The sequence below is a fragment of the Paracidovorax anthurii genome (assembly GCF_003269065.1).
Taxonomy (GTDB): domain Bacteria; phylum Pseudomonadota; class Gammaproteobacteria; order Burkholderiales; family Burkholderiaceae_C; genus Paracidovorax; species Paracidovorax anthurii.
In genome coordinates this window covers 1-40,564 of the sequence record NZ_QLTA01000048.1, presented here as the reverse complement: position 1 = coordinate 40,564, position 40,564 = coordinate 1, and the positions used below count along the sequence as shown (strand labels likewise).

Sequence of the window (40,564 nt, the reverse complement as noted above, 5' to 3'; positions counted from 1 at the left end):
TGCGCCAGGTCGAACGCGAACTTCAAGAGCCGCTCGGCGCCCTTGCGCGAATACACCGACTCCTGGATCACGATCTCCCGCTCCGTGCCCTCGTACATGATGCCGCCCAGCGAGGTGTACTCGCCCTCGGTGTTCTCGCGCACCACGTAGTAGTCGATGTCCCCGGGCTTGCGGCCCGCCAGCGGGCAGGGCACGCCCTCGAAGAGGCGCACGGGCCGCAGGTTGATGTACTGGTCGAACTCGCGGCGGAACTTCAGCAGCGAGCCCCAGAGCGAGACGTGGTCGGGCACCGTGGCCGGCCAGCCCACGGCGCCGAAGAAGAGCGCGTCCATGCCCTTGAGCTGCTCCTTCCAGTCGTCCGGCATCATCTGGCCGTGCGCCGCGTAGTAGTCGCAGCTCGCCCACTCGAAGGTGTGCAGCTCCAGCGTGAAGCCGAAGCGCCCGGCCGCCGCCTGGATGGCCCGCAGGCCCTCGGGCATGACTTCCTTGCCGATGCCGTCTCCGGGCAGTACGGCGATCTTGAAGGTGGTGGGGGTGGTGGGCATGGTGTCTCCTGCGGGAAGAAGGGGATGAAAAAGGTGCGGCAGGCGCATGGCGCGCCGGGGCATGGGTGGATTCTTCGGCAACACGCCCGGGAATACAATCCGCCGCTTGTGGTTCCATTGTTCACATATCGTGCATAAAACCCCCGCCACCGACGATCTGCGCGTTTTCGCCACCGTGGTCCGCAAGGCCAGCTTCGCGGAGGCGGCCACCGAGCTGGGGGCCTCGCCCGCCTATGTGAGCAAGCGCATCCGCCTGCTGGAGCAGGATCTGGCCGTGAAGCTGCTGCACCGCACCACACGGCGCGTGGTGGTGACGGAGGAGGGCGAGCGCGTCTTCCACTGGGCGCAGCGCATCCTGGACGACTGGGACCAGCTCCTGCAGGAGGTGGCCGTCACGCGCCGCGAGCCGCGCGGGCTGCTGCGGGTGAGCTGCAGTTTCGGCTTCGGCCGGCAGATCGTGGCGCCGGCGCTGTCGCGGCTGGTGGAGCGGCACCCGGGCCTGCAGGTGCGGCTGGAGGTGTTCGACCGCCTCGTGGACGTGGCGGGCGAGGGGTTCGACCTGGACGTGCGCGTGGGCGACGACATCGCCCCGCACCTGATCGCGCGGCGGCTGGCGGACAACCACCGCGTGCTGTGCGCGGCGCCCGCCTATCTGGCGCGGCACGGCATGCCGCGCTCGGTGGCCGACCTGGCCAGCCACGATTGCATCGTGATCAAGGAGCGCGACCACCCGTTCGGCGTGTGGCGGCTGCGCCAGGGCGCGGTGGAAGAGGTGGCGAAAGTGCGTGGCCCGCTGTCGGCCAACCACGGCGAGATGGCGGTGCAGTGGGCCGTGGATGGGCGCGGCATCGCGCTGCGCTCGCTCTGGGACGTGGGCGCGCACCTGCGCGCGGGGCGCCTCGTGCCGGTGCTGCCGGGCTGGCAGCAGGAGGCCAACATCTGGGCCGTGTACCCTACGCGGCTGCACCTGTCGGCCAAGGTGCGGGTGTGCGTGGAGTTCCTGCAGGAGCATTTCCGCGCGGACTGGGCCGAGCACGCGCCCGTGGGCGCGGCCTGATACGGATTGGCCATCGAAGAGAGAACGAGGCGCGAAGCTGCAGACAGTGCAGAGCGCCGTGACCTTTTGGATGGCGAAGCCGTAGGAGCCGGCGTTACCCCGCCAGCGCGGCCTTGACGGCGGCGGAGACTTGGCCCATCTCGGCCTTGCCCGCCAGGCGGGTCTTGACCACGCCCATCACCTTGCCCATGTCGCCGGGGCCGGCGGCACCGAGTTCGGCCACGATGGCCTTCACGGCGGCGGCGACTTCATCGGCCGACATGCGCTGGGGCAGGTAGGTCTGCAGCACGGCCATCTCGGACTTTTCCTTGTCGGCGAGGTCCTGGCGGCCCGCGCCCTCGAAGGCCGCGATCGAATCCTTGCGCTGCTTGATGAGCTTGTCCAGGATGGCCACGACGCCCGCGTCGTCGATGTCGAACGATTCGCCCGGCTTCTTCGTCGGCCGGTCTTCCACTTCCTTCTGCTTGATCGCGGCCTGCAGCAGGCGGATGGTGCCCAGGCGCTCGGCATCCTTGGCGCGCATGGCGGTCTTCATGTCTTCGGTGATCTGGTCCTTGAGGCTCATGGTTTTCTCTCCGGGAGGAACGGCAACAAAAAACAAAACGGGAAGGGGCCGGGCGAGGGGGCCGGTGGGCGCACCGCCTGCGGCCCGGAGGCTGGCAAGGCGGGGGGAGGCCACCAGCCCGGCTGCGGCCCAAATGCAAAAAACCCGCGCTTGGCGTCCCTAGCGCGGGTTTTCTCGGCGGCGAGGCCGGCCGTATCGGATCGACGGGAGCGATCAGTACAGCTTCTTGGGCAGCTGCATGCTGCGAACGCGCTTGTAGTGGCGCTTCACGGCGGCAGCCTTCTTGCGCTTGCGCTCGGCCGTCGGCTTCTCGTAGAACTCACGGGCGCGCAGGTCGGTCAGCAGGCCCAGCTTTTCGATGGTGCGCTTGAAGCGGCGCAGCGCCACGTCAAAGGGTTCGTTCTCTTTTACACGGATGGTGGTCATTAGCTCATGTTTCCAAGATGTGCTGCCAGCGGGTTGGCGGGAAGATCGGGCCCGTCAGCCATTCACAGCGGTTTTCCCCGTCTCTAACTAGTATTGGCCGACGGGGGATTGCCAGCAAAGCCCGAGATTGTAGCGTTTTATCGTTTTCTGTCGAATTTCATGGAGCGCCCCCCGCCGGCGCGCCTGGCGCCGGGCCTTGCCGGGGAGTCCGGGGCATGTCAGCTACCCGAAAAGGTAGGTCGGGGTTTCCGGGGCGGCGCAGAGGGGGCGTGCGTGGCCGGTCCTGTCCCCCGCCATCGCCGCGCAGGCCTTGTTCCGCGCGGCTTTCGGGGTTTCGGGCCCTGCCGCGGCGGGCCGCGGGCGCGGTGGGGTTCGCGGTGCATTCCGCCTTCGTGTCAAGCATGCGGAGAAACATTCAGTCAATGTTTTGTGCATAAGCAAATCACAAAAATATTAAGATTCCGAAAACACGTGCACGGGGAGACCACGAGTGCCCCGACAGAAGCACACGCGGCGCAGTCAGTAACGGAGGGGGTATGAATGCATGGGCTGAGGATCTGCTGACCGCTGTGGGTCCGGATTCGAGTGTCGACGCCGTTTTCGCCCGGTTTTCGCGGGCCGCCATGGAGCTGGGGTTCGAATGGTGCGCGTATGGCGCCTACTTTCCCCTGCCCGTCTCCAATCCGCGCGTGCTGATGCGCAGCAATTACCCGCAGGAGTGGCAGCGGCGCTATGCCGAGCGGAATTACTTCGCGGTGGACCCCTCGGTGCGCCATTGCCTGGCCACCAACGTGCCGATCCTCTGGAGCGATGCGCTGTTCGCCGAGGTGCCCACGCTCTGGGACGAGGCCCGCCGCCACGGCCTGCGATTCGGGTGGGCGCAGTCGGCGCACGGGCCGGGCGGGTGCGGCATGCTGACGCTGGCGCGCAGCGCCCAGCCGCTGGAGCGTGGCGAGCTGGAGTCGATCGAGATCCGGATGCGCTGGCTGGTCAACATCGCCCATGCCACCCTGGCGCCGCTGCTGATGCACGGCCCCCGCCGCCAGGACCCGATCGACCTGACGCTGCGCGAGCGCGAGGTGCTCAAGTGGGCCGCCGACGGCAAGACGCAGAACGACATCTCCGAGATCCTCTGCGTCTCGGTCGATACGGTGAAGTTCCACACCCGCAACGCCACGTTCAAGCTGGGCGCGGCCAATACCACCTCGGCCGTGGTCCGCGCCGCGTTCCTGGGCCTGCTGCACTGAGCGGCAGCGCGGCCCCCCGGGGCCTCATACGGGTTTGCAATCAAAAAGAGAACAAGGCGCAAAGCCGCAGACAGTGCTGTAGCACGACAAGGCGAAGCAACGCAGTTATCTTTTTGATTGCGAAACCGTATCAGCCCGCCGGCAGCGCCTGCGCGCATGCCTGCGCGCTCGACCAGGCCCACTGGAAGTTGTAGCCGCCCAGCCAGCCGGTGATGTCCACCACCTCGCCGATGAAGTAGAGGCCCGGCCGGGCCCGGGCTTCCATCGTCTGCTGCGACAGCGCGCGCGTGTCGATGCCGCCGAGCGTGACCTCGGCCTTTTTGTAGCCCTCGGTGCCGGTGGGCACTAGCTCCCAGCGCGCGAGCTGTTCGGCCAGCCGCGCGAGGGCCTTGTCGGGCGCCTCGTTGATGGGCCGCTGCAGCTCGGGGCTGCGCTCCACCCAGGCATCGGCGAGCCGTGCGGGCACGAGGGTGGCGAGTTCGTTGGCCACGCGCTTCTTCGAGCGGGCCTTGGCCTGCGCGAGCGCGGCGGGCAGGTCGGTGCCGGGCGCGAGGTCGAGCGCGAGGGGCGTGCCCGGCTCCCAGTAGCTGGAGATCTGCAGCACGGCCGGGCCGGAGAGGCCCCGGTGGGTGAAGAGCAGATCCTCGTGGAAGGCCGTGCGCGCCTTCTTCGCGCCGGTGGAGATCTCCACCGGCAGGGCCAGGCCCGCGAGCCCGGCGTAGGGCGCCCAGCCGTCACCGTCGAAGGTGAGCGGCACCAGCCCGGGCCGGCGCTCCACCAGCGGGATGCCGAACTGCTGGGCCAGCCGGTAGCCGAAGTCGGTGGCGCCGATCTTGGGGATGGAGAGGCCGCCCGTGGCGACCACGAGGCTGCGGCAGTGCACGGTGCCGCGATCGCTATTTATTTCATAGCGCTCCACGTCCATTTCACCGCGACCTGGGGCCGGAAACGCCACCGACCGCACGGCGCAGGGCTGCCAGCGCTCCACGCGCCCGGCCTCGCATTCGGCGAGCAGCATGGCGATGAGGTCCTCGGCCGAGCGGTCGGCGAAGAGCTGGCCCTTGTGCTTCTCGTGGAACGGGATGCCGTGCTTCTGAACCAGGGCGATGAAGTCGGCCGGCGTGTAGCGCGAGAGCGCGGAGCGGCTGAACTGCGGGTTCCGGCCCACGAAGTGGCGGTGCGGCGCGGCCGGGTCGAGGTCGCGGTTGGTGAAGTTGCAGCGCCCGCCGCCCGAGATGCGGATCTTCTCGGCCACCTTCTCCGCGTGGTCGATGAGCAGCACGCGCAGGCCGCGCTGGCCCGCCTGGGCCGCGCAGAACAGGCCGGCCGCGCCGGCGCCGATGACGACGGCGTCGTAGAAGGGCGTGCCCATCAGCCTTTCCAGGTGAAGGGGAAGCGCAACTGCTTGAGGAAGCCGTTGGGCACGTAGTCGCCCAGCACGCCGTACTTCTCGGGCCAGAGGCGGTCGCTCTTCACGGCGGTGCCGAACAGGTAGTCGAGGAAGGCGAAATGCGCCGCGTAGTTCTTGTCGAGCGCTTCCTGGTCCTGGCTGTGGTGCCAGTGGTGGAAGTTGGGCGTGACCAGCACGTAGCGCAGCGGCCCCAGGCGCACGCTCACGTTGGCGTGGTTGAACACGGCCTGGAAGCCGACGATGACGATGTAGGCGTCGATCACTTCCTTGGAGAAGCCCAGCACGTAGATGGGCGCGAGCACCAGGGTGCGGGTGATGAGCAGCTCCAGGATGTGCTGGCGCGAGCCGGCCATCCAGTCCATGCTTTTGACGCTGTGGTGCACGGCGTGCAGGCGCCAGAGCACGGGCACCTCGTGGTAGGCGCGGTGCGTCCAGTACTGCACGAGGTCGGCCACCAGGATGATGAGGAAGAGCGCCACCCAGAAGTTCAGGCCCTGCACCCAGCCGCGGATGCCGTCGCTCGCGGCCCAGCCGAAGAACTTGTGCACCAGCAGGTTGGTGGCCAGCAGCACGAAGCCCACCACCATGTGGTTCACGATGAAGTGGTGGAAGTCGCACTGCCACTCGGCGCGGAAGATGGGCTGGTCGCGCCGCAGCGCGAAGAGCTTCTCGATGAAGATGAAGATCAGCGCGCTGCCCAGCAGGTCGAGGATGAACCAGTCCAGGCCGATGTAGGGCGTGTTGTCGGCGAAGTCGTTCACGGGCACCTTGTGGCCGCCCAGCAGCGCGGCGGAGGTGACCAGCAGGAAGGCCGCCGACGAGAGCCAGCGCGAGCGGTTGAAGAGGATGTTGACCAGCGAGAGCCCGCCCGCCACCACCAGCGCGGCGAGCATGACCATGCGCAGCGCCTCCACGTTGTAGGTCTTGCGCAACTGCGGCGTGGTGAGGTACTGCGGGAAGTGGAAGGCCAGCACGCCCAGCAGGCACAGGATGCCGAGCGAGAGCGCGATGACGCCGGAGATGTGGCCGCGCCCGGGGCGCAGTTCGCCATGGCTGGCCGTGAAGTCGTTGAGTTTGTCGAGCATGGGGCGCCGCGCCCGGGCCGCCGGCGCGCCGCCGGGCTGTGGGCGGCGCTCCGGGACCGTCGCGGTGGTCTGTGGAGCGAGGCGCGAGTGTAGCGAAGCGCGCCCCCCGGGCCAGCCCCCCCCGCGGTGGGGGAGGGCGGCGCCGCTCGGTCAGCGCGCCGTGGCGCGTGCGCGCGGGCGCAGCAGGGCCCGAAGGCCCGCCATGCCCACGGCGCCCGAGAGCCCGCTGGCGTCGGGCGTGGCCGCCGGCAGCGAGCGGCGCTCCACGTGGATGCCGCGCTCTTCGGCATGCGCGAGGAAGTCTTCCAGCGTCTCGCGGATGTCGCGGTCCAGGAAGCGGCAGTCGCTGCCGTCGATCACCAGCGAATGGCCTTCCTCCACGCGGGCGAGGTAGCCGCGCAGCGTGGCCTTGCTGAAGAACGACACGTCCTTGTTCAGGCGCAGCAGGTGCACCGGCCCGTCGGAGACCATCGAGAGCGCGCCGCGCGTGTTCGACTCGATCACGAACAGCATGCTGCTGGCCAGCCCGATAAGAATGCCGATGAGCAGGTCGGTGGCGAGGATGGCCGCCACGGTCACGAGGAACGGCAGGAACACGCCCCAGCCCTCGCGCCACACGCTGGCGATGAGCGACGGCTTGGCGAGCTTGTAGCCCGTGTGCAGCAACACGGCGGCCAGCGCGGCGAGCGGGATCCACTCCAGGAATTCGGCCAGGAACAGCAGGCTGGCCAGCAGCAGCACGCCGTGCAGCACGGCCGAGAGCCGCGTGCGCGCGCCGGCCTGCACGTTGGCCGAGCTGCGCACGATCACGGCGGTGATCGGCAGGCCGCCCAGCAGCCCCGCGACGATGTTGCCCACGCCCTGCGCGCGCAGCTCGCGGTTGGGCGGCGCCACGCGCTTGAGCGGGTCGAGCCGGTCGGTGGCCTCCAGGCTCAGCAGCGTCTCCAGGCTGGCGACGAAGGCCAGCGTCACGGCCACGGTATAGACCTCGGGGTTGGCGAGGGCCGACCAGTCGGGCGTGGCGAACTGCGCCCACAGGCCCGCGAGGCTGTCCACCTGCGGCAGGGCCACGCGCTGCTCGTCGGCCAGCGCGGCCGAGGGCTCGGTGGCCAGCGCGGCGGCATGGTAGGCCACGCCCCAGAGCACGGCCACCAGCGGGCCGGGCAGCTGGCCGACCACGGGCAGGCGCTTGACGAAGGCGGTGTCCCACGCGAAGAGGATCGCCAGCGCGCCGGCGGCCGTCACGGCGGCGCTCACGGTGACCGCGCCCGAGAGGTGCCGCACCGCGTCGAAGCCGTCCGCCGCCGAGGGCAGCAGGCGCAGCGCGTGCTCGGTGGACTGGAAGCCGAAGGCCACGGGCAGCTGCTTGATGATCAGCAGCAGGCCGATGGCCGCGAGCATGCCCTTGATGACCGGCGTGGGGAAGCAGGCGCCGATGTTGCCCGCGCGCAGCCGGCCGAAGACCCACTGCAGCGCGCCGGCCAGCACCACGGCGACCAGGAAGGCCTCGTAGCTGCCCAGGGTGGCGATGGCGCTCACCACGATCACGACGAGGCCGGCGGCGGGGCCGCTCACGCTCAGGTGCGAGCCCGAGAGCGCGCCCACGACGAGGCCGCCGACGATGCCGGACACGAGGCCCGCCATGAGCGGCGCGCCGCTCGCGAGCGCGATGCCCAGGCACAGCGGCAGGGCCACGAGGAAGACGACCAGGCTGGCCGGCAGATCCTGCCGCAGGTGGGCGAACAGGCCCGAGGCGCGGGCCGGACGCCGCCCGGCCGCGGGCGCGGCGGACGGTACGGAGGCGAGGGGAGGTGGCGTCATGGCGTGTCTCCCGTGCGTCAGGCCGCTTCGGCCCATTGGCGGCTCTGCGCGTCGAGCGACAGCACCTGCCGCAGGCGCCCGTCGCGCAGCGCATAGACCCAGCCCAGCAGGGTGAGCGGCTGGCCGCGGTCCCAGGCCTGGCGCACCGGGGCCGTGGCGGCGAGCGTGTTCACCTGGTCGGCCACGTTCAGCGCGACGAAGCGGTCCACGCGCGCGCACAGGTCCTGCTCCTCGTCGGGCAGGCGCTCGCCGGCCTCGATCTCCTGCACGCGGCGGCGGTAGAGCGAGCGCAGCGGCCGGATGTGCTGGCCCAGGTAGTCGCCCTCGGCCGGGTCGCCCGCGCGCTCGCGCGACTGCAGCAGCGCCGCGCGCACGCCGCCGCAGGCCTCGTGGCCGCAGACGATCACGGTGGGCACGCGCAGCACGTCGATGGCGTATTGCAGCGCGCTCATGATGTTGCTGTCGTCCGGCCGCACGAGGTTGGCGACGCTGCGGTGCACGAACAGCTCGCCGGGCAGCGCGTTGGTGATGCGCTCGGCCGGCACGCGGCTGTCGGCGCAGCCGATCCAGAAGGCGCGCGGCTGCTGGCCGCCCACGAGGTTCTCGAAAAATGCCGGATCGCGCGACGTCATCTCGTCGGCCCAGGCGCGGTTCTGGAGCAGTAGCCGGGTGCTCAGGTCCATGGGGTTCCTCCTTCGGTATCGATGTGTTTGAAAAATGCTGCAATGCAACATTTCTAGGCTACCGGCCATCAAGATTCCTGTGCGTGGAATTTGATGGGCGTTACACGTTGGTTTCCCTGGACGCATCGCTTACGTCTGGTTGCCGATCTGTCGATGGCTCTCCCGGGAAAGCTGTCGCCAAAAGCCTGTGCCGGGCAGGGGTTAGGCTTTTCTGCTCGCGGCGCCGCGCTGCCCGGGGCGGGGATGCCCGGGCCGCGCAACGCGGTCGCCAGACCCTAGAATCCCCGCGCATGACCCCCCACCCCGCCCACCAGCTCAGCATGACCGTGCTGATGTCCCCCGACATGGCCAACTTCTCCGGCAACGTGCATGGGGGCGCCGTCCTCAAGCTGCTGGACCAGGTGGCGTATTCGTGCGCGGCGCGCTATTCGGGCAGCTACGTGGTCACGCTCAGCGTGGACCAGGTCACCTTCCTGCAGCCCATCCACGTGGGCGAGCTGGTCACCTTCCTGGCGAGCGTGAACTACACCGGCTCCTCGTCGATGGAGGTGGGCATCAAGGTGGTGGCCGAGGAGATCCGCACGCAGGTGGTGCGGCACGTGAACAGCTGCTTCTTCACGATGGTGGCGGTGGACGAGGCGCGCAAGCCCACGCAGGTGCCGGCGCTCTCGCCCTCCACCCCCGACGAGCGCCGCCGCTGGGAGGCCGCCCTGCTGCGCAAGAACCTGCGCAAGGAGCAGGCGGAGCGCTTCGCGCAGATCCAGCGCGACGCGGCCAAGGTCCACGGCTGACGGCGCCCGGCCCTGGCGGCCGGGCTTCGGCCCCTGCCCGGATGTTTCGCATTCGCCCCGCGTGCCGGCGGATGCCGCGGCCTAACCTTCCCGTCCATGTGAAACCACGGGAGGCACGCGAATGACATCGGTAGGCCGGACCAGCGGGGGTGCGTCCACGCACCATCCTTTCAGGGGGCAGGAACAGACGGCGCCACGGCAGGCGCAGCGGGCCGCGTCGGTGCCCCCGCCGGGGCTGGCCCTGGGGCGCAGCGCGGCGGCGGCCCCGGAACGCTCGGCGCGGCGCGCCCGATCGGCGCCACCCGTTCTGCAGGGGGCGGCACCGCCGCTGGCCTCGGCCTTGACCTTCGCCGAGCTGGTCGGCGAGGCACAGGCCCGTCGCCTGGACGAGGAATGGGGCGCCGTGCACGGCGCGCGCGTCAAGCGCGGCCGCCCGCAAGTCCATGACTGGGAGGCCGGGCTGAACCCGGACCGGGTGGCGATCCCCGCGGGCAATCCCGCGAACGCGCGGCTCGACGAGCTGCTCGACCTGGAGGCGGTGAAGCAGGGCACGCCGGTGCTCTGGTCCATCGGACCGGGCGAGGCGCTGCTGCTCGGGCCGCACACGGAACTGGGGGGGCTGGACCCCGACACCGGCAAATCCCGCCGCCTGGGCCATCCGAGCCTGCTGCACGGCACCTTGAAGAACGCCGAAACGGGCGAGTGGTGGGGCAAGGAGGCGCGCATCTCGGGCGAGCTGGGCTGGGATGTGGTGAAGGATCGCTTCTACATCGTCAACCAGTCCGGCCGGTATTCCCGCCACGAGGGCATGGGCCGGGCGCAGATGGAGAACGTGGCGCGGAGCTTCGCGCAGTGCGGACTGGCGGTGGAGATCCGCGTCCTGAACGAGGGCGGCTGAGGCGAGCCACCGGCCCCGGGCACGCCCGCGCCGCTGCGGCGCGGGCGTGCCCGGGGGCATCCCTCAGCGGTTCGCGCAGAACCCGAATTCCGCCGTACCGCCCGGGGGCTGCGTGCGGTTCCAGTCCACGCCGCTGGCGTTCAGCGTGCTGCCCGATTGCTTCCACACGGCGTTCCAGAGGTTGTTGATGGTGCCCTGCACCGCGAGCGACACCGACCAGTCGCCGGGCGAGCCGCCGTTGTTGGTGACCTGCACGCGCTGGCAGTAGCCCGTGCCCCAGTCGCTGTCGGAGATGCGGCTCACGCTGAAGTTGGCCGGGCTGGCCGGACTGGGAGCCGGACTGGGAGCCGGGCTCGGACTGGGAGCGGGGCTGGGAGCCGGGCTGGGGCTGGGTGCCGGACTTGGGCTGGGACTCGGACTCGGACTCGGGCTTGGGCTTGGGCTTGGGCTTGGGCTTGGGCTCGGGCTCGGCGAGGCGCAGCCATCGTTCCACAGCCGCTTCAGCAACTGGACCTTGTCGGTGCGCACGGTGTTCCAGTCGTCGTCCAGGATGCCGCCGGTGTCGCCGCTGTTGGCGTTGAACGTCCAGTAGAAGCCGCTGCAGATGCCCTTGCCGATGAGATAGTCCACGAAGGCGTCCTGCCACGGCTTGTCGCGCGAGTCGCCCCGGCCGTACTTGCCGCCGAACTCGCCCGGCATCAAGGCATAGCCGTCCTGGACGAAGCGGCCGAAGTGCTGCTCCCAGATGGCGGGCATGTTGGCGGGGAAGTTGGAGGCGTTGAAGTACGACTGCCCGGCCACGTCGGGGCCGTAGGTGTGGGGCGCCAGCAGCAGCCGGTTGCGGGGGATGTTCAGCGGCGTGCAGGCGAGCGGTTCCAGGTTCTCGCCCCAGAAGTGCCCATTGCTGCTGGAGCAGCTGGGGTTCTCGCCGATGCCTTCCACCGCGATGAGCCACTGCGGCGCGGCCTGCAGCACGGCGGCGGAGGCGCGCTCGGCCGCGCGGTTCCAGTCGGTGGCGTTGTTGCCGGTGCCCCAGGTGGCGGCGCCGTGGGGCTCGTTCTTGAGGTCGATGCCGATCACGCCGGGCACGCCCTTGTAGCGGTCGGCGACGAAGACGAGGTCGGTGATCCACTGCTGCTCGCTGTAGCTCTGCGTGTACCAAAGCTCGCTGATGCTCTGGCAGTCGGGCGAGTGGTGGTCCAGCAGCACGTACATGCCGCGGTCGCTGAATTCCTGCACCACCTTGTCGAGGACCTGCAGCGAATTGAGGCCCTGCAGGTCGGCGTTGCGGCTGAAGTCGATGCTGCTGGTGCTGGCACCGCGCAAGGTCTGCGGGCAGAAGGGCAGGCGCACGGCGTTGAAACCGAGCTGCTGCATCTGCCCGATCATGTCCTTCCAGTTGCGAGCCCAGAGGCCGTGCACCACGTGGTCGGTGGTCTGGAAGCCGGACCAGTTCACGCCGCGCAGCTGCACGGTCTTGCCGGTGTCGTCCACCACCTTGCCGTTGCTGATGGCGTAGCTCCACGCCATGCTGCTGGAGGCGAGCAGGCAGCTCGCGAGCGCGATTTTCTTCCAAACGAATCGGATGTTTCTCATGGTCCGGCTCCTTTCATGGTTGCGTTGAAAAGTGCAATGGCGGAAATGGCCCGCAGGCGCGCATGCGCTTGCGGGGGATGGGCCGTGGCACCGGCACGCGGCCGAGCGGGATCATAGGTTTGGAGCGGGTTTGCGGCGCGTTTTTATTACGCACGGTTGTAATCGCCTGTTGGAAGTGATTGAACGGGATTCGCGTTGCCCGGCGCATCGCGCCGCGGGGGCTTCGGAGCGCGGCCAGGAGAGCCCGAAGCCCGGCCCCGGCAGGCGGCATGGCGCCTTGCGGCACGCCGCTTTTTCTTCGCTGGCATCCCTGGCGCTGCGCGTTCTGGGCCGTGCTGCGGCGGGCGGAGGGGCGAAGCTCTTCCTCGTCTTCACCACACAAAGAAAGAGCAGAACCATGTCAGGGAGCATCCTCCAAAGAACCAGCGGCCCGGCCTTGCATTTTCCGAAGAAGGAGTCGTCCATGGCGCCGGAGCCTGTGGCCCACCGCCGGCCCCGTTCGGGCCCGGGGGAGGAGAGCCACCCCGCACTGCGCCGACGGACGGACACGGGGTACGTGGCCGGAGCGGATCGGCCGGGCCGTGCCTCGGTGGCCGGCTTGCGGCGCTCCCATGAAGGCCCGGACCTGGACGATCGGCCCGTATCGCGCCAGCGCACCGAGGCCCCCGCCCCGAAGGTCGATATGCCGCCGCCGCCCCCCTACCTGGGGCCGGGTCTGATGCAAGACCTGTCCTCGCGCGCGGACGAGGCGGCCCTCGTCGTCATGGGGCTGCGGCACGGCGCGTTCGACCTCCGGACGGCCGAACGGGAACTGCCGGGCCTGTCCCGCCTGGTGCTGCCGAACGGCGACTGGCGGCCCATCGACGAGATCCTGCACAACGTGGCGTCTGCGGCCAGCCCCGAGGAGGTCTTCCGCGTGGTGGGCCGCATCGCTTCGATGGTGAGCGCGGCGGAGGCAGACCAGCCCGTCTACCGCGCGGGCTAGCCTCCGGGGCTCCGGGGGCCCCGGCCCCTCTACGCCGCCTGCCGCCCGCGCCCCGCGAGCGAGACGGCCTGCAGCGAGAGCCGGTCGATCTCGGTGGTGATGCCCGAGAGCACGTTGGCCACCACGGCGAATTCGCGGCCGTGCTCGGCGGCGCGCGCGGCCATGACCTGGGCGTTGAAGCTCACCACCTTGGCCTCGCGGGCCACGGTCTGGATGGATTCGACGATGTGCGAGAGCTCGCGCATCATGGTGTCGGACTGGTTGCGCTGGATCTGGTCGAAGACGGTGGTGGCGGCGTTGAGCGCGTCGAGCACGCCGTCGGTGCCCGCCACCAGCGTGGCGAGTGCGTCGGCCGCGCGGGGGCTGCCCTGCTCGGCCAGGTCGAGCGCGGCGTGGGCCTGCCGCGCGAAGGCGTCGATGGTGGCGGCCACGCCGCGCGGGCCCTGGTACACGGCTTCCACGGCGCGGGCGGTGGCCGCATCGACGTGGCGGGGCGTGTCCACCAGCCGGGCCTGGCTGCTCTCGAAGAGCGCGAGCGTCTTGCGCGCCGCCGGGGCCTGGGCGGCCTGCCCCTGCACGGCCAGCACGGTCTGCAGCACGATGCGCTGCGACAGCATGCGCTGGCGCGCGGCGAGGTTCACGAGGGAGATGTCGCCATCGCCCCCGGGCCGCGCGGCCTGCGTGGGCGGGGCCTCGGAGGGATGCGGTGCGGCGATGGGAAGGGCGGCCATGTCAACCTCGTGGGGGATCGGGAAAGCGTGTCGCGTCGGCCGGTGGAGGGGTGGGGCTGCCTCAGCCGGCGTGCCGCAGCGGCGGGGGCGCGAGCGGCACCGGCTGGCCCAGCCCGTCGCCGGACGCGGCCGCCACGCCGGCGGCCACGTCGCCCACGACGATGACGGAGGGGCTGCCGAGCTGTTCGCGCTCGATGGTGGCGTGCAGCTCGCCCAGCGTGGTGAGCGCATGGCGCTGGCAGGGCAGGCTCACGTGCTGGATGATGACCACGGGCGTGCAGGCGGGCAGGCCGGTGAGCAGCTCCTGCTGGATGTGCGCGGCGCTGCTCACGCCCATGTAGATCACGAGCGTGAGGCGCGCGGCGCGCGCGGTGGCGGCGAGCTGGCGCCAGTCGATGCCGCTGTCGCCGGGCTTGGCGTGGCCGGTGACGAAGACCACGCCGTGCGCGTGCTCGCGGTGCGTGAGCGGCGTGCCCAGCAGCGTCATGCCGGCCAGGCCCGCGGTGATGCCGTTGACCACCGTGACCGCGATGCCGGCGGCGCGCAGGTGCTCCACCTCCTCGCCGCCGCGCCCGAAGATGAAGGGGTCGCCGCCCTTGAGGCGCACCACGTTCTCGCCCTCGTTCACGGCCATCACCATGAGCTTCTCGATGAAGGCCTGCGGCGTGCTCTTGCAGCCGCCGCGCTTGCCCACGTGGACCACGCGCGCGCCGGGCGCGGCCAGGGCCACGATCTCGTCGCTCACCAGGTCGTCGACCAGCAGCACGGTGGCGGCCTGGATGGCCTTCAGGGCCTTGAGGGTGAGCAGTTCCGGATCGCCCGGGCCCGCGCCGACGAGCGTGCAGGTGCCGCGCGGCGCGTCGCCATAGGGGCTGTGCGTTGCGGGGGGGGCGGCCGGCGGTGTCGTGGGGGGGAGGGTCATGGGGTTGTCTCCGTAGGGTTCTGGCGGGCCAGACGCAAGATGTGTTCCACCTGCCGGGAGAGCGGCGCGGGCACGGGCAGCTCGTCCGCGAGCACCCGCTGCGTGTAGCGCGCGGTGGTGTCCACGTCGATCTCCGGCGGCAGTCCGGGCACCTCGCTGGCGGTGCCGGACTGCTGCTCGTCCCACACATGGTGCGCGCCGCGCACGAAGGCGTCGTAACGGGGCGTGCGGCGCGGGTCGGCGGCCACCTCGCCCTCCAGCCCGCGCGAGAGCAGCACGTCCATGCCGCGCGCGGCGAAGGTGGCGTGCAGCATCTCCAGGTATTCGGGGTGGGTGTAGGCGGTGGCGAGCAGCGAGGGGCCGCGCACCGGGTTCATGAGCTTGACCACGCTGTGGCCCGGGTTGCGCAGGCCCACCACCTCGCGCACGGCCAGCAGCCGCGCGAGGCCGGGGCACAGCAGGCCGGTGTGGATGTGCGCGACGCTGCCGGGCGCGACGGGTTCGGGCGAATCCATGGGCGCGATGCCCAGGGCCTGCAGCACGTCGCTCGCCAGGATGCGGCGCGCCTCGGTGCGCATGCCGTGCAGCAGCACGGGCAGGCCCTCGCGCGCGAGCAGCAGCGCCAGCAGCGGCGTGAGCACGGGCAGCTTGCGCGCGCCGTTGTAGCTGGGCAGCACGACGGTGGGGAGCGCGGCGGGCGGGATGGGCATCAGGCGCGCGTGCGTGGCGTCGAGGAAGCCGCACATCTCGTCGGCGGTCTCGCCCTTGATGCGCATGGCGATGCAGAAGGCGCCCACTTCGTAGTCGGTGACCTGGCCGTCGAGCACCTGGCCGAAGAGGTCGGCGGCCTGTTCGCGGCCGATGGCCCGCGCGCCGCGCGCGCCGCGGCCGAGGTCCTTGAGGTAATGGCTGATGCTGCCCATGGAAGAACGGGGGAGGGAGGGAGAAGCGTGGCGGCGGGGTGCCGTGGGGACGCGCATTCTCCCGCACTTCAGAGAACTTTGGGTTATATGGAGACCTCTGCGGCCGGCATGGTGGAACGCACCATGCGCCGGAGTTCCGGCACGCACGATCCGCACTGCGTGCCGCAGCCCAGCGCCGCCTGGAGCTGGCCCAGCCGCTCGGCGTCGCCGCCGTGGCAGCGGCCGAGCTGCGCGGTGATGGCCGCGTCGGTCACGCCCATGCAGGCGCACACGGGCTTGCCGCGCGGGGCGCCGGCCGGCGCATCGCCCGGGGCCTGCGCGCCGGGCACGAGCAGGCGCCGACCGTAGCCCTGCGCGGGCCGCTCCTCCTGCAGCAGCGGGCGCAGCCAGGGCTCGGCGCTGGTGTCGCCCGCGAGCAGCAGGGCCGCGAGGCGCAGCTCCTCGCCCTGGGGCTGCGGGCGCTCCAGCCGCAGCGCGCGGCGCTGGCCGCGGCGGCGGTCGGCGTAGCGCAGGGTGTCGGCGCCGGAGAGGCCCAGCAGCGCCTCGATGCGCGCGAGCAGCGCGTCGGGCGCGGCCTCGTGGCCCGCGGCGCGCAGCAGCACGCCGTGGCGCTCGCGCGCGGGGTCGGCGAGCGGCGCGTTGTTGCTGAAGGGCACGCACACGGCGAACGGGAATTCGCCCATGAGCGCGGCCAGGCCCTCGCGCGCGGCGAGCGCATCGGCCTCGGGCAGCCACGCCAGGCCGAGCAGGCGCCAGGGCAGCTCGGCCTTCAGGATCTTGACGGGCGTGTGCTTGAGTTCGGGCTGCTTCGAGGTGGGGCAGAAGGCCGGCGTGGTGAGCGCGTTCACGCCCAGCGCCGCGCCGCCCGTGCTGCTGTGCCCGCCCAGCGTCTCGCTGCCCCAGTGCATGGCCATGAAGGCCTGGGTGAGCCCCACGTCGGGGCTGGCCTGCACCGGCACGATCACCGAGCCGCGCGGGCTCGTCACGTGCACGAGGTCGCCCTCGGTGAGCTGGCGGCGCTCCATATCCTGCGGGTGCAGCTGCACGCAGGGCTCGGGCGCGTGGCCGAAGAGGCGCCCGAGCGTGCCCGTGCGGCTCATGCCGTGCCACTGGTCGCGCAGGCGCCCGGTGGTGAGGCTGAACGGATAGCGCGCGCTGCGCGGCTCGGCCACGGGCCGCCAGGGCGCGGCCGAGAAGCGCGCGCGGCCGTCGGGCGTGGGGAAGACGCCGTCTGCATACAGGCGCGCGCGCCCCTCGGCCGCGCCCTCGGGGAAGGGCCAGTGCTGCGGCCCGCGCGCGTCGAGCAGCGCCCACGAGAGGCCGGTGATGTCCAGGTCGCGCCCGCGCGTGCTCTCGCGGTGCTCGTTCCAGAGCGCCTCGGCGCCGGCCTCGGGCCGATCGGTGTCGTAGGGGAAGAGGGTGGGGCGGCCCGGGCGCAGCCGCGCTTCGAGCCGGCGCGCGAAGTCGGTGGCGATGGCCCAGTCGTGGCGCGCGTCGCCGGGCGCGGGCACGGCCGGGCGCACGCGCGAGATGCGGCGCTCGCTGTTGGTGACGGTGCCGGTCTTCTCGCCCCAGGTGGTGGCGGGCAGCAGCAGGTCGGCATACGCGCAGGTGGCGGTGGTGGCGAAGGCCTCCTGCACCACGACGAACTCGGCGCGTTCCAGCGCGCGGCGCACCGTGGCCTGGTCGGGCAGGCTCTGCGCGGGGTTGGTGCAGGCGATCCAGAGCGCGCGGATCTCCCCGTCGGCCGCGGCCTGGAACATCTCCACGGCCGTCTTGCCGGGCGTGGCCGGCACCTCGGGCACGCCCCAGAGCGCGGCCACCTCGGCGCGGTGCGCGGGGTTGGCGAGGTCGCGGTGGGCGGAGAGCAGGTTGGCCAGGCCCCCCACCTCGCGCCCGCCCATGGCGTTGGGTTGGCCCGTGAGCGAGAACGGCCCCGCGCCCGCCCACCCGATCTGCCCGCAGGCCAGGTGCAGGTTGATGAGCGCGGCGTTCTTGTCGGTGCCGCTCGCGCTCTGGTTCAGGCCCTGGCAGTAGAGGCTCAGCGTGGGGGCGCGCTGCGGGCCACCGCCATCCCCGCCCAGGGCGAACCAGCGCGCCGCCGTGGCGAGCTGCGCGGGGGTGATGCCGCAGGTATGCGCCACGCGCTCGGGCGTGCAGTCGCGCACCAGGGCCTTGAGCGCCTCGAAGCCCGTGGTGTGCGCGGCGATGTAGGCCGCGTCCACCCAGCCCTCCCAGAGCATCAGGTGCAGCATGCCGTGGCAGAGCATCACGTCGGTGCCCGGCAGGATCGGCAGGTGCAGGTCGGCCATCGCGGCCGTCTCGGTGCGGCGCGGATCGGCCACGACGATCTTCAGGCCCGGGTTCGCGGCGCGCGCGTCCTCGATGCGGCGGAACAGGATCGGGTGCGCCCAGGCCGTGTTGCTGCCGGTGATGAACAGGCACCGCGCGTGCGCCAGGTCGTCGTAGCAGGCGGGGGGCGCGTCGGCGCCCAGCGTGGCCTTGTAGCCGGCCACGGCGCTGCTCATGCACAGGCGCGAGTTGGTGTCGATGTTGTTGGTGCCGAGCAGGCCCTTGGCGAGCTTGTTGAAGGCGTAGTAGTCCTCGGTGAGGAGCTGGCCGGAGACGTAGAAGCCGACGGCGTCCGGGCCGTGGGCCTGCGCGATGGCGGCGAACTTTTGCGCTGCGGTGTCCAGGGCTTCGTTCCAGGCGATGGGCTGGGGGGCCTCGTTGCGGCGGGGGCGGTACTGGGGGGTGAGAAGGCGGGTCTGGAGGGTGACGGGTTGGGCGGCGGTGAGGTGGAGGGTGGAGCCTTTCGTGCACAGGCGGCCGAAGTTGGCGGGGTGGGTGGGGTCGCCGCGCACGCCGGTGATCTGGCCGGCGGTGGATTCGATGATGACGCCGCAGCCGGTGCCGCAGTAGGGGCAGGTGGATTTTGTTTCTTGGGGCATGGCGGGGGCGGGGTGTTTGGGGTTTTTGCGGGGGTGTCGGCGGGTTTGTTGGGTTGTTTGCTATTGTTTTTGTAGTTGCTGGTGGGTTAAGTTCCGGGGCCGGGATTGCGCCCGGCGGCGCACCTACTTTCTTTTGCTTCGCCAAAAGAAAGTAGGCAAAGAAAAGGCGACCCTGCTGTTTGCGTCCCCCTTCGCCCGTTGGGCGAAGGGGGCAACCTGCGGTGCTCGGTCGCGGGGCGCGGCTGCGGAACTCGCTGCGCGCTGCGCGCTCCGCTCGGACAACCGCAGCCAGTCAGATCACGAAGCGGATGTGTCCTGCGGCACATCCGCGCGCCCCGCGCCCTGTGCTCCTCGGCGCATCCAGAAGGGTGGGGAGCACACGGGCCATCGCTGCGCTCGGCCCCCGATGCGCGAGCGCTTCGCGCCGCGCACAGCAGCACGTGAAGGAGGCAGAGCCAAGCCAGGGCCGAGCGCAGCGATGGCCTGTGTGGGTTTGGGGCCGAGCAACGCGACGGCCCGACTCGCCCCTTCTGGATGCGCCTGGGGCGCGCAGGGCGCGGGGTGGCGGGTGTGCCGAAGGACACACCCGCTTCGTTGTCTAGCTCGCCGGGGTTGTCCGAGCGAAGCGCGCAGCGCGTAGCGAGTTCCACGGCGCACCCCGTGACCGAGCACCCCAGGTTGCCCCGTAGCGAAGCGGAGGGGTCGCAGACAGCAGGGTCGCCCTTTCTTTGGTTACTTTCTTTCGGCGAAGCGAAAGAAAGTGACTCGCCCGCCGGGGCGAAATCCCGGCCCCGGAAATCAACCCCACCACACAAGCCAAAACAAACCCCGACCACGGCAACCACTCACGCAGCAGAAACCGAACACCCCCTGCGCGCCGGCCCCGCAATGGGCCTCACCTCCTCCACCGCATGCCCCCCCAACTCGAAAGCATCCAGAAACACCTCCCCCTCTTCGACCTTCACCGCGAACCGCGGCGTGCACCCTTCATCCGGCGCCGCCGCCTGCCCATCGCACAACCCGATGCTCCAGTTGTGCAACGGACACGCCACGCTGCGCCCGAACACGATCCCCTGCGACAGAGGCCCCCCCTTGTGCGGGCAGCGGTCGAGCAGCGCGAACACCTCGCCCGCATCGTTGCGGAACACGGCCACGTCCAGCCCGCGCGGCCGGGACACGCGGCGGGAGCCGAGCACGGGGATGTCGTCCACGCGGCAGACGGAAATCCATTGGGTCATGGTGGGGCCTCTTGTCGATGGTGTGGGGAGAAGGAACGGAGAACGCGGCGCTCACGCGGCGGGCGCCGGCACGATGGGGATCACCGGCACGAACTGCCGCGTGTCCACCGCCGCCTTGTCGAACTCGAACCACGGATCGGGCTCGCCATCCAGCGCGAACTGGAGCTGCTCCCACAGGGCTTTGCGGCCCTCGTGGTCTTCGAGGATGCGCTTCTTCACGTAGTCCAGGCCCACGCGGTTCACGTAGTGCACGGTGCGCTCCAGGTACCAGCCTTCCTGGCGGTACAGCTCGCAGAAGGCGCCGGTGTATTCGAGCACTTCCTCGGCGGTCTTGAGCTTGGCGAAGAAGTGCGCCACCTCGGTCTTGATGCCGCCGTTGCCGGCGACGTACATCTCCCAGCCGCTGTCGACGCCGATGATGCCCACGTCCTTGATGCCGGCCTCGGCGCAGTTGCGCGGGCAGCCGCTCACGGCGAACTTGACCTTGTGCGGGGCGTACATGCGCCACATGGCGCGCTCCAGGTCCTTGCCCATCTGGGTGCTGTCCTGCGTGCCCATGCGGCACCACTCGCTGCCCACGCAGGTCTTCACCGTGCGCAGGGCCTTGGCGTAGGCGTGGCCGCTGGGCATGCCGATGTCCTTCCAGACGTTGACCAGGTCTTCCTTCTTCACGCCCAGCAGGTCGATGCGCTGGCCGCCCGTGACCTTCACGGTGGGGATCTGGTATTTGTCCACCGCGTCGGCGATGCGGCGCAGCTCGGCGGCCGTGGTCTCGCCGCCCCACATGCGCGGGATCACGCTGTAGGTGCCGTCCTTCTGGATGTTGGCGTGGGACCGTTCGTTGATGGCGCGGCTTTGCGGGTCGTCCTTCGCCTCCTTGGGCCAGGTGCTGATGAGGTAATAGTTCACGGCCGGGCGGCAGGTGGGGCAGCCATTGGGCGTCTTCCACTCCAGGAACCGGAAGGTGTCCTGGATGGTGAGCAGCCTGTGCGTGCGGATCGCGTCGCGCACGGCCTGGTGGCCGTGGTCGGTGCAGCCGCACACCGCCTTGGTCCGGGGCGTGGCGGAGTAGTCGCCGCCGGCCGTGAACATGATGATCTGCTCCACGAGGCCGGTGCACGAGCCGCAGCTCGCGCTGGCCTTGGTGTGCTTGCGCACGTCCTCCAGCGTGAACAGGCCCTTGTCCTTGATGGCCTTGCAGATGGCGCCCTTGGTCACGCCGTTGCAGCCGCAGACCTCGTCGGAGTCCTGCAGCGCGGCGGCCTTGTTCTGGCCCTGGTGGCCGGTGTCGCCGATGTTCGATTCGCCGAACATGAGCTTGTCGCGGATGTCGCCGATGGCGCGGCCCTCGCGCAGCAGCTTGAAGTACCAGCTCCCGTCCACCGTGTCGCCGTAGAGGCAGGCGCCCACGAGCTTGTCGTCCTGGATGACGAGCTTCTTGTACACCCCGCCGAAGGGATCGCTCATCACGATCTCCTCCGTGCCCTCGCCGCCCTGGAAGTTGCCGGCCGAGAAGAGGTCGATGCCCGTCACCTTGAGCTTGGTGGAGGTGAGCGATCCCTGGTAGCGGCCGATGCCGTACTCGGCCAGGTGGTTGGCCAGCACCTTGCCCTGCTCGAAGAGCGGCGCCACCAGGCCGTAGGCGATGCCCCGGTGCGCCGCGCATTCGCCCACCGCGTAGATGCGCGCGTCGGTCACGGTCTGCAGCGTGTCGCTCACCACGATGCCGCGGTTCACGTGCAGGCGCATGCTCTCGGCCAGCTGCGTGCTGGGGCGGATGCCCACGGCCATCACCACGAGCTGCGCGGGCACCTCGGTGCCGTCCTTGAAGCGCACGGCGGCCACGCGGCCGGCGCCGTCGCCCACCAGTTCCTGCGTCTGCGCCTGCATGAGAAAGCCCATGCCGCGCTCCACCAGCGACTTCTGCAGCATGCGGCCGGCCACGTCGTCGAGCTGGCGCTCCATGAGCCATTCGCTCGCATGCACCACGGTCACGCGCATGCCGCGCTTCATGAGGCCGTTGGCCGCCTCCAGGCCCAGCAGGCCGCCGCCGATCACCACCGCGTCGCGGTAGGTGGCGGCCGCGTCGATCATGGCCTGCGTGTCGGCGATGTCGCGGTAGGCGAGCACGCCCTGCAGCTCCTTGCCCGGGATCGGCAGGATGAACGGGTTGGAGCCGGTGGCCAGGATCAGCCGGTCGTAGGGCGCCTCCACGGTGCGGCCCTGGGCGTCGGTGCCGCGCACGATGCGGCGCGTGCGGTCCACCTCGCGCACCGTGCAGCCGGCGTGCAGCGTGATGCCGTGCTCCTCGTACCACGACCAGTCGTTGAGGACGATCTCCTCCAGCGTCTGCTCGCCGGCCAGCACGGGCGAGAGCAGGATGCGGTTGTAGTTGGGGTGCGGCTCGGCGCCGAAGACGGTGATCTCGTACCGATCGGGCGCGATCTTCAGCAGCTCTTCGAGCGTGCGCACGCCGGCCATGCCGTTGCCCACCATCACCAGTCTGGATTTCTTCATCGTGACCCCCACGGGCGGTTCGGAAAACAAAAAAGGCGTCCACACCCGGCGCCGGCCGGTTCGCGGGCCTGCGCATGGGTGGGGACGCCTTCGTCCTGGCCTTGTCGCCCCGTTTCCGCCATTGGAAGAGGGCAGGCCACGTGACCAGCCTTGGCCACGCGGGGGGTGTTGCAATGCGCGTGCCAGATCGGTCCTGGAAGGTCTCTGAAGGCCTGGGAGCCTCCATGTCGCCGTGTTTGTTGAATTGTTTGCTATTGAATGTGTAGCATTTGGATGCCGGCGCCGCCGATGGCACGGGGCGGGAACGGTGCATGACCCGGATTGGTGCATGGGGGCGGGGAGGGCGCGGGCGCGCCGGTGCCGGCTTCGGCGCCCCGCGCATCGCTTCGGCCCGCGCGCCGGCCGGGGGCGGGGCGGGGCCCAGACTGCGGGGCCATGGAGGACATCGGCATGACGTACCACGACGCCACCGCGCAGGTGGAAAAGCTTCCCCGCGACCTGCCCCGGTTCGATACCGGGCGCTTCATGGTCATCCCGCTCGCGCCGGGCAAAGCGCGTGAATTGCTCACCGTGCTGCTCGGCGACGAGAAGCTGGCGGCGCAGCTGCCCTGGATGAAGGAGAAAACCGCCGACGGCGCGCGCCGCGAGGCGTTCCTGATCGAGCTGCAGTGCGGCGCCGAGCTCACCGCCGTGTGGGGCATCGTGTCGCGCGACCGGGGCGCCTACATCGGCGCCGTGGTGGCGCGCAACACCCTGGACAGCATGGACGTGGAGGTGCTGTGCGCCTCGAAGTTCTGGGGCCAGGGCGTGGCCGACGAGGCCGGCTGGCCGGTGGCCGAGTGGCTGGAAGAGAACACGGAAGTGGAGATCGTGGTGGCGTGACGCGCCCCGCGGCGCCACGGCCGCGAGGGGGTGGTCCGGCAGGGCAGGAGGTGGGCCATTGGGGCCTCACCCCGCCGTTTCCGCCAGCCCCAGCAGCACGTCCAGCAGCACGTCCGCGCCCTGGCGCAGCGCCTCGGGCTCGGTGTGCTCCCGGGGGTTGTGGCTGATGCCCCGGTGGCTGGGCACGAAGACCATGGCCGCCGGCGCGATGCGCGCCATCATCTGCGCGTCGTGGCCGGCGCCCGAGGTCATGCGCCGGTGCGGCAGCCCGCGCGCGGCGGCGGCGGCCTCGATGCGCGCGACCAGGCCGGCGTCGAAGCGCACGGGCTCGAAGCGGGCCAGGGGCCGGGCGGTGATCTCCACGCCCTGTTCGGCGGCCAGTTGCCGCAGGTAGCCGGCGAGTTCGGCCTCGGCGCGCTGCAGGGCGGCCTCGTCGGTGTTGCGCAGGTCCACGGTGAGCGTGGCGCGCCCGGCGATCACGTTGACGAGGTTGGGGTGCAGGTGGATGGCGCCCACGGTGGCCACCTGGCTGCCGCCGTGGCGCAGGGCCAGTTCGCGCACGAAGACGGCGATGGCGGCCGCGCAGTGGCCGGCGTCGCGGCGCAGGCCCATGGGGGTGGTGCCGGCGTGGTTGGACTGGCCGGCGATGGCGATCTCCTGCCACGAGATGCCCTGCAGGTCCTGCACCGCGCCGATCGCCAGGCCCTCGGCCTCCAGCACCGGGCCCTGCTCGATGTGCAGCTCCACGAAGGCGTGGGGGCGCAGCGCGCCGCAGGGCATGTCGCCCGCGTAGCCGATGCGCGCCAGCTCGTCGCCCAGGCGCGCGCCGTCGGTGCCCACGGTGTCCAGCGCCTGCTGCAGCGGGTAGCCGCCGGCGTGCACCAGCGAGCCCATCATGTCGGGCATGAAGCGCACGCCTTCCTCGTTGGTGAAGGCGGCCACCACCAGGGGGCGGCGCGTGGCGATGCCGCGCACGTTCAGCCAGCGCACCACCTCCAGGCCGGCCATCACGCCGTAGATGCCGTCGTAGCGCCCGCCGGTGGCCACGGTGTCGATGTGCGATCCGGTCATCACCGGGGCGGCCTGCGCATCCTGGCCGGCGCGGAGGCCGAAGAGGTTGCCGATGCGGTCCACGCGCACCTCCAGGCCCAGCGCGCGCATCCAGGCCACGAGCTGGTCGCGGCCGGCGCGGTCGGCATCGGTGAGGGCGATGCGGCAGACCCCGCCGCCCTCGATCGCGCCGATGGCGGCGTGGGCGTGCAGCCGCTCCATCAGGGCCGCGCCGTCGATGCCTTCGCGCGGTGGCTGTGGCTCCTGACTGCGCTCGGCCCCGCGCGCGCGCAGCCATGCGGCCTGCGCCTGCAGCACCGCCTCGGCGGGCCGGCCCACGATGCCCGCGTACACGCCGGGCGCGGTGGCGCCCTCGGTGCCGATGACGAGCACGCGCGCCTGCGGCCCTAGACCGGCCTGCCGCGCCAGGGCCGGCTCGGCCAGCAGGGCCATCAGCCCCGCGAGCCCGGCCGCGCCGGATTCGCCGCAGACGATGGGGATGTCGCCCGCGTCGGCCCGCGCCAGCACGCGCATGGCGTCTTCGGCCTGGGCATCGCCAATGGTCTGGAAGGCATCGATGGCCGGCTGCAGGAAGCGCCAGGCCAGGGGCGAGGCCTCGCCGCAGGCCAGCCCGGCCATGACGGAATCGACGCTGCCGCTGGCGCGCGCCACGGCGCCCGCGCGCGCGCTCTGCAGCAGGCAGTCGGCCTGCGCGGGCTCTACCACCACCATGGCGGGGCGCCCGGCGCCGTGGCGCTCCCAGAACGCGCTGGCGATGCCGGCGGCCAGCCCGCCCACGCCGCCCTGCAGGAAGACGTGCGTGTAGGCGCAGGGGGCGCCGGCGGGCGTGGTCGCGTCCAGGATCTCGTCCGCGATCACGCCGTAGCCCTGCATCACGTCGCGCGGGATGTCCTCGTAGCCGTCGTAGGAGGTGTCGGAGACCACCTGCCAGCCGTGGGCCCCGGCCAGGCGCGCGGCCTCGCGCACCGAGGCGTCGTAGTTGCCGGCGATGCGCACGATCTCCGCGCCCAGCGCGGCGATGGGCGCCTCGCGCTCGGCGCTGACCTGGGCGTGCAGCACGATCACGCAGCGGCAGCCCAGGCTCTGCGCCGCGGCGGCCAGGGCGCGGCCGTGGTTGCCGTCGGTGGCGCTGACGACGGTGAAGCCGCGCAGCGCCTGCGCGTGCCGGCCGGCCCACAGGTCCTCGGGCCGCCAGCCGGCGTCGGGCCAGCGGCGCAGCACGAGGCGCAGCAGCGCGATGGGCGCGCCCAGCGTCTTGAAGCTGCCCAGCGGCGAGCGCGCGGACTCGTCCTTGAACGCGAGGGAGGCCACGCCCAGCCGCGCGGCCAGCCCGGGCAGGTCGCGCAGCGGCGTGGGCCCGGGGTGCAGGCCGCTCCACGGCGCCAGCCAGGCCCGGCTTTCGCGGGCGGCGGCGAGGTTCATGAGGGCGCGCAGCTCGCCGCCATAGGCGGCGCGGCGGGCGTGGGGATTGGTGAACAGCATGGGGCGTGAAAGGGTGGGGGGTGTGCGGGAATCCGGGCTCGGGCGGGGGGCGCCTCACGCCCTCAGGCGCGTGCGCGCCAGCTCGGCGAAGTAGCGTGCGCCCACGGGCAGCACGCGGTCGTTGAAGTCGTAGCGCGCGTTGTGCAGCGGCACCGCGCCGGGGCTGTCGCCGTCGCCGTTGCCGATGAAGACGAAGGCCCCGGGCACGCGGCGCAGGAAGGCGCCGAAATCCTCCGAGATCATCATGGGCGCCACGTCCGCGTCCACGGCGGCATCGCCGGCCACGGCGCGCGCGGCGGCCAGCGCCGTGGCCACGCATTCGGGCCAGTTCACGGTGGGGGCGAATTCGTGCGTGTACTCCACCTCGCAGGTGGCGCCGTGGGCCGCGCACAGGCCCGCGCACAGCTCGCGCATGCGGCGCTCCAGCAGGGCCTGCACGGCGGGCGCGTAGCTGCGCGTGTCGCCGCGGATGGTGACGTGCGTGGGGATGGCGTTGCGGATGCCGTCGGTCTCGAAGCCGGTGCACGACACCACGGCGGATTCGGCCGGGTCCACCGAGCGCGCCACGATGGTCTGCAGCGCCAGCACGATCTGCGCGCCGATCACCAGCGGATCGACGCCCATGTGCGGCCGCGCCGCGTGGCCGCCGCGCCCGGTGATGTGGATGGCGAAGTTGTCCTCGCTGGCCATGATGCCGCCCGCGCGCGTGGCGATGTGGCCCTCGGGCATGCCCGGCATGTTGTGCGCGCCGTAGATCTCGTCCACGGGGAAGCGCTCGAACAGGCCGTCGGCCATCATCGCGGCGGCGCCGCGCCCGTGCTCCTCGGCCGGCTGGAAGATGAAGCGCACCGTGCCGCTGAAGTCGCGCCGCTCGGCCAGCAGCCGCGCCGCGCCCAGCACCATGGCCATGTGGCCGTCGTGCCCGCAGGCGTGCATGCAGCCCGCGTGGCGCGAGGCGTGGGGGCGCGGCTGCGCGCCGGCCGCCTCGGTGATGGCGAGCGCGTCCATGTCGGCGCGCAGCCCGATCGCGCCCCGCCCGCTGCCCGCCGTGAGGCTGGCCACCACGCCCGTGCCGCCGATGCCGCGGTGCACCTCCAGCCCCAGGGCCTGCAGGATGCCGGCCACGTAGTCGGCCGTGGCGCGCTCGTGGAAGCCGGTCTCGGGGTATTGGTGGAGGTGGCGGCGCCAGCCGATGAGCTGGTCGTGGAAGTCGTCGGGGGCGTGGTCGAGGGAGGGCATCGCGGCGTGGGCTCGGTGGGGTCGATGCCCTGATTCTTGGCCCGGATGCGCGGGTGAATTCACCGCGAAGGGCCACCACGGTGCATGAATCCGCTCAGAATGTGCGGCCCATCCGGGTCAAATCCATCACCGTTTCACCCCCTTCACTCCACGCACGCCATGGCGCTCGACCGTCTCGACACCCAGATCCTCACCCTGCTGCAGCAGGACGCCTCGCTGCCCATCCGCGTGCTGGCCGAGCGCGTGCACAGCTCGCCGGCCACCTGCCAGCGCCGCATCGCGCAGTTGAAGGAGTCGGGCGTGCTGCTGCGCGAGGTGGCCGTGGTGGACCGGGCGAAGGTGGGGCGGGCGCTGACGGTGTTCGTGTCGGTGGAGCTGGACCGGCAGAACGATGCGCTGCTGCGGGCGTTCGAGCAGCGGATGCAGGCGGAGGGGGAGGTGATGGCCTGCTATGAGGTGTCGGGGGAGTTTGATTTTTTGCTGATCGTGAATGCGGTGTCGATGGAGCGGTATCACGCGTTCACGCGGGAGGTGTTTTCTTCGAACAACAACGTGAGGAATTTCAAGAGCATGTTTGCGATGAATTGTTCGAAGTTTGAGACGGCTGTGCCGTTGGGGGGGTGAGGTCGGTTTGTTTGTTGGGTTCTTTGCTATTGTTTTTGTAGTTGCTGGGTGGTTAAGTTCCGGGGCCGGGTCTCGGCCCGGCGGCCGAGGTACTTTTCTTTGCTTCGCCAAAGAAAAGTACCCAAAAGAAAGGCGACCCTACTGTCTGCGTCCCTCCGCTTCGCTGCGGGCAACCTGCGGTGCTCGGTCGTGGGGCGCGGCTGCGGAACTCGCTGCGCGCTGCGCGCTCCGCTCGGACAACCGCAGCCAGTCAGATCACGAAGCGTGCGTGTCCTTCGGCACGCCCGCGCGCCCCGCGCCCTGTGCTCCTCGGCGCATCCAGAAGGGTGGCTGCCACACGGGCCATCGCGTTGCTCGGCCCCCCATCCAGACGGGCCATCGCTGCGCTCGGCCCTGGGGCGATACGGGCCGTCGCTTCGCTTGGCCTGGTGCGCGGCGCGAAGCGCTCGCGCATCGGGGGCCGAGCGTAGCGATGGCCCGTGTGCTCCCCACCCCTTCTGGATGCGCCTGGGGCGCGCAGGGCGCGGGGTGGCGGGTGTGCCGAAGGACACACCCGCTTCGTTGTCTGACTCGCCGGGGTTGTCCGAGCGAAGCGCGCAGCGCGTAGCGAGTTCCACGGCGCACCCCGTGACCGAGCACCCCAGGTTGCCCCGTAGCGCAGCGAAGGGGTCGCAGACAGCAGGGTCGCCTTTTCTTTGCCTACTTTCTTTTGGCGAAGCAAAAGAAAGTAGGTGCGCCGCCGGGCGCAATCCCGGCCCCGGAACTTAACCCACCCGCAATTGAAGAAAAAGAGGCAGAGAAGCCAAAGCCTCAATGCGCCTCCCAATCATCATCCGACCCCGCCTTCGAAATCCCCAGCGCAGGTGCAGGCGCCGCCTTCTTCACCGCCGGCACCGCCGCACGCCGAGCCGGCGCCGGCGCAGCCACCCGCACCGCCGGCGCCTTGCGCACGGCCGGCGCAGGCGCGGCGGCATGGAAATGATGCCCCCCATCCAGGTCGATACGGAACGTCCGCACGATCTCCGTGAGCCGGCCCGCCTGCTGGCTCAGGTTGTCCGCCGCCGCGGAGCTTTCCTCCACCAGCGCGGCGTTCTGCTGCGTGGTCTGGTCCAGCTGGGTGACGGCCGCGTTGATCTGGCCGATGCCCTGCGTCTGCTCCCGCGTGGCGGCGCCGATCTCGGCGATGAGGTCGGCCACGCGCTTGACCTGCTGGACGATGTCTTCCATCGAGCTGCCCGCGTCGCCCACCAGTTGGGAGCCGGCTTCCACCTTCTCGACGCTGGCGGTGATGAGTTCCTTGATCTCCTTGGCGGCGCCGGCGCTGCGCTGCGCGAGGTTGCGCACCTCGGACGCCACCACCGCGAAGCCCCGGCCCTGCTCGCCCGCGCGGGCGGCTTCCACGGCCGCGTTCAGCGCCAGGATGTTGGTCTGGAAGGCGATGCCGTCGATCACGCTGATGATGTCCGCGATCTTGCGCGAGCTGCCGCTGATCTCGCCCATGGTGTCCACCACGCGGCGCACCACCTCGCCGCCCTGTTCCGCGGCGGCGCTGGCGGAGTTGGCCAGTTGCGTGGCCTGCTGGGCGGTGTCCGCGCTGTTGCGCACGGTGGTGTTGAGCTGCTCCATGGAGGCGGCCGTCTGCTGCAGGTTGCTGGCCTGCTCTTCGGTGCGGTGGCTCAGGTCCACGTTGCCCGAGGCGATCTCGCTGGCGCCGGTGGCGATGCTGTCGCTGCCCTGGCGCACGCGGCTCACGATGTCGCGCAGGCTGTTGCGCATGTCGTTCATGGCCGCGAGCACGCTGTCCTTGTCGCCGGGCTGCGTGGCGATCTCCACCATCAGGTTGCCCTGGGCCACCTCGCGCGCCACGTTGGCGGCGTAGGCGGGCTCGCCGCCCAGCTGGCGCAGCAGGTTGCGCACCAGCAGCAGGCTGCCGGCGATGCCCAGCACCGAGATCACCACCAGGGCCACCAGGGCCACGGTGCGGGTGCTGGCGGTCGTGTCCAGTTGCTGCTGGAGCTGCACTTGCGCGCCCTGCTTGATGCGGGTGGCGATCTTGTCGAGCGTCGTGAAGACGGCGTTGGCGTTGTCCTTGACCTCCAGGCGGTTCACCTCGGCGCCGCCCTGGACGTCACCCGCCTCGATGCGCTCGACCTGCTTGTTCATGCCCGCGCGCATCTTGGTGTAGGACGACTGCAGGTCCGCCGCGAGGGACTTGCTGTCCGGGTCGATGTTGCGCGAAAGCCCTTCGATGAGCTTGTCGGCCTTGGCGAAGCGCTCGGTGTTCTCGGCCTTCCAGGTCTTGATGAGGGCCGGGTCGCCGATCGCGATCATGCGCAGGATGTTGATGTCCACCCGGGTGAGCAGGCCGTCCAGCTCGCTCACGTAGTAGGAGTTGGTGAAGTCCTTCTGGTAGAGCTGGTCCAGCCCATCGCTGATGCCGGACATCTTGACCAGTTGGAAGACGCTCAGGCCGGAGAAGCCCAGCAGCAGTGCCGCGATCACGCCCAGCAGTTTCTGGCGAATGGTGAGTTGGCTCATAGTGGAACCCTTTGGGTGAAAGTGGCAGAAGTGATTAGTTTGCGTAAATTTGAAAAATTTGTGAATTTACGTTCGTTCTGTTTGTTGGAATTTCGCAAACGAATCGCCAGACCGGGCGGATTGCCCCCAGAGTGCCCCGGGTTTCCTCGGGGTCATGGCGTGGCCGTGGCGGTGGCCCATGGGCCGCCCAGCACCTTGTAGAGCGTGATGCGGTTGCTTTGCTCGGTGAACTGCAGGCCGATCAGCGTCTGCTGGGCGGTGTAGAGCGAGCGCTGGGCGTCCAGCACGGCGAGGTAGCTGTCGGCGCCCAGGCGCCAGCGCGCCTGGGTCAGGTCCAGCGCGCGCTGGCTGGCATCGACCAGGGACTGCTGGGCCTGCAGCCGGTCCTGCAGGGTGGCGCGGTCGGCCAGGGCGTCGGCCACCTCGCGGAAGGCGGTCTGCACGGCTTTCTCGTACTGGGCCACGGCCGTGTCGCGCGCCACCTCGGCCACGCGCAGGTTGGCCTGGTTGCGGCCGGCATCGAAGATCGGCAGGCGGATCTGGGGCGCGAAGCTCCAGGTGCCGTTGCCCGCGCCGAACAGGCCCGAGAGCTCGTTGCTGGCGGTGCCCACGCTGGTGGTGAGCGTGATGGAGGGGAAGAACGCCGCGCGCGCCGCGCCGATGCTGGCGGTGGCGCCGCGCAGGGTGCGTTCGGCCGCCTGCACGTCGGGGCGCCGCAGCAGGGTGCTGGAGGGCAGCCCGGCCGGCAGGGCCAGCAGCGGCGCGACCGGGGCGGCGGCGCGCTGCCAGCGGTCGGCGGCGGCCGTGGTGGTGGAAGCGGACGTGGGAGTGGCGGTGGCGGCTGCCGCATCCGCCGGGGCCAGGGCCTCGGCCACGCTGGACGGCAGCAGGGCGTCGGGCACGGGGCCGCCCAGCAGCAGCTGCAGGGCGTTGCGGTCCTTGGCGAGCTGGGCGGTGGTGGCGCCCACGTCGGCGCGGGCCGCGTCCACGGTGGTCTGCGTCTGCGCGAGCGTGAGGCCCGAACTGGCGCCCTGCTCGTGGCTGCGCCGCGCCAGCGCCAGCGATTGCTCGCGGGTGCGCAGCGTCTCGCGGGCGAGCAGCAGGCGGCGGGCGTCGGCGTCCAGCGTGAGCCAGGCGCCGGCCACGTCGGCGACCAGGCTCAGGCGCACGCTGCGCGCGTTCTCGCCCACGCGCAGGAATTCCTGCAGCGCGGCTTCATTGAGATTGCGCACGCGGCCGAAGAAGTCGATCTCGTAGCTCGCGAAGCCGACCTGCGCGCTGTACTGGCTGCTGAGGTTGCTGCGGCCGGCGGTGGTGAGGTCGTCGGCCGTGCGGGTGCGGGTGCCCGCGCCGGTGGCGTTCACGGTGGGGAAGAGGTCGGCGCGGCTCACGCCGTACTGCGCCCGGGCGCGCTCGATGGCGAGGGCGGCCACGCGCAGGTCGCGGTTGCTGTCGAGCGCCAGGCGCACGGTATCGCGCAGGCGGGGCTCTTCGATGAAGGCGTCCCAGTCGGCGGGGCCGGCGTCCGGCAGCGGCGTGCCCTCGGCGGGCGCGCCGGCGGCCAGCGTTGCGGGCACGGGCAGGGCGGGGGCCTCGTAGGGCGGCGCGAGGTTGGCGCAGCCCGTGGCCAGGGCCGCCGCGGCCAGCGCGAGCGCCGTGGCGCGCGCGCGGGAAGTGAGGGGAAGGGCGGGGCGCGTCATGCGGAAGCTCCGGAAGGGCCGCCGGCATCGCCGTGGCCGGCCTGGGTGCGGGCCCGCCGGGCCGCGCGGTCGGCGAAGAAGCCCCGGATCAGCACGAAGAACACCGGCACGAAGAAGATGCCCAGCACCGTGGCCGAGACCATGCCGCCCAGCACGGCGGTGCCGATGGCCTGCCGCCCGCCCGCGCCCGCGCCGGTGCCGATGGCCAGCGGCAGCACGCCGAAGCCGAAGGCCAGCGAGGTCATCAGGATGGGCCGCAGCCGCAGGCGCACGGCCTCCAGGGTGGCGTCGATCACGCTCCGGCCCTGGGCCTGCAGCTGGGTGGCGAATTCCACGATCAGGATGGCGTTCTTGGAGGAGAGCCCCACGGTGGTGAGCAGGCCCACCTGGAAATACACGTCGTTGGACATGCCCCGGATGCCGATGCCCAGCAGCGCGCCCACGATGCCCAGCGGCACCACGAGGATCACCGAGAACGGCACCGACCAGCTCTCGTAGAGCGCCGCGAGGCACAGGAACACGAAGAGGATGGAGACGGCGTAGAGCATCGGCGCCTGCGAGCCCGAGAGCCGCTCCTGGTAGGAGGCGCCGGTCCACTCGTAGCCGATGCCGGGGGGCATCTCCTTCATGATCTCGTCCACCGCGCGCATGGCCACGCCGGAGCTGACGCCGGCCGCCGCGTCGCCCACGAACTCGTAGCTCGGGCTGCCGTTGTAGCGCTGCAATTGCGGCGAGCCGTACGTCCAGTTGGTGCTGGAGAAGGCCGAGAAGGGCACCATCTGGCCCTGGTTGTTGCGCACCGTCCAGGGGCCGATGTCCTGCGGCAGCATGCGGAAGGGCGCGTCGCCCTGCATGTAGACGCGCTTCACGCGGCCCTTGTTCAGGAAGTCGTTCACGTAGGTGCCGCCGATGGCGCTGGAGAGCGTGCTGTTCACGTCGGCGGTGGCCAGGCCCAGGGCGCCGGCCTTGGCGTCGTCGATGGCCACGCCGAGCTGCGAGGTGTCGTCCAGGTTGTTGCTGCGCGTGTTCGACAGCTCGTGCCGCTGCGCGGCGAGCTGCAGCACCTTGTCGCGCGCGGCCACCAGGGCGTCGTGCCCCAGGCCGTTCAGGTCCTTGAGCTGGAAGTTGAAGCCCGCGTTGGCGCCCAGGCCGCGCACGGCCGGCGGCAGCACCACGAAGATGCGCGCGTCGCGGATCTTCGAGAGGTCGCGCGTGGCCTTGCGGGCGATGGCGTCGGCGCTCTGCGCGGGCAGCGGGCGCTCGCTCCAGTCCTTGAGGCGCACGAAGCCGCGCGCCGAGCTCTGGTCGCCGTTGGAGCCGGTGATGGAGTTGAAGCTCACCACGTCCGGCTGCGCCGCGAAGTATTTCTGCACCTCGGCCATCACGGCCTGCAGGCGCGCGTTGGAGGCGCCCGGCGGCAGGGTGATCTGCACCTGCACGGCGCCCTGGTCCTCGTTGGGCAGGAACGAGGTGGGCAGGCGCAGGAAGAGCACGGCCATGCCGCCGCAGATCAGGGCATAGACGAGCATGGAACGCCCGCCGCGCCGCACGATGCGGCCCACGCCGCGCTGGTAGCCGTCGGCCGTGCGGTCGAAGCGGTGGTTGAAGCCCGTGAAGAAGCGGTCCACCCAGCCCAGCGGCCCGCGCCGGGGCGTGCCGCCGTGCGGGCTGTGCTCGCCCTTGGGGATGGGCTTGAGCAGCGTGGCGCACAGCGCCGGCGTGAGCGTGAGCGCCACCAGCACCGACAGCACCATGGCCGAGACGATGGTGATGGAGAACTGCCGGTAGATCACGCCGGTGGAGCCGCCGAAGAACGCCATCGGGATGAACACCGCCGAGAGCGTGAGCGCGATGCCCACCAGCGCGGGCGTGATCTCGGCCATCGACTTGCGCGTGGCCTCCTTCGGCGCTAAGCCCTCCTCGCTCATCACGCGCTCGACGTTCTCCACCACCACGATGGCGTCGTCCACCAGCAGGCCGATGGCCAGCACCATGCCGAACATGGTGAGGGTGTTGATGGAATAGCCCGCGGCCGAGAGCACGCCGAAGGTGCCCAGCAGCACCACCGGCACGGCGATGGCGGGAATCAGCGTGGCGCGGAAGTTCTGCAGGAAGAGGTACATCACCAGCACCACCAGCAGCATGGCCTCGACCAGCGCCTTGACCACCTCGTCGATGGAGGCCTCGACGAAGGGCGTGGTGTCGTAGCTCGTGAAGGTCTTGAGCTGGTAGGGGAAGAAGGGCTGCAGCTCGGCGATCTTGGCGTTCACCGCATCGGCCACGGCCATCGCGTTGGCGCTGTCGGCCAGCACCACGCCCATGCCCGCGCCGGGCTGGCCATTGAGGCGCGAGGTGATGGTGAGGTTCTCGGCGCCCAGCTCGATGCGCGCCACGTCCTTCATGCGCACCACCGCGCCGTCGGTGGCCACCTTGAGCACGATGTTCTCGAACTCCTCCTTCGTCTGCAGCTTGCTGCGCGCGGTGATGGTGGCGTTGAGCTGCTGCTGGCCCACGGCCGGCAGCGCGCCGAGCTGGCCGGCCGAGACCTGGGCGTTCTGCGCGTTGATGGCGCTGCCCACGTCCGAGGGCATGAGCGCGTATTTCTCCAGCTTGGCCGGGTCCATCCAGATGCGCATGGCGTAGCCCGTGCCCAGCGTGGCCACGTCGCCCACGCCATCGATGCGGCTGATGACGTCCACGAGGTTGCTGGCGATGTAGTCGCCGATGTCCACCTGCGTCACGCTCGGGTCGGGCGAGGTGAAGGTGATGATCATCAGGTAGTCGTTGCCGCCCTTGGTGACCGTCACGCCCCGGCTCTGCACGGCCGGCGGCAGGCGCGACATGGCCTGCTGCAGCTTGTTCTGCACCTGCACCTGGGCCACGTCGATGTTGGTGCCCGCGTTGAAGGTGAGCGTGGTGCGCGAGCCGCCCGAGGCATCGCTGGTCGAGCCCATGTAGATCAGGTTGTCCAGCCCCTTGAGCTGCTGCTCGATCACCTGGGTGACGGATTCCTCCACCGTGCGGGCGGAGGCGCCGGTGTAGGTGGCGCTGATGGACACGCGCGGCGGGGCGATGTTGGGGTATTGCTCCAGCGGCAGCGTGCGGATCGACATCGCGCCCGCGAGCATGATGACGATGGCGATCACCCACGCGAAGATGGGCCGGTTGATGAAGAACTGGGCCATGGCGGCGGTCCCTCAGCGCGATGCCGCGGACACCGCGGACGCGGGGGCCGCGGCGCCATCGGCCGTGGCGGGTGCGGGGGCGGATGCGGGTGCGCTGGCCGCGCCGGCCGGCGCCGCGCCCTGGGGCCGAGGCGCGGCCTCCACGGGCTTCACGGTGTCGCCCACCTTGATGCGCTGCAGCCCGTCCACCACCACGCGCTCGCCCGCCGCCAGGCCCGAGAGCGCCAGCCAGCGGTTGCCCACGGCCGCGCCCACCTGGATGCCGCGTCGCTCCACCTTGTCCTGCGCGCCCACCACCAGCACGCTCGCGTTGCCGGCGGTGTCGCGCGTCACGCCCTGCTGGGGCACGAGCAGGGCCTGCTCGTTCACGCCCGTCTCCAGCACCGCGCGCACGTACATGCCGGGCATCAGCAGGCCGTCGGGGTTGGGCGCCACGCCGCGCAGGGTGATGGCGCCGGTGGTGGGGTTCACCGTCACGCCGCTGAACTGCAGGCGGCCCGGGTGGGCATAGAGGCTGCCGTCCTCCAGCTTGAGGCGGATGCGCGCCTGCCCCTCGCCCGCGCGCTGCAGGCGGCCCTGGGCGAGGTCGTTCTTCCAGCGCAGCACGTCGGTGCTGGACTGGGTGACGTCCACGTACAGCGAATCGATCTGCGAGATGGTGGTGAGCGCCGTGGTCTGGTTGGCGGTGACCAGCGCGCCGGGCGTCACGGTGGAGGTGGCCGTGCGGCCCGAGATGGGCGCCTTGATGCGCGTGTAGCCCAGGTTGATGCGGGCGGTCTCCACCGCCGCGCGGGCCACGGCCACGTCCGAGCGCGCCTGCTGCGCGGCGGCCTGGCTGTCGTCGGCCACCTGGCGGCTCACGGCGTCGATCCTGGCCAGCTCGGCGTTGCGCCGCGCGTTGGACTCGGCCGAGCCCAGCGTGGCCTGCGCGCGGCCCAGCGTGGCCTCGGCGCTCGCCAGGGCGGCTTCGTAGGTGGCGGGGTCGATCTGGTAGAGCACCTGCCCGGCCTTCACGTCGGCGCCCTCGGTGAAGAGGCGCTTTTGCACGATGCCGCCCACCTGCGGCCGGATCTCGGCCACCAGGAAGGCGCTGGTGCGCCCCGGCAGCTCGGTGGTGACCGACTGGCGCTCCGCCTTCAGGGTCACCACGCCCACCTCCACCGGCCCGCGCGGCGCGGGCTTGGCGGCCTTGTCCGAGCAGCCCGCCAGCAGCAGCGCGCCGGCCGCCAGCGCGCCGGCCCATGCGCGGCGCCCGGGCAGGGCCCGGGCGGGGAGCAGGGCGAAGGCGCGGAGCCAGGGGGCGGAGGAGGCGAGGGGGGCGGGGCGGGGAGCGTCGGAGCAGGAGGGCGTGGAATTCATGGCGGGGCGCGTCATGCGGGGTGGTCGGATTCTGCCGGGCGAATGAAAAGGGCTTGTGAAGCTGGAGCCGTTTCTGCGGTGCCGCGCCATGGCCGGGGCCCTTTCAGCGGCCCTGCGGCGTGGATGCCGTGCCCCGGGCCCGTGGGGCGCGGAGCCCGTTTTGGAAGAGGGTGGCTATGTAACGCATTTCCTTGATGAATGTATCCAATTGCATTAATTCCACGAACCGGCCGTAACATCCTTCAGGCCCTATTCCGCGCCGCGGTTTCCCTGGGGCGACCTTTCTCGAAGGCCTTCTTCCCATGCGCGTCAACCTCCCCGTCACGACCCAGGAATTCCCTTTTCCCCATGGCGAGACCCTGGTGTCCACCACCGACCTGAAGGGCCGCATCCTCTACTGCAACCCGATGTTCATCGAGGTGAGCGGCTACGAGCGCGAGGAACTGCTGGGCCAGCCGCACAACATGATCCGCCATCCCGACATGCCGCAGGAGGCCTTCCGCGACATGTGGGAGACCATCGCCTCGGGCCTGCCCTGGTCGGCCGCCGTGAAGAACCGTCGCAAGAACGGTGCCTGCTACTGGGTCATGGCCAACGTCACCCCGCTCGTGGAGGACGGCCGCCCCGTGGGCTACATGTCGGTGCGCACCGAGGCCACGCGCGAGCAGATCGCGGCGGCCGACGCACTGTATGCGCGCATGCGCGACGAGGCCCAGGCCGGCCACGCCGTGCACGTGCTGCGGCGCGGGCGCCTCGTGCGCCGCACCCCCTCGGGCCGCATGGCCGAGTGGCTGAACATCGGGCTGGGCGGCAAGGTGGCCATGGCCTTCGCCGCCGTCTGGGCGGCCGCCCTCCTCGCGGGGCTGGCGGACGGGGAACTGGGCGCCTTCTCGGCGCTGGCCTGGCTGGCGGCGGCCGGCGTGGCGATGGCCGGCTTCGCCTATGTGCGCCGCGCCGCCGTGGCGCCGCTGGCGGCCATGGTCACGGCGGCCAACCGCATGGCCGCCGGAGACCTCACGCAGAGCCTGCGCGTCACGCGCTCGGACCTCATGGGCGACTTGCAGCAGGCGCTGGCCCAACTCAACGTGAACCTGCTGTCCATCGTGCGCGACGCGCGCCAGGAGAGCGACAAGATGCGCCTGTCCACGCGCGAGATCGCGCAGGGCAACCAGGACCTCTCCGCGCGCACCGAGACCCAGGCCAGCAACCTGGAGCAGACGGCGGCCTCGATGGAGCAGATCACGGGCACCGTCAAGCAGACGGCCGAATCCGCGCGGCAGGCGAGCGACCTGGCCCGGCAGGCCACGGGCGTGGCCGAGCGCACCAGCGGCGCGGTGGACGGCGTGGCCGCCACCATGCAGGAGATCCAGCAATCCTCCGGCCGCATCGGCGAGATCACCCGGCTCATCGACTCCATCGCCTTCCAGACCAACATCCTCGCGCTCAACGCCGCCGTGGAGGCCGCGCGCGCGGGCGAGCACGGCCGGGGCTTCGCCGTGGTGGCGGCCGAGGTGCGCAGCCTCTCGCAGCGCACGCTGGAGGCGGCCAAGGAGATCCGCGGCCTCATCGACGAATCCGCCGCGCGGGTGAACGAGGGCCATGTCCGCACCGACGGCGCGCGCAAGACCATGCAGGAATCGCTCGACATGGTGCGCCGCGTGGGCGTGCTGATCGGCGAGATCCACGGCGCCTCCAGCGAGCAGCTCATGGGCATCTCGCAGGTGAACACCGCCGTGGCGCACCTGGACACCATCACCCAGCAGAACGCGGCCCTGGTGGAGCAGAGCGCGGCCCTTGCGATGGAGCTGGAGCGGCAGGCGCAGACCGTCTCGGACGCGGTGCAGGTGTTCCGCGTCGAGGCCGGCGGCGCGGGCCGCGCGCCCGCGCCCGACGCGGTGGCGCTGCGCCGGGCCGCCAAGGCGCCGCAGCAGGCCCCCCGGGGCATCGGCGGCCCCCGGTCCGCGCAGGGCGAGGCCCCGGCGGCGCTGCCCGCGCCGCGCTGACCCGGGGCGCGCCCGGATTTTTGCAACCCTCTGTATCCCCCCGCCCGGGAGCGGCCGCGCGGCCCCGTTGCGGCCCGCGCGGCTTGGGCGGACACTCGCTTTCGTGCGGCGTGGCGCGCCCCGCCCGCGCCCGCCGCCGCCGCGCCTGTCCATCCGTCCGTCCAGCCCACGCCACCGGGAGGCCCCATGACCGCTGTCGCCGACATCCTCAAGTCCAAGCCCCACCAGGAGGTCTTCACCATCGCGCCGTCGGATTCGATGCTCGATGCCCTGCGCCTGATGGCCGACAAGGGCATCGGCGCCCTGCTCGTGATGGAGGGCGGAGCCATCGCCGGCATCGTCACCGAGCGCGACTACGCGCGCAAGGTGGCCCTGCTGGGCCGCACCTCGGGCGACACCCGCGTGGCCGACGTGATGACCCGCGCGGTGCGCTTCGTGCGGCCCACGCAGACCAGCGGCCAGTGCCTCGCGCTCATGAGCGACAACCGGCTGCGGCACCTGCCCGTCGTGGAGGCCGACGGCACGGTGGTGGGGTTGATCTCCATCGGCGACCTGGTCAAGGACGTGATCTCGGAGCAGCGCTTCCTGATCGAGCAGATGGAGCAGTACATCACCGGGCAGCCCAGGGCTTGATGCGGGGGGAGACGATCCCGACATTCCCCGGCCTAGTGGGAGGGCTGGGATCAGGGTGCAGTGGGCATTCGCCGTTTCAATGGTGCGGTTTTCTGGCACCACGGGTCAACGGAGTAACCTCCAGCGCATAGAGACGCAACGCGGTGCGCGCGATCTCAACCGGGCTCGGGAAGGAACCGCCGGATGCCCTGATTTGAACCGCTCGACCCTGCTTGGTCGGTCGCCGAGCCATTGGGTATCGACGCCGGCCCGGTTTCATTGCAACGCAGCTGTACCGCGCGATCTGCACCGACCAACTGCTCCAGGCTGTGGACCGCCAGTCACTCCCTTCAGTTCATCGGTGCGTTCAGCAGGGCTCTGTTCGAGCCCCGACCGCCTGCTAGCAACATAGATGGCCTGCACTGACCGCTGATTCACGTCCAAAAGCGAGAGCTCATTCAGAGATAGAATTTTCACACAACAAATTTGTTGTGTAAAATGCGTGTGTGCCACCTAGTTCTGTCATCTCCAATGATCGCCAAGCCCGGGATCTCGAAGCCGAAATTGAGCGAATTTCGCAAGCGTTGTCGTCTGAGCAAACACTTAAGTCCGTTATTGACGGTCTGCCGGACCTTGCTATTGAGGGCATCCGTCGATCTCTGACAACTGAGAGGCGAGAGCTATCGAAAAGGCTGGATGCTTTTCGCCAAGCCCAGGGGGGCAATACTGAGCTGATGAAGGAGTTGGCAGGTACTGACCTAGGTGACTTGCTGATCGTTGCACGGCTGGCTCAAAACTGGAAGCAAAAGGATTTGGCCAGGAAGCTCGGATTGCAAGAACAGGCAATTCAGCGCTGGGAGTCAGATCGATATCGCAGCATCAACCTTGCCAACTATATGAAGGTGGCGCGAGCTCTTTCCGTGGAGCTGTCGGCTCAGTTCCATTCATCCCAGGTGTCAAAGTGGCTTCCGCCGCCCGATTTGAATCCGGCGGAACTGCAGAAGGTGTTGAAGCATGCTCGTGCCCATGGCTGGCTTGAAGGGCAGGATTCAGACGAAGAGGACGCAAAGAAGCGTCTTATTCGACATGTGACTGAACATGTCGGGCGATATGGAACGCCATCGCTTTTGCGAACAGGGGCTTTGTTGCACAAATCAGTTCGAAGACGGCATAGCCCCAACCCCAGACGGATTTATGCCATGGCGGCCACCAGAACGGTTTGAGGACGACCGATCTGGCTGAAGCGGTTGAGTACGGCCACGCGGACATGCAACTCCACCACCTGATGCTCGAACGTGCGCGCCGTCACCCGTTCGCCCAGTCGCTTGAAGCAGTGCATCTTCGTCTCGACAAGGCTGCGCCGGTGGTAGCCGCTCCACTTCTTCCAGACGCTGCGGCCCAAACGCTGGCACGCCCGGATGGCTTCGTTGCGCTGCTCCGATCCCGGACTCGGCTTCTTCCAGTGGCGGGCGTTCTT

The 40,564-nt window shown here is 70.6% G+C and carries 31 protein-coding genes and 1 pseudogene; 10 read left to right on the top strand and 22 right to left on the bottom strand.

The genetic code is table 11. The features are described 5' to 3' along the window. Positions 1-545 (bottom strand): isocitrate/isopropylmalate family dehydrogenase (locus tag AX018_RS19270; protein ID WP_245951708.1); only part of this gene is annotated, 545 nt, incomplete at its 3' end. Between the two features lie 130 nt (positions 546-675). Between AX018_RS19270 and AX018_RS19265 the strand changes: the two genes are divergently transcribed. Beyond that, positions 676-1,602, top strand: coding sequence for a LysR family transcriptional regulator (locus tag AX018_RS19265; RefSeq protein ID WP_245951707.1), 927 nt, complete (start codon positions 676-678; stop codon positions 1,600-1,602). Between the two features lie 94 nt (positions 1,603-1,696). Here the strand turns inward: AX018_RS19265 and AX018_RS19260 are convergent, their stop codons facing one another. Continuing rightward, positions 1,697-2,167, bottom strand: coding sequence for a GatB/YqeY domain-containing protein (locus AX018_RS19260; RefSeq protein ID WP_111880642.1), 471 nt, complete (start codon positions 2,165-2,167; stop codon positions 1,697-1,699). Positions 2,168-2,380: 213 nt separating this feature from the next. After that, positions 2,381-2,593: a 30S ribosomal protein S21 gene (gene rpsU / locus AX018_RS19255; protein WP_007833691.1), complete on the bottom strand. Its 213-nt coding sequence runs from the start codon at positions 2,591-2,593 to the stop codon at positions 2,381-2,383. A gap of 536 nt (positions 2,594-3,129) precedes the next feature. On the opposite strand from rpsU, the gene AX018_RS19250 reads away from it, so the two are divergent. Continuing rightward, positions 3,130-3,840 carry an autoinducer binding domain-containing protein gene (locus AX018_RS19250; protein WP_111880639.1) on the top strand — a complete coding sequence of 237 codons (711 nt, stop codon included), beginning with the start codon at positions 3,130-3,132 and terminating at the stop codon, positions 3,838-3,840. A 130-nt stretch (positions 3,841-3,970) separates the two neighbouring features. Here AX018_RS19250 and AX018_RS19245 read toward each other — a convergent pair whose 3' ends face one another. The 4 genes from AX018_RS19245 to AX018_RS19230 form a co-directional block, all read right to left on the bottom strand. After that, entirely contained in the window at positions 3,971-5,212 is a 1,242-nt protein-coding gene (locus tag AX018_RS19245; protein WP_111880637.1) for a BaiN/RdsA family NAD(P)/FAD-dependent oxidoreductase, read from the bottom strand. Continuing rightward, positions 5,212-6,336 carry a sterol desaturase family protein gene (locus AX018_RS19240; RefSeq protein WP_111880635.1) on the bottom strand — a complete coding sequence of 375 codons (1,125 nt, stop codon included), beginning with the start codon at positions 6,334-6,336 and terminating at the stop codon, positions 5,212-5,214. Before AX018_RS19240 ends, AX018_RS19245 begins: the two co-directional genes overlap by 1 nt. 150 nt (positions 6,337-6,486) lie before the next feature. Beyond that, positions 6,487-8,157: a SulP family inorganic anion transporter gene (locus tag AX018_RS19235; protein ID WP_111880633.1), complete on the bottom strand. Its 1,671-nt coding sequence runs from the start codon at positions 8,155-8,157 to the stop codon at positions 6,487-6,489. Positions 8,158-8,174: 17 nt separating this feature from the next. After that, positions 8,175-8,840 (bottom strand): carbonic anhydrase, encoded by a 666-nt coding sequence (locus AX018_RS19230; RefSeq protein ID WP_111880631.1) that lies wholly within the window; start codon positions 8,838-8,840, stop codon positions 8,175-8,177. A 290-nt stretch (positions 8,841-9,130) separates the two neighbouring features. On the opposite strand from AX018_RS19230, the gene AX018_RS19225 reads away from it, so the two are divergent. Next, the gene (locus tag AX018_RS19225; protein WP_111880628.1) at positions 9,131-9,631 is read left to right on the top strand and encodes an acyl-CoA thioesterase; all 501 of its coding nucleotides are present in this window, start codon (positions 9,131-9,133) and stop codon (positions 9,629-9,631) included. Between the two features lie 121 nt (positions 9,632-9,752). Then, complete coding sequence (locus tag AX018_RS19220) at positions 9,753-10,529, top strand: hypothetical protein (RefSeq protein WP_146749369.1); 777 nt, start codon at positions 9,753-9,755, stop codon at positions 10,527-10,529. Between the two features lie 63 nt (positions 10,530-10,592). On the opposite strand, the gene AX018_RS19215 is transcribed toward AX018_RS19220, so the two are convergent. Next, the gene (locus tag AX018_RS19215) at positions 10,593-12,125 is read right to left on the bottom strand and encodes a glycoside hydrolase family 5 protein (RefSeq protein WP_111880623.1); all 1,533 of its coding nucleotides are present in this window, start codon (positions 12,123-12,125) and stop codon (positions 10,593-10,595) included. A 463-nt stretch (positions 12,126-12,588) separates the two neighbouring features. Between AX018_RS19215 and AX018_RS19210 the strand changes: the two genes are divergently transcribed. Then, on the top strand, positions 12,589-13,110 hold the full coding sequence (locus AX018_RS19210; RefSeq protein ID WP_146749368.1) for a hypothetical protein: 522 nt from the start codon (positions 12,589-12,591) through the stop codon (positions 13,108-13,110). A gap of 29 nt (positions 13,111-13,139) precedes the next feature. On the opposite strand, the gene AX018_RS19205 is transcribed toward AX018_RS19210, so the two are convergent. From AX018_RS19205 to nirB, 6 genes are all read right to left on the bottom strand, one after another. After that, entirely contained in the window at positions 13,140-13,841 is a 702-nt protein-coding gene (locus AX018_RS19205) for a type IV pili methyl-accepting chemotaxis transducer N-terminal domain-containing protein (protein WP_111880619.1), read from the bottom strand. Between the two features lie 61 nt (positions 13,842-13,902). Beyond that, positions 13,903-14,763 carry a uroporphyrinogen-III C-methyltransferase gene (cobA, locus tag AX018_RS19200; protein ID WP_111880616.1) on the bottom strand — a complete coding sequence of 287 codons (861 nt, stop codon included), beginning with the start codon at positions 14,761-14,763 and terminating at the stop codon, positions 13,903-13,905. Then, positions 14,760-15,686, bottom strand: a complete 927-nt coding sequence (ybiB, locus tag AX018_RS19195; protein WP_111880614.1) for a DNA-binding protein YbiB — start codon at positions 15,684-15,686, stop codon at positions 14,760-14,762. Before ybiB ends, cobA begins: the two co-directional genes overlap by 4 nt. A gap of 83 nt (positions 15,687-15,769) precedes the next feature. Next, entirely contained in the window at positions 15,770-18,637 is a 2,868-nt protein-coding gene (locus tag AX018_RS19190) for a nitrate reductase (RefSeq protein ID WP_111880612.1), read from the bottom strand. 845 nt (positions 18,638-19,482) lie between these two features. Beyond that, complete coding sequence (gene nirD / locus AX018_RS19180; RefSeq protein ID WP_111880609.1) at positions 19,483-19,875, bottom strand: nitrite reductase small subunit NirD; 393 nt, start codon at positions 19,873-19,875, stop codon at positions 19,483-19,485. A 51-nt stretch (positions 19,876-19,926) separates the two neighbouring features. Next, the gene (gene nirB / locus AX018_RS19175) at positions 19,927-22,392 is read right to left on the bottom strand and encodes a nitrite reductase large subunit NirB (protein ID WP_111880606.1); all 2,466 of its coding nucleotides are present in this window, start codon (positions 22,390-22,392) and stop codon (positions 19,927-19,929) included. Positions 22,393-22,842: 450 nt separating this feature from the next. On the opposite strand from nirB, the gene AX018_RS19170 reads away from it, so the two are divergent. Next, positions 22,843-23,274, top strand: a complete 432-nt coding sequence (locus AX018_RS19170) for a GNAT family N-acetyltransferase (protein ID WP_111880647.1) — start codon at positions 22,843-22,845, stop codon at positions 23,272-23,274. A gap of 66 nt (positions 23,275-23,340) precedes the next feature. Here AX018_RS19170 and AX018_RS25775 read toward each other — a convergent pair whose 3' ends face one another. The 3 genes and pseudogenes from AX018_RS25775 to AX018_RS19160 form a co-directional block, all read right to left on the bottom strand. Next, the gene (locus AX018_RS25775) at positions 23,341-24,618 is read right to left on the bottom strand and encodes a Zn-dependent hydrolase (protein WP_415842327.1); all 1,278 of its coding nucleotides are present in this window, start codon (positions 24,616-24,618) and stop codon (positions 23,341-23,343) included. Further along, positions 24,601-25,827, bottom strand: a pseudogene (locus tag AX018_RS25770) (diaminopropionate ammonia-lyase); the annotation flags it as partial. The gene AX018_RS25775 and the pseudogene AX018_RS25770, both read right to left, overlap by 18 nt. A 54-nt stretch (positions 25,828-25,881) precedes the next feature. Beyond that, positions 25,882-27,066, bottom strand: a complete 1,185-nt coding sequence (locus AX018_RS19160; RefSeq protein WP_111880600.1) for a M20 aminoacylase family protein — start codon at positions 27,064-27,066, stop codon at positions 25,882-25,884. A 159-nt stretch (positions 27,067-27,225) separates the two neighbouring features. On the opposite strand from AX018_RS19160, the gene AX018_RS19155 reads away from it, so the two are divergent. Beyond that, positions 27,226-27,690: an Lrp/AsnC family transcriptional regulator gene (locus tag AX018_RS19155; protein WP_111880597.1), complete on the top strand. Its 465-nt coding sequence runs from the start codon at positions 27,226-27,228 to the stop codon at positions 27,688-27,690. Positions 27,691-28,500: 810 nt separating this feature from the next. Here the strand turns inward: AX018_RS19155 and AX018_RS19145 are convergent. The 4 genes from AX018_RS19145 to AX018_RS19130 all read right to left on the bottom strand — a co-directional run bounded on the left by AX018_RS19145 (position 28,501) and on the right by AX018_RS19130 (position 36,472). Beyond that, complete coding sequence (locus AX018_RS19145) at positions 28,501-30,228, bottom strand: methyl-accepting chemotaxis protein (RefSeq protein ID WP_111880593.1); 1,728 nt, start codon at positions 30,226-30,228, stop codon at positions 28,501-28,503. A 152-nt stretch (positions 30,229-30,380) separates the two neighbouring features. After that, positions 30,381-31,928 carry an efflux transporter outer membrane subunit gene (locus AX018_RS19140; RefSeq protein WP_111880591.1) on the bottom strand — a complete coding sequence of 516 codons (1,548 nt, stop codon included), beginning with the start codon at positions 31,926-31,928 and terminating at the stop codon, positions 30,381-30,383. Then, the gene (locus AX018_RS19135) at positions 31,925-35,113 is read right to left on the bottom strand and encodes an efflux RND transporter permease subunit (protein WP_111880588.1); all 3,189 of its coding nucleotides are present in this window, start codon (positions 35,111-35,113) and stop codon (positions 31,925-31,927) included. The genes AX018_RS19140 and AX018_RS19135 overlap by 4 nt, the downstream gene beginning before the upstream one ends. Before the next feature lie 12 nt (positions 35,114-35,125). Next, positions 35,126-36,472 (bottom strand): efflux RND transporter periplasmic adaptor subunit, encoded by a 1,347-nt coding sequence (locus tag AX018_RS19130; protein ID WP_111880644.1) that lies wholly within the window; start codon positions 36,470-36,472, stop codon positions 35,126-35,128. 302 nt (positions 36,473-36,774) lie between these two features. Here AX018_RS19130 and AX018_RS19125 point away from each other — a divergent pair, with 302 nt between their 5' ends. The 3 genes from AX018_RS19125 to AX018_RS19115 all read left to right on the top strand — a co-directional run bounded on the left by AX018_RS19125 (position 36,775) and on the right by AX018_RS19115 (position 40,310). After that, on the top strand, positions 36,775-38,475 hold the full coding sequence (locus AX018_RS19125; protein ID WP_111880584.1) for a methyl-accepting chemotaxis protein: 1,701 nt from the start codon (positions 36,775-36,777) through the stop codon (positions 38,473-38,475). 186 nt (positions 38,476-38,661) lie between these two features. Further along, a complete protein-coding gene (locus tag AX018_RS19120; protein ID WP_111880582.1) occupies positions 38,662-39,108 on the top strand; it encodes a CBS domain-containing protein in 447 nt (148 codons plus the stop codon). Positions 39,109-39,593: 485 nt separating this feature from the next. After that, a complete protein-coding gene (locus AX018_RS19115; RefSeq protein ID WP_146749367.1) occupies positions 39,594-40,310 on the top strand; it encodes a helix-turn-helix transcriptional regulator in 717 nt (238 codons plus the stop codon). Here AX018_RS19115 and AX018_RS19110 read toward each other — a convergent pair. Then, a partial coding sequence (locus tag AX018_RS19110) for a transposase (protein ID WP_146749308.1) occupies positions 40,280-40,564 on the bottom strand: 285 nt, incomplete at its 5' end. The two genes, AX018_RS19115 and AX018_RS19110, sit on opposite strands and share 31 nt — an antisense overlap.

What these genes read in the sequence shown, in the direction of transcription:
- AX018_RS19160 (WP_111880600.1), bottom strand. Translation starts at nt 27,066, where the DNA reads ATGCCCTCCCTCGACCACGCCCCCGACGACTTCCACGACCAGCTCATC.
- AX018_RS19235 (WP_111880633.1), bottom strand. Translation starts at nt 8,157, where the DNA reads ATGACGCCACCTCCCCTCGCCTCCGTACCGTCCGCCGCGCCCGCGGCC.
- AX018_RS19125 (WP_111880584.1), top strand. Translation starts at nt 36,775, where the DNA reads ATGCGCGTCAACCTCCCCGTCACGACCCAGGAATTCCCTTTTCCCCAT.
- AX018_RS19135 (WP_111880588.1), bottom strand. Translation starts at nt 35,113, where the DNA reads ATGGCCCAGTTCTTCATCAACCGGCCCATCTTCGCGTGGGTGATCGCC.
- ybiB (WP_111880614.1), bottom strand. Translation starts at nt 15,686, where the DNA reads ATGGGCAGCATCAGCCATTACCTCAAGGACCTCGGCCGCGGCGCGCGC.
- AX018_RS19230 (WP_111880631.1), bottom strand. Translation starts at nt 8,840, where the DNA reads ATGGACCTGAGCACCCGGCTACTGCTCCAGAACCGCGCCTGGGCCGAC.
- AX018_RS19170 (WP_111880647.1), top strand. Translation starts at nt 22,843, where the DNA reads ATGACGTACCACGACGCCACCGCGCAGGTGGAAAAGCTTCCCCGCGAC.
- AX018_RS19250 (WP_111880639.1), top strand. Translation starts at nt 3,130, where the DNA reads ATGAATGCATGGGCTGAGGATCTGCTGACCGCTGTGGGTCCGGATTCG.
- AX018_RS19155 (WP_111880597.1), top strand. Translation starts at nt 27,226, where the DNA reads ATGGCGCTCGACCGTCTCGACACCCAGATCCTCACCCTGCTGCAGCAG.
- rpsU (WP_007833691.1), bottom strand. Translation starts at nt 2,593, where the DNA reads ATGACCACCATCCGTGTAAAAGAGAACGAACCCTTTGACGTGGCGCTG.
- nirB (WP_111880606.1), bottom strand. Translation starts at nt 22,392, where the DNA reads ATGAAGAAATCCAGACTGGTGATGGTGGGCAACGGCATGGCCGGCGTG.
- AX018_RS19220 (WP_146749369.1), top strand. Translation starts at nt 9,753, where the DNA reads ATGACATCGGTAGGCCGGACCAGCGGGGGTGCGTCCACGCACCATCCT.
- AX018_RS19210 (WP_146749368.1), top strand. Translation starts at nt 12,589, where the DNA reads ATGGCGCCGGAGCCTGTGGCCCACCGCCGGCCCCGTTCGGGCCCGGGG.
- nirD (WP_111880609.1), bottom strand. Translation starts at nt 19,875, where the DNA reads ATGACCCAATGGATTTCCGTCTGCCGCGTGGACGACATCCCCGTGCTC.
- AX018_RS19140 (WP_111880591.1), bottom strand. Translation starts at nt 31,928, where the DNA reads ATGACGCGCCCCGCCCTTCCCCTCACTTCCCGCGCGCGCGCCACGGCG.
- AX018_RS19215 (WP_111880623.1), bottom strand. Translation starts at nt 12,125, where the DNA reads ATGAGAAACATCCGATTCGTTTGGAAGAAAATCGCGCTCGCGAGCTGC.
- AX018_RS19260 (WP_111880642.1), bottom strand. Translation starts at nt 2,167, where the DNA reads ATGAGCCTCAAGGACCAGATCACCGAAGACATGAAGACCGCCATGCGC.
- AX018_RS19190 (WP_111880612.1), bottom strand. Translation starts at nt 18,637, where the DNA reads ATGCCCCAAGAAACAAAATCCACCTGCCCCTACTGCGGCACCGGCTGC.
- AX018_RS19240 (WP_111880635.1), bottom strand. Translation starts at nt 6,336, where the DNA reads ATGCTCGACAAACTCAACGACTTCACGGCCAGCCATGGCGAACTGCGC.
- cobA (WP_111880616.1), bottom strand. Translation starts at nt 14,763, where the DNA reads ATGACCCTCCCCCCCACGACACCGCCGGCCGCCCCCCCCGCAACGCAC.
- AX018_RS19130 (WP_111880644.1), bottom strand. Translation starts at nt 36,472, where the DNA reads ATGAATTCCACGCCCTCCTGCTCCGACGCTCCCCGCCCCGCCCCCCTC.
- AX018_RS19205 (WP_111880619.1), bottom strand. Translation starts at nt 13,841, where the DNA reads ATGGCCGCCCTTCCCATCGCCGCACCGCATCCCTCCGAGGCCCCGCCC.
- AX018_RS19145 (WP_111880593.1), bottom strand. Translation starts at nt 30,228, where the DNA reads ATGAGCCAACTCACCATTCGCCAGAAACTGCTGGGCGTGATCGCGGCA.
- AX018_RS19245 (WP_111880637.1), bottom strand. Translation starts at nt 5,212, where the DNA reads ATGGGCACGCCCTTCTACGACGCCGTCGTCATCGGCGCCGGCGCGGCC.
- AX018_RS19120 (WP_111880582.1), top strand. Translation starts at nt 38,662, where the DNA reads ATGACCGCTGTCGCCGACATCCTCAAGTCCAAGCCCCACCAGGAGGTC.
- AX018_RS19225 (WP_111880628.1), top strand. Translation starts at nt 9,131, where the DNA reads ATGACCCCCCACCCCGCCCACCAGCTCAGCATGACCGTGCTGATGTCC.